The organism is Vibrio eleionomae (assembly GCF_009874545.1).
Taxonomy (GTDB): domain Bacteria; phylum Pseudomonadota; class Gammaproteobacteria; order Enterobacterales; family Vibrionaceae; genus Vibrio; species Vibrio nitrifigilis.
Map to the genome: position 1 here is coordinate 1 of NZ_WEKT01000047.1, position 43,979 is coordinate 43,979.

At 42.7% G+C, this 43,979-nt stretch carries 38 protein-coding genes; 21 read left to right on the forward strand and 17 right to left on the reverse strand.

Annotated features, from left to right (window positions below):
* Positions 1-128 precede the first annotated feature (128 nt).
* From F9817_RS18490 to F9817_RS18500, 3 genes are all read right to left on the reverse strand, one after another.
* The gene (locus F9817_RS18490) at positions 129-1,064 is read right to left on the reverse strand and encodes a class I SAM-dependent methyltransferase (protein WP_161157686.1); all 936 of its coding nucleotides are present in this window, start codon (positions 1,062-1,064) and stop codon (positions 129-131) included.
* A gap of 57 nt (positions 1,065-1,121) precedes the next feature.
* Positions 1,122-1,820: a TIGR01621 family pseudouridine synthase gene (locus tag F9817_RS18495; protein WP_161157650.1), complete on the reverse strand. Its 699-nt coding sequence runs from the start codon at positions 1,818-1,820 to the stop codon at positions 1,122-1,124.
* A gap of 158 nt (positions 1,821-1,978) precedes the next feature.
* Positions 1,979-3,313: a sodium-dependent transporter gene (locus F9817_RS18500; RefSeq protein WP_161157651.1), complete on the reverse strand. Its 1,335-nt coding sequence runs from the start codon at positions 3,311-3,313 to the stop codon at positions 1,979-1,981.
* A gap of 433 nt (positions 3,314-3,746) precedes the next feature.
* Here F9817_RS18500 and cls point away from each other — a divergent pair, with 433 nt between their 5' ends.
* Together cls and F9817_RS18510 are read left to right on the forward strand one after the other, a co-directional pair.
* The gene (cls, locus tag F9817_RS18505) at positions 3,747-5,201 is read left to right on the forward strand and encodes a cardiolipin synthase (protein WP_161157652.1); all 1,455 of its coding nucleotides are present in this window, start codon (positions 3,747-3,749) and stop codon (positions 5,199-5,201) included.
* Positions 5,202-5,276: 75 nt separating this feature from the next.
* Complete coding sequence (locus F9817_RS18510; protein ID WP_161157653.1) at positions 5,277-6,464, forward strand: cystathionine beta-lyase; 1,188 nt, start codon at positions 5,277-5,279, stop codon at positions 6,462-6,464.
* Between the two features lie 220 nt (positions 6,465-6,684).
* Here the strand turns inward: F9817_RS18510 and F9817_RS18515 are convergent, their stop codons facing one another.
* From F9817_RS18515 to pspA, 4 genes are read right to left on the reverse strand one after another with little or no spacing between them, the layout of a single operon-like run.
* Positions 6,685-7,272, reverse strand: a complete 588-nt coding sequence (locus F9817_RS18515; protein ID WP_161157654.1) for a DNA-3-methyladenine glycosylase I — start codon at positions 7,270-7,272, stop codon at positions 6,685-6,687.
* A gap of 17 nt (positions 7,273-7,289) precedes the next feature.
* Positions 7,290-7,670, reverse strand: a complete 381-nt coding sequence (pspC, locus tag F9817_RS18520; RefSeq protein WP_161157655.1) for an envelope stress response membrane protein PspC — start codon at positions 7,668-7,670, stop codon at positions 7,290-7,292.
* Positions 7,663-7,896 carry an envelope stress response membrane protein PspB gene (pspB, locus tag F9817_RS18525; protein WP_161157656.1) on the reverse strand — a complete coding sequence of 78 codons (234 nt, stop codon included), beginning with the start codon at positions 7,894-7,896 and terminating at the stop codon, positions 7,663-7,665. Before pspB ends, pspC begins: the two co-directional genes overlap by 8 nt.
* A gap of 9 nt (positions 7,897-7,905) precedes the next feature.
* A complete protein-coding gene (gene pspA, locus F9817_RS18530) occupies positions 7,906-8,586 on the reverse strand; it encodes a phage shock protein PspA (protein WP_161157657.1) in 681 nt (226 codons plus the stop codon).
* A 223-nt stretch (positions 8,587-8,809) separates the two neighbouring features.
* On the opposite strand from pspA, the gene pspF reads away from it, so the two are divergent.
* The 8 genes from pspF (at position 8,810) to F9817_RS18570 (ending at position 17,318) form a co-directional block, all read left to right on the forward strand.
* A complete protein-coding gene (gene pspF / locus F9817_RS18535) occupies positions 8,810-9,907 on the forward strand; it encodes a phage shock protein operon transcriptional activator (RefSeq protein ID WP_161157658.1) in 1,098 nt (365 codons plus the stop codon).
* A gap of 130 nt (positions 9,908-10,037) precedes the next feature.
* Positions 10,038-11,660, forward strand: a complete 1,623-nt coding sequence (gene sapA / locus F9817_RS18540; RefSeq protein ID WP_161157659.1) for an ABC transporter substrate-binding protein SapA — start codon at positions 10,038-10,040, stop codon at positions 11,658-11,660.
* A complete protein-coding gene (locus tag F9817_RS18545) occupies positions 11,660-12,622 on the forward strand; it encodes an ABC transporter permease (RefSeq protein ID WP_161157660.1) in 963 nt (320 codons plus the stop codon). The genes sapA and F9817_RS18545 overlap by 1 nt, the downstream gene beginning before the upstream one ends.
* Positions 12,609-13,496, forward strand: a complete 888-nt coding sequence (locus F9817_RS18550) for an ABC transporter permease subunit (protein WP_161157661.1) — start codon at positions 12,609-12,611, stop codon at positions 13,494-13,496. The genes F9817_RS18545 and F9817_RS18550 overlap by 14 nt, the downstream gene beginning before the upstream one ends.
* The gene (locus tag F9817_RS18555) at positions 13,496-14,482 is read left to right on the forward strand and encodes a peptide ABC transporter ATP-binding protein (protein ID WP_161157662.1); all 987 of its coding nucleotides are present in this window, start codon (positions 13,496-13,498) and stop codon (positions 14,480-14,482) included. The genes F9817_RS18550 and F9817_RS18555 overlap by 1 nt, the downstream gene beginning before the upstream one ends.
* Before the next feature lie 5 nt (positions 14,483-14,487).
* Positions 14,488-15,282: an ATP-binding cassette domain-containing protein gene (locus F9817_RS18560; protein ID WP_161157663.1), complete on the forward strand. Its 795-nt coding sequence runs from the start codon at positions 14,488-14,490 to the stop codon at positions 15,280-15,282.
* A gap of 229 nt (positions 15,283-15,511) precedes the next feature.
* Positions 15,512-16,264, forward strand: a complete 753-nt coding sequence (locus F9817_RS18565; RefSeq protein WP_161157664.1) for a transporter substrate-binding domain-containing protein — start codon at positions 15,512-15,514, stop codon at positions 16,262-16,264.
* A gap of 256 nt (positions 16,265-16,520) precedes the next feature.
* Positions 16,521-17,318, forward strand: a complete 798-nt coding sequence (locus tag F9817_RS18570) for an ABC transporter permease (protein ID WP_161157665.1) — start codon at positions 16,521-16,523, stop codon at positions 17,316-17,318.
* A 374-nt stretch (positions 17,319-17,692) separates the two neighbouring features.
* On the opposite strand, the gene focA is transcribed toward F9817_RS18570, so the two are convergent.
* A complete protein-coding gene (focA, locus tag F9817_RS18575; protein ID WP_161157666.1) occupies positions 17,693-18,538 on the reverse strand; it encodes a formate transporter FocA in 846 nt (281 codons plus the stop codon).
* A 639-nt stretch (positions 18,539-19,177) separates the two neighbouring features.
* Between focA and F9817_RS18580 the strand changes: the two genes are divergently transcribed.
* Positions 19,178-19,408, forward strand: a complete 231-nt coding sequence (locus F9817_RS18580) for a TIGR02647 family protein (protein WP_161157667.1) — start codon at positions 19,178-19,180, stop codon at positions 19,406-19,408.
* Positions 19,409-19,648: 240 nt separating this feature from the next.
* Here F9817_RS18580 and F9817_RS18585 read toward each other — a convergent pair whose 3' ends face one another.
* Entirely contained in the window at positions 19,649-20,998 is a 1,350-nt protein-coding gene (locus tag F9817_RS18585) for a DNA repair protein (protein WP_161157668.1), read from the reverse strand.
* 422 nt (positions 20,999-21,420) lie between these two features.
* Between F9817_RS18585 and F9817_RS18590 the strand changes: the two genes are divergently transcribed.
* Together F9817_RS18590 and F9817_RS18595 are read left to right on the forward strand one after the other, a co-directional pair.
* Complete coding sequence (locus F9817_RS18590; protein ID WP_161157669.1) at positions 21,421-22,251, forward strand: NAD(P)H-binding protein; 831 nt, start codon at positions 21,421-21,423, stop codon at positions 22,249-22,251.
* Positions 22,244-22,891 (forward strand): YdcF family protein, encoded by a 648-nt coding sequence (locus tag F9817_RS18595; protein ID WP_161157670.1) that lies wholly within the window; start codon positions 22,244-22,246, stop codon positions 22,889-22,891. The genes F9817_RS18590 and F9817_RS18595 overlap by 8 nt, the downstream gene beginning before the upstream one ends.
* 71 nt (positions 22,892-22,962) lie before the next feature.
* Here the strand turns inward: F9817_RS18595 and F9817_RS18600 are convergent, their stop codons facing one another.
* On the reverse strand, positions 22,963-23,541 hold the full coding sequence (locus F9817_RS18600; RefSeq protein ID WP_161157687.1) for a thymidine kinase: 579 nt from the start codon (positions 23,539-23,541) through the stop codon (positions 22,963-22,965).
* A gap of 195 nt (positions 23,542-23,736) precedes the next feature.
* Positions 23,737-25,515, reverse strand: a complete 1,779-nt coding sequence (aspS, locus tag F9817_RS18605) for an aspartate--tRNA ligase (protein WP_161157671.1) — start codon at positions 25,513-25,515, stop codon at positions 23,737-23,739.
* A gap of 283 nt (positions 25,516-25,798) precedes the next feature.
* On the opposite strand from aspS, the gene F9817_RS18610 reads away from it, so the two are divergent.
* The 7 genes from F9817_RS18610 (at position 25,799) to F9817_RS18640 (ending at position 33,531) form a co-directional block, all read left to right on the forward strand.
* Positions 25,799-26,674 (forward strand): DUF72 domain-containing protein, encoded by an 876-nt coding sequence (locus F9817_RS18610; protein WP_161157672.1) that lies wholly within the window; start codon positions 25,799-25,801, stop codon positions 26,672-26,674.
* A gap of 269 nt (positions 26,675-26,943) precedes the next feature.
* Entirely contained in the window at positions 26,944-27,675 is a 732-nt protein-coding gene (gene cmoA / locus F9817_RS18615; protein WP_161157673.1) for a carboxy-S-adenosyl-L-methionine synthase CmoA, read from the forward strand.
* An 88-nt stretch (positions 27,676-27,763) separates the two neighbouring features.
* On the forward strand, positions 27,764-28,735 hold the full coding sequence (gene cmoB, locus F9817_RS18620) for a tRNA 5-methoxyuridine(34)/uridine 5-oxyacetic acid(34) synthase CmoB (protein WP_161157674.1): 972 nt from the start codon (positions 27,764-27,766) through the stop codon (positions 28,733-28,735).
* A gap of 188 nt (positions 28,736-28,923) precedes the next feature.
* The gene (locus F9817_RS18625) at positions 28,924-29,685 is read left to right on the forward strand and encodes an ATP-dependent zinc protease family protein (protein ID WP_161157675.1); all 762 of its coding nucleotides are present in this window, start codon (positions 28,924-28,926) and stop codon (positions 29,683-29,685) included.
* Positions 29,686-29,694: 9 nt separating this feature from the next.
* Complete coding sequence (locus F9817_RS18630; RefSeq protein WP_161157676.1) at positions 29,695-31,203, forward strand: inactive transglutaminase family protein; 1,509 nt, start codon at positions 29,695-29,697, stop codon at positions 31,201-31,203.
* Position 31,204: 1 nt separating this feature from the next.
* Positions 31,205-32,185 carry an alpha-L-glutamate ligase-like protein gene (locus F9817_RS18635; protein WP_161157677.1) on the forward strand — a complete coding sequence of 327 codons (981 nt, stop codon included), beginning with the start codon at positions 31,205-31,207 and terminating at the stop codon, positions 32,183-32,185.
* Between the two features lie 494 nt (positions 32,186-32,679).
* Positions 32,680-33,531: an SDR family oxidoreductase gene (locus F9817_RS18640; protein ID WP_161157678.1), complete on the forward strand. Its 852-nt coding sequence runs from the start codon at positions 32,680-32,682 to the stop codon at positions 33,529-33,531.
* Between the two features lie 76 nt (positions 33,532-33,607).
* On the opposite strand, the gene F9817_RS18645 is transcribed toward F9817_RS18640, so the two are convergent.
* From F9817_RS18645 to cmoM, 5 genes are all read right to left on the reverse strand, one after another.
* Positions 33,608-34,225, reverse strand: a complete 618-nt coding sequence (locus F9817_RS18645; RefSeq protein ID WP_161157679.1) for a YagU family protein — start codon at positions 34,223-34,225, stop codon at positions 33,608-33,610.
* 260 nt (positions 34,226-34,485) lie between these two features.
* On the reverse strand, positions 34,486-38,955 hold the full coding sequence (mukB, locus tag F9817_RS18650) for a chromosome partition protein MukB (RefSeq protein WP_161157680.1): 4,470 nt from the start codon (positions 38,953-38,955) through the stop codon (positions 34,486-34,488).
* Positions 38,952-39,668 carry a chromosome partition protein MukE gene (gene mukE, locus F9817_RS18655; protein ID WP_161157681.1) on the reverse strand — a complete coding sequence of 239 codons (717 nt, stop codon included), beginning with the start codon at positions 39,666-39,668 and terminating at the stop codon, positions 38,952-38,954. Before mukE ends, mukB begins: the two co-directional genes overlap by 4 nt.
* On the reverse strand, positions 39,649-40,986 hold the full coding sequence (gene mukF, locus F9817_RS18660; RefSeq protein ID WP_161157682.1) for a chromosome partition protein MukF: 1,338 nt from the start codon (positions 40,984-40,986) through the stop codon (positions 39,649-39,651). The genes mukE and mukF overlap by 20 nt, the downstream gene beginning before the upstream one ends.
* A gap of 11 nt (positions 40,987-40,997) precedes the next feature.
* Positions 40,998-41,780: a tRNA uridine 5-oxyacetic acid(34) methyltransferase CmoM gene (gene cmoM, locus F9817_RS18665; protein WP_161157683.1), complete on the reverse strand. Its 783-nt coding sequence runs from the start codon at positions 41,778-41,780 to the stop codon at positions 40,998-41,000.
* 115 nt (positions 41,781-41,895) lie between these two features.
* Between cmoM and elyC the strand changes: the two genes are divergently transcribed.
* Entirely contained in the window at positions 41,896-42,732 is an 837-nt protein-coding gene (gene elyC, locus F9817_RS18670) for an envelope biogenesis factor ElyC (RefSeq protein ID WP_161157684.1), read from the forward strand.
* 79 nt (positions 42,733-42,811) lie between these two features.
* Here the strand turns inward: elyC and torR are convergent, their stop codons facing one another.
* Positions 42,812-43,510 carry a two-component system response regulator TorR gene (gene torR / locus F9817_RS18675; RefSeq protein WP_161157685.1) on the reverse strand — a complete coding sequence of 233 codons (699 nt, stop codon included), beginning with the start codon at positions 43,508-43,510 and terminating at the stop codon, positions 42,812-42,814.
* Between the last annotated feature and the right edge of the window lie 469 nt (positions 43,511-43,979).

Consider the following 43,979-nt stretch of genomic DNA (forward strand, 5'->3'; position numbering starts at 1 on the left):
CACCAGTAAAAATCATAACGTTTTATGCAAGAATTTATTTCTTAGTATAACTTTCAATTTAGAACCATTAACCGAGATCACGTTCCCTGCAACCTCGGTTAACATCTTAATCATTGAGTGCTAATGTTTTATCGACTAAATACCAGCGCCTTCAAAGAAGCTTGCTCATCAATATCTTTATATTCCGGTGGGTTTTCAAGACGGTATTGAAATAAAAGCTCGGGGGCTTGCTCTTTCATTCCATCAATGAGGAAATCGCAAGTGACTGCCGGAGAGTTAACACAAGCCAACACAACCCCATTCTCACTCAGTAACTTTGGTAAACGACGTAGAATTTTTTGGTAGTCTTTCGTCAGGGCAAAACTGCCTTTTTGGAACGAGGGTGGATCAATGATAATTAAATCATAAGGTCCCGATTTAGTAATCTTACCCCATGATTTAAAAATATCATGTCCCCAAAACTTCACCTGCGCCAAATTATGCTCATTGAGTTGATGGTTATCACGACCTTTTGCTAAGGATGATTTTGCCATGTCGATATTAATGACTTGGTCTGCGCCACCAGCAATTGCTGCCACAGAAAATCCACACGTATATGAAAAGAGGTTTAATACATTGGCGTCTTGCGCATGCGCTTTTACCCAGTCACGGCCTAATCGCATATCCAAAAACAGGCCCATATTTTGATTACGCCCTAAGTCGAGTTGATATTTTAATCCCGACTCAATCACTACTGGACGCGAATCAAGCTCACCCACCACGACTTGAGATGGCGCTCCATTGGCATAGCGATGTTGTAATAAAATTGCGGTCCCATTACGTTGTAACCAAATATCACTTTGAGCAAACTGTTCAAGCCCTGCGATGAGTTGTGCGGAAAAATCCTCATCTACGGCTTTAAACAAGCTAACGACTAACTGACCTTGCAACCAATCACAGGTTAGTTGTTCTAAACCAGGCCAACAACGACCACGCCCGTGGAATAAACGACGAACTTCGTCAGGAACCTCTCCCAGTTGCTGCGTAATATGAGCAAAAAAAGTCGGTAAGGCGCTAGTCTGCATGCCTTCGTCGGTATGAGGCAGATCGTGCATAGGTGTTCCTTTATTAAATAAATACGTTTAGGCGTTTTTGATTTGAGGCCAGGGTAAATCCCATGGTGTTAGCCACTGATTAAGCCCCTCATTGACCACACTTTGATGCCACAATTGACCACATTGAGCAAACTCTCTTGGATCACAAATGAAAGAAAACGGCTGGTTTTGATACACAAAACGGATGGCAAAAGCATGAAGGTAACCGCGTTCAGCATCACTCGCAGGGTTATAAATGGGGTCGCCCACAATGGCAGATCCGACTGATTTCAGTGCAACGCGAATTTGATGTGTCTTACCGGTATGAGGTTTACATAAAAACAAGCGCTGACCATTATCAGCGGCCAAAGAAAAAAACTGTGTAATCGCGGGGTTATTGTGAGAGGCACTTAACTTCCAACTTGAGCGACGTGAACGCTCCATATCACCTTTCACTAATCCCTGTTTCTTCTTCGGCTTTTTACTACCAATCGCTAGATAGAACTTTTGAATTTCACGATTAGCAAACTGCTGTGCTAACTCACTTGCCGCAGTTGAAGAGCGAGCCAACAAAAGAATACCAGAGGTCATTTTATCGAGACGATGTACCAAATAGAGCTTTTTATCGCCGGTGTACTTCGCCACTTCTTGCATGAGCATAACGTCACCGTCGTCTTTATGAACTGAGACGCCTGGATGTTTATTGATAACGATAAAATCGCTATGGGTATAAATAATATCGAACATAGAACCTCTTAATAACAGCGCGCCAATTATACCCAAATGATCGCAATATGCGAGACAGCACATGCTAATGTTCGTTTGACTGCATGATGCATCACAGCCAAGATCAAAAAAAGCTGCCTTGTCAGACAGCTTTTGGATTTGTGTCGCTCTACTTACCGTTAAGCGAAAAATACCAACAACATCAAAATTGGACAAACAACACGAACGTATGTTGGCCAAATTTTCCAGAACAAACTTTTTTCGATTTCTGGGTAGCCTTGTTTTAGCTCAGTTAAAATCTGGTTGCGGTTCCAAATCCACCCCACTATTAACGTAATTAATAATGCGATAATTGGCTGTGAATAGACCGTTGTGAAATTAACCACGAAACCAAATAGCAGGTTAAAGTTAGTCACAATCGCTGCTGATGCAATAATCACGACCCCACCAATAAGTAACACTGCTTTATTCCGACTGATCTTTAACTCTTCAGTCGCACAAGAAACTGGCACCTCAAGCATCGAAATTGACGATGTTAATGCTGCGATAATCATCAGTAAGAAGAAAACTGCACCAACAACAGCCCCCATCTCTCCCATCGTATCGAACAGCGCAGGCAGTACAGTAAACACGAGCGTGTCTGAGTTTAACAGTGTACCGCTATCTGAGAAAATTTGTACACCATGATGTTTTGCGACAAACATTGCAGGGAGAACCACCAAGCCTGCGATAAAAGCAACACCTGTATCGATCAATGCCACTTGAGCAGCCGTTTTAGGAATGTTGGTGTCTTTTTGTAAGTAAGAGCCATACGTAGTCATGACACAGACACCCAGTGACAACGAGAAGAAGGCCTGCCCCATTGCACTGACCACCAACTCAGGCGTCAAATGCGAGAAATCTGGAACTAAATACATTTTTAACCCTTCAAGCGAACCGTCTTGAGTGAAAATGTACACAGTCAGTAAACCAAATAATACAAACAGCAGTGGCATTAAACGCGTGGACCATTTCTCAATACCATCAGCGACACCACTGCGAACCACATGCATGGTCAGCAGCATGAAAATAACCATTAATACTAAGTTACGTTCAGTACCAAATGTCGTTAGCCAATGGCTTTTATCCGCCAAGCCCACCAAGTTCAATGAACTATCTGCGAATGATCCCATCAACCAGCCAGCAACGATTGAGTAAAAGCTTAGGATCAATGACACGACGATCAGTCCACCAATTCCGAGAACAATCGCAAAGGCTTTACCTTTAGGCCATGCACTTCTAAATGAACGAATCGCGTTCGATTGACCATAGCGACCAATAGTCAGCTCAGCGACCAACATCGGAAACGCTAACAAAAAGACCATGATAAGATAAACAAATAAAAACACTGCACCGCCGTTACTGGCTGCCTGAGTAGGGAATCCCCATACATTTCCCAGACCAACAGCCGATCCTGCAGCTGCCATTATAAAACCAAATCTTGAAGAAAATTGGCTTCTCGAACTACTTGCCATAAGTGTTACCAAATAGGTTGTGTTTGTAAGTAAAAGTGGATGAGAGTGCTGAAATTTTAAGTGTATACTATTTTTTACACCTTAATTAAAAAGGAGTCGCACTCCGTAGGTGGTAAGTAGAACAGTTAGTCGATAGAATTGGAAGCCCACTCTTTATATTTTTCTGTTTATATCCACAAAAGACCGTTTAATCGCTGGATTTTTACACATTACCGATATCAAACATTGCACTTAGCCTTTTTAGCAAACACATTATTTGGTGCAAAAATATAGTCAACCTACTCCATACTCACCCAGTATCAGTAGCTATTTCAACTCAGTATCACAACCTAAATACTGAAACTGGCGTAAGTTGATATACTCACGGTAGTCTTCCTCTACTATAGTATTGGATTTACTATCCTAGTTTGGACTCACATGAACATCGGAATGCATGGATAAGATTTATCACATACTGACTTTGGTCGGAATCGCCATCTATTGGCTACTCGTTGCCGGTGTAACATTACGCGTCGTTCTTAAACGCAAAGCGGTTAGTGTTTCATTATCATGGCTAATGATTATCTATATTTTGCCGATTGTAGGGGTGTTTTGTTACTTCCTATTTGGCGAACTGAATCTTGGACGTAAAAGAGGCGAACGAGCCAAAGTCATGTTTGCACCTTTCGAAGAGTGGTTTCGTTCGCTCTCAGATTGCCAAGCTCACTTGCCCCAAGGCATGGGCGCCCATATAAAAAAAATCGATGAGCTTTGTACTCACCGCATGGGGATTCCGGCACTAAGTGGGAATCATCTGACGTTACATAATTCCCCCAATGACATCCTCTACTCGATCATTCATGACATTGAATCTTCGACGAGTACTATCCATATGGTTTTTTATATCTGGCACCCGGGAGGATTGACCGATGCCGTAGCATCTGCATTAATTCGAGCAGCCAAGCGGGGCGTTGAAGTTAAATTACTACTTGATTCAGCAGGCAGTGCTCGCTTCTTTCGCAGTCATTGGGTAGACATGATGCGCGATGCAGGAATTCGCCTCATTGAACAGATGCAGGTCAGCCCTTGGCGCATTTTCTTAAACCGTTTGGATCTACGTCAGCACAGAAAAATCATTGTTATCGATGACAAAATTGCGTATACAGGGTCTATGAACATGGTTGACCCAGCTTACTTCAAGCAAGATTCTGGAGTTGGGCAATGGATAGATGTCATAGTCAGAATGACAGGCCCTGCTGTAAATGTGCTTGCCGCGATTCATGCTTGGGATTGGGAGTTTGAAACAGGTGAACGTCGCTTACCCAAAACACCAGAATGTTTAATTGGCCCGAGCGATCCCCACCACCCAATTCAAGTGGTGCCATCGGGTCCAGGTATGCCGGAAAATTTGATCTCCCAAGTGCTTACTTTGGCGATGCATCAGGCAAAAACATCAGTGTGCATTACCACACCTTATTTTGTCCCGAGTGCAGATTTATTAGCGACACTAAAAATGACCGCCCAACGAGGCGTCTCTGTCGATATTATTCTGCCTGAAAAAAATGATTCGTTTATGGTCAAATGGGCATCTCGCTCATTTTACGGTGAGCTGCTTGATGCGGGAGCGACCATTCATGAGTTCAACGGTGGATTACTGCATACAAAATCAGTCGTTATTGATCAAAAGTTTTGTTTAATTGGGACCGTCAATATTGATATGCGTAGCCTGTGGCTCAATTTTGAACTGACGTTAGCGGTTGACGATAAAAGTTTTACCCAAGAACTCTATCGTCAACAACAAGAATACATTAAACAATCGCATCAAATCGAGTATTCCAAGTGGCGTACTCGCTCTTTGGGCCACCGTTTTTTGGAGCGCCTCTTCTATCTATTTAGCCCATTATTGTAATTGGACTTGCATGTCTGGCGACACCATGTTTTAAATGTTCATTATTTTCACTTATTTATCAGACAAGGACCGCAAATGTCAGAAGGCAAAAAGACTCAGTTCGTCACCGCAGGCCGCAATAAAAAATGGACTAACGGTGTAGTCAACCCGCCTGTACAGCGTGCGTCTACCGTTGTGTTCAACACAGTAGCAGAGAAAAAACACGCCACCGTAAACCGCACAAATAAGACCCTATTTTATGGACGTCGTGGCACAACGACTCACTTTGCTTTGCAAGAAGCAATGACAGAGCTTGAAGGCGGCGCGGGTTGCGCACTTTTCCCATGTGGTGCAGCCGCGATCACTAACACAATTCTTTCTTTTGTTAGTGCTGGTGACCACATTCTAATGGTCGACACTTGCTACGAACCAACCCGTGATTTCTGTGAAATCATGCTGAAAAAATTAGGTGTAGAGACCACTTACTATGACCCATTGGTAGGTGAAGGCATTCGCGACCTCATCCAGCCAAACACAAAAGTATTATTTACTGAATCTCCTGGCTCTATCACGATGGAAGTGCAAGATGTTCCCGCACTAGCCGCTATTGCACACGAACACGATATTATTGTCATGCTCGATAACACATGGGCTGCCGGTGTGAACTTTGACCCATTCGCCCACGGTGTCGATATCTCTATCCAAGCAGCGACCAAATACATTGTTGGTCACTCAGATGTCATGCTTGGTACGGCTGTTGCGAGTGAAAAATACTGGGATCAGCTGCGTGAACAAAGCTACTTAATGGGTCAATGTGTATCTCCTGATGATGCTTACCTTGCTCTACGTGGCATCCGCACGTTAGGTGTTCGCTTACAGCAACACGGTAAAAGCAGTTTAGAATTAGCACAATGGTTAGCTGAACGTCCTGAAGTGGACCATGTGCGTCATCCAGGTCTTGAAAGTTGCCCGGGGCATGAGTTCTTTAAACGCGATTTTACAGGTGGCAATGGCCTGTTCTCGATCGTTTTAAAACAAAGCGATCCAAAAGCGACGACAGCACTGTTAGATACCGTTGAACATTTCAGTATGGGCTATTCTTGGGGTGGTTTCGAAAGTCTGATTCTTGCCAATGAACCAAGTAGTTTTAACGCGCTGCGTACACTATCTAATCCAAACTTTGAAGGTACGTTACTACGTATTCACGTTGGTTTAGAAGACCTTGATGATTTGAAAGCGGATCTAGAAAAAGGCTTCGCGGCATACAATGCTGCGCTCGCATAAAGACCAGTAATATCACTTCATCTATATACCCAAATGACCTCAAGATGCAGGATTCAGAGCTTCATCAACGAGCCTAGGTCAAGCTCAATCACGGCAGGAATGGTCATTCCCTTTTAACGTGATTGGGCGTAGAAATAGGTTTGTTGATGAGCTCCCAAAGGGCGAGTTGTATTCGCTCCTAGGCGGTGTTACTGATTTTCAACGTAGAATGACTATGTCTTCAAATCAGTGCCTTGCCTAAGAGCGAATGACAGCCCACTAAATGGTCATTGACCATGCCAGTTGCTTGCATGAGAGAATAACAGATGGTTTCGCCCACAAACTTAAAGCCGCGTTTTTTTAAAAACTTGCTCATCTGTTTCGAAACATCAGTAGAGGCCGGTACTTGTTCCATTGTGGTCCACTGATTGACAACGGGTTCACCATCAACGAATTGCCATAAGGCATTAGCCAGTGAACCAAATTCCTGTTGTAAAGATAAAGCCGCTTTTGCATTCGTAAATACGGAAGCAATTTTAAGGCGATGCTTTATCACATCATAGTGAGCGATAATCGAATCGATATCTGCCTCACCCATAGCCGCTAATACAGTTAAATCATAATCTTTGAACGCTTGTCGATAACCTTCGCGTTTTTTTAACACCGTAATCCAGCTTAACCCAGCTTGAGCACCTTCTAAGGTAATAAATTCAAACAAGGTTTGGTCTTCAAATACTGGTTTACCCCATTCTTGGTCGTGATATTCGCGTTCTAGCGGATGTTTCATCGCCCACGCGCATATCGAGGACGAGGCTGATTCTTGTGACATGAAAACCTCACTTTTGACTACAGTTTATTAAACTCGCGATTCACTTTATAAGCATCAGAGGTGAGATAAGCTTCGAGTTCTTGTACTTTTTTTTCCACATCAATGAGATCAGCGTCAATCGCTGTCAGTAATTGCTTAGCGGTTTTCCCTTGCTCCCAAGGTTTACTCTTAATGGTGTGCTCTTGAGCATAAATCGGTTCACCATAAGGCTGTTTTTCTAACATCAGTGACAAAGCAATATAGAGCAGAATAATTAAGAAACCACCGCCGAGTAACGTTGCAGATACGACGAGAATACGTACTAACCATATTTCTAAACCAAAGAAATTGGCGACACCAGCACAAACCCCAGCAATTTTTCCATGGCGAGGGTCTTTATACAGTGAAGATCTACTCATAACGAGATCTCCAGTTTGGTGTTTCTACATCTAAAATTCGCTCTAGTGTTTCGACCCGCGTTTGCAGTTGACGAGCTTTATCTGTTAGTTGATGAAGCTGTTCATAATCTTCATGGCTCAACGCATCATTAAAATTACGTTTACTGCGGTAATGCAGAAATAGCCATAATGGTGCCACAATTAACAGGAACACCATCAAAGGACCTACCATAAATACCGACACCATATCTATCCCCTATTCCTCTGGTTGCGCTGGTTTGTTATTCAGTTGTTGTTTGAGTTTCGCCAGTTCATTATCAATCTCATCTTGAGCTTGCAGCTCTGCAAATTCTTGATCTAACGTTTTTTTGCCTGTTGAATGATAAAGGTCAGCTTCCGCTTCAAGTTCGTCTATCCGTCGTGAATATTGATCAAATTTAGCCATAGTGGCTTGCGCCTTTTCGGCCGTTAGATGCTTCTGTACATCGCGACGACTATGAGCCGTTTGATTACGAACGATGAGCGCCTGTTGCTTCGCCCGAGTCTCAGTGATTTTACTCTCTAATTTACTAATTTCACTGGTCAATTTATCAATATTATCCTCGACGAGCGTATATTCGTTTTTTAATCCTTTTAATACTTCCTCCAGTTTCTGCTTCTCAATAAGTGCACCACGTGCAAGATCTTCACGCTGCTTCGACAATGCTAAGCATGCTTTTTCTTGCCATTGTTCAATCTGAGTGGCCACATTATCAACTTTACGTTGCAACTCTTTTTTATCAGCGATTGATCGTGCTGAATGTGTCCGCACTTCAACCAGCGTGTCTTCCATTTCTTGAATAATCAAACGAATCATTTTTTCAGGATCTTCTGCTTTATCCAGCAATGCACTGATATTGGAATTCACTATGTCGGCGAAACGAGAAAAAATACCCATGATACGGCCCTCTGACAGGTTTATGAAACAATCGAACAAAGAACAATCAAGTTATGTGCCAATAATAAAACCATCATAAAATCAATATATTAAAAACTACCACTTGTATTTCCCTCTACAAGTAGTAACTTAATTGACCATTAAATGGTCAAATTAACCATATAATTGGTTAAATTTACCATATTCGATAATTTCCCTTTTGATCCTAGATAAGGAGTTCACGATGCAGCAAACTCTGGTCGGTGAATCACCATTATTTCACGAGGTATTAGATAAAGTTTCTCAACTGGCTCCAGTAGAACGCCCAGTACTCATTATCGGCGAACGCGGCACAGGTAAGGAATTAATTGCCCAGCGACTACATTACTTGTCTAAACGTTGGCAATCTCCACTGCTCACCTTAAATTGTGCCACGTTAAGCGAAGGACTGATTGATTCAGAACTATTTGGTCACGAACCTGGTGCCTTTACCGGCGCCAAAGGACGTCACCTTGGTCGATTTGAACGTGCAGAAGGGGGATCATTATTTTTGGATGAACTCGCCACAACGCCAACCATAGTCCAAGAGAAATTACTGCGAGTGATCGAATATGGCGCCTACGAACGTGTTGGCGGTCATACGCCTTTAACCTGCGATGTACGACTCATTTGCGCCACTCACGCAGATTTACCCCAGTTAACTCGTCAGGGCCGTTTTCGGGCTGATTTACTCGATAGGTTAGCGTTTGACGTTATCAACCTTCCTCCACTCAGGACGCGACAACAAGACATTCCACTGTTGGCGGAGCATTTTGCGATCAAAATGTGCCGTGAATTGGGGCGATCATATTTCTCAGGATTTAGCCACAATGTAATGGCAGAACTCCTACACTATCCATGGCCCGGTAATATCAGAGAACTAAAAAATGTGGTAGAGCGCGCCGTTTATCAACACACGGATTTCGATACTCCGGTTAACCAAGTGGTCTTCGACCCATTTAAAACCTCTTGGCTCGTCCCTTCTTCTTCACATAGCCCTGAACGTACCGTTTGCTCTCAGTCAATCACACCCACGGTGAATAATATGGAGCCGCCATTAACGGAACCCGAAGACGATAAGCCGCCAACGCCAACTCTCTTTTTATCTGACCAGACAAGCGATGAAGATTTGCCCGTTTTACCGGTAGATTACAAACAGTGGCAAAGGAACGCAGATATCCGTATTGTTAATCAAGCTCTCAAAATGGCTAAGTTTAATCAAAGGCATGCCGCTGATTTGCTAGGTCTGAGCTATCATCAGTTTCGAGGGATGTTAAGAAAATACCAAATCAAAACAGATTAATGGCGATTTTCAGGCAGTGGATCAGCTTTCAACTAATTCACTTGGTTTCATGGAATAAAAGATGGTAAATTAGCGAGATTTTGGGGCAATATTGTAAAGTAACGCCTCGTTTCTCATACGTATTTTCGATATGAAAGCATTAATAAAACTGACGTTAAGTATCTGCATCATTGCGTTATTAGCAGGATGCGATACCAAAAATAGCCACAGCGGCATCCGTAAGAGCGGCTTTATCTATTGTGGACAAAGCAATTTGACCACGTTCAATCCGCAACTGGTCGATAGTGGTGTTACTGTTGATGCTCTCAGCCCACAAATTTATAACTCGTTATTGACGTTAGATCCTGAAACGCTGCAACCTAAACCAAGTCTGGCAACAAGTTGGTCAGTCAATAAAGACGGCACGGAATACATCTTTCACCTTCGTCACAATGTCGCCTTTCAAACGACAGATTGGTTTACGCCAACACGGCCAATGGATGCTCAAGACGTATTATTCAGCTTTCGTCGTATTATTGATGCCATCAACCCTTACCATTATGTCAATGACGGAATCTACCCTTGGTTCACAGGTTTAGATTTTCAAAATTTGTTAGTTGATGTCCAAGAACTCGACAAATATACCGTTAAATTCACCTTAAGCCGTCCAGACAACAGCTTTATTGCCAATATTGCCACACCGCATGCCGTTATTCTCTCGGCGGAATATGCGCAACAATTGCTGCTGAAAGACGAGAAACAACAAATCGATAGCCACCCAGTTGGCACTGGCCCTTTTTACCTCGATGATTATCAACCGCACGATTATGTTCGCTTAAAACGCAATCCAAACTATTGGAATGGCGTCGCTAAAATGAAGCAGGTTGTATTTGATATTTCTCAACGCGGTACGGGAACACTAGCCAAACTGTTACGTAACGAATGTGACGTGCTAAACGCACCGATTGCTAGCCAAATTCCGACCATTAAGAAACAAACGGATGTGACTCTCACGTCTAAACCAGCGATGAATGTGGCGTTTATTGCGGTCAATACCTCTCACCCTGCGTTAAATGATGTGCGAGTGCGTAAAGCCATTAGTTACGCCATCAATCGACAAAATATCCTCGATTCCGTGTTTTATGGCACAGGCAGTATTGCTTATAACATCTTGCCGCCTAACTCTTGGGCATACCAAAAAGACAGTTCACAAATTCGCTATGATAGGAATTACGCGTTGGGATTATTACGCGCCGCAGGTTATGAAACAGGCTTAGAATTAACAATGTCTGTACCTTTAGAGCCACGTCGGTATAATCCCAGCCCACGCAAAGCGGCTGAGTTAATCCAATCAAATTTAGCCGATATTGGCATAAAGCTAACGTTGATACCGGAGGATCGCCTCAACAGAACCGAAATCGCCGACAAAGAGAATATTGATCTGTTCTTAACAGGCTGGGAGGGCACCACCAGTGATCCTGACAGTTTTTTAAGACCTCTGCTTTCTTGTGATGCAAAACGCGCAGGGCTCAATTACTCTATGTGGTGTAATAGCGACTTCGATTTCTTGTTAGATTTGGCGTTAGAAGTCAATCGTCCCCGCTATCGTCTCAACCTGTATAAACAGGCACAAAACATATTAAATCAAGAGTTTCCCGTGATTCCTTTGGCCCATGGCATGCAATTTAATGCCTACAATAAATCCTTAACTGGACTGCATATGACTCCGTTTAGCGTCGAACCCTTCAACACTGTTGAGAGGATAAGTAACTAATGTTTATTTATGCCGTTCGACGCTTCAACCTGTTCATTATTACCCTGCTAATCCTAACGTTGGTTGGGTACAATTTATTGCGCCTTGACCCCATTTCGCCTTGGGCACAGCAAAGCTTCTGGTCTGGATGGGCGATGTATGTCACTGAATTAACCCATCTCAATTTTGGTGTAGCGAAAAACGGTGAGCCGATCGTCTCTCAACTGGCAATGGTTTTCCCAGCTACGCTAGAACTGTGTGTTATCGCCTTTTTATTTTCGCTTTTTATTGGCATTCCGCTCGGAACAATTGCTGGGATGAAACAAGGGAAATGGGTCGACACTGTCATCAAATTTATCTCAATGTCGGGCTATTCTGCACCTATTTTCTGGGTCGCGCTGATGATGATCATGGTGTTTTCTTTACAGTATCAATTCTTCCCTGTCTCTGGTCGTTATGATCTTTTGTACGACGTGAAACGAGTGACCGGTTTTTCGCTGATTGATGCGTTTCTAGCCAGCGGAGAATTTCGTAATTATGCGTTGCAAAGTGTTATCGAACATATGATTTTGCCGTGTTTAGTGCTCGCAATTTCACCGACAACCCAGGTGATAACGCTAATGCGTACTTCAGTATCTGAAGTGATGTCGCAAAACTATATTCGTGCCGCTCGAATTAAAGGTTTATCGAATTTTGAGATAGTGACTCAACACGTGTTACGCAACGCGATTCCACCTATTGTCCCTAAATTTGGCGTGCAGCTTTCGAGTATGCTCACACTGGCTATCGTAACCGAATCTATCTTCGATTGGCCCGGCATTGGCCGCTGGCTATTAGATGCTTTGTCAAGCCAAGATTACGTTTCTATCCAAGCTGGCGTTATTGTCATCGGGGCATTAGTTCTCACAGCCATTATTCTGTCGGATTTGATTGGTGCTATAGTAAATCCGTTAGTAAGGAAGGAATGGTATGCTAACAAATAACGTCTACCAAGAAGAGCATATCCCAACGCAATTTCAGCGTTTCTGGCGTAGCTATCGTAACGATAAACTCAGCATGTTCGGCCTGTGGGCTTTTTTACTCTTGGTGTTAATTACTATTGCCTCTTTTTGGATTACACCTCACGACCCTCATGCACAAAGCAGTAACTTATTGCTACCACCATCATGGGAACCCACTGGAACAGTGGATTATTTCTTTGGTACCGACGATTTAGGGCGTGATATCTTATCACGTTTGATTGATGGCACTCGCCTCACGTTTGGCGCGTCGCTGCTGATGACCATATTGTCGGCTGTAATTGGCTGTAGCATTGGATTCTTAGCAGGTATGACACGCGGTTTAATTTCTAGTACGTTAAACCACTTATTTGATACCGTTATGTCTATCCCTTCGTTATTGCTAGCGATTATTTTTGTTGCTTTCCTTGGCTTTGGTGAATTTAACGTCTTGCTCGCTATTGGGTTGGCGTTGATTCCCCGTTTTATCCGTTCGGTTTACATCGCGGTGCATAACGAAATCGAAAAAGATTACATCATGGCTGCGCGGCTTGATGGGGCAACCGATTTTTATCTTTTCTGGCACTCCATCTTACCGAATATTTTGGCCTTGATTGTCGCTGAATTTACCATGGCAGTGACTGTGGCTATTTTGGATATTACGGCACTGGGTTTTCTCGGGTTAGGCGCACAAGCACCAAGCACTGAATGGGGGGCAATTCTAGGAGATTCCGTGGAACTGATCTATTTAGCGCCATGGACAGTGACATTACCCGGCATCGCTATTATGGTCACTGTTATTATCATCAACTTGGTTGGTGATGGCGTTCGTCAATCTATTAATGCAGGAGTCGAATAATGCCAATCCTTGATATTCGTCACCTTACGATTGAAATAGACACTCCCCAAGGCATCGTTAAAGCGGTCGACCGAATGAGTTTGACCATGACGGAAGGAGAAATCCGCGGTCTCGTGGGTGAATCCGGTTCAGGGAAAAGCTTGGTTGCAAAAGCCATTGTTGGAGTGACGAAAGAAAACTGGCGTGTGACGGCCGATCGGATGCGATTAGGTAATATTGATTTACTCCAATTAACGGCCAAAGAACGTCGCCGAGTCATCGCGCGCGATATCGCGATGATTTTCCAAGAACCATCAACCTGTTTAGACCCTTCCGATGAAGTCGGTAAGCAGTTGATCGAGTCTATCCCCTACCGCACTTTTGCAGGTCGGTGGTGGAAGCGTTTTGGCTGGCGTAAAAAACAGGCCATCGCTTTATTACACAAAGTGGGGATTAAAGACCACAAACGAGTGATGGAAAGTTATTCCTATGAGTTGACCGATGGTGAATGTCAAAAGGTCATGATCGCGATGGCGATTGCAGCCAAACCCAAACTTTTGATTGCAGATGAGCCGACTAATGACCTTGATCCTATTACTCAATCGCAAATTTTGCGCCTTTTGAGCCGGATGAATCAGGTCAATAACACCTCAATTATGTTGATTGGGCACGATTTAAATACCATTACGCAGTGGGCGACTCGCATTACCGTTATGTATTGTGGTCAATCGGTCGAATCTGCAGAGACTGCGCATTTATTAGAATACCCTAAGCATCCCTATACCGTTGCTTTACTAAAAGCGATGCCTGATTTCAGCGATTGGATTCCACCAAAGCAAAAATTGCAGTCGCTTCCTGGTTCTATTCCTCCTCTCCAACACTTACCGATTGGTTGTCGATTAGGTCCTCGCTGCCCTTACGCTCAACGACAGTGTGTTGAAGTTCCGCAAACTCAATGGGTGAAAAATCATAAGTTTTCTTGCCACTTTCCACTGAATATGGAGTAACTAACGTGAATATTTCTTTACTCGAAGTGGATAATCTATCGAAAGAGTTTGTTGTTCGCCAAGGGCTATTTCGTAAACGTGTTTATGAAGCTGTGAAACCAGTGAGTTTTCGCTTAGAAGCAGGTCAAACCGTCGGTTTTATCGGCCAAAACGGCTCAGGCAAATCGACGCTTGCACGTATGCTCGCAGGAATGATCGAACCCTCTAACGGAAATATTCGTGTGAATGGTGAGTTACTCGAACATAAAGATTACTCGACTCGCTGTAAGCTGATTCGTATGATTTTCCAAGATCCGAATACTTCGCTTAATCCGCGTCTGCAAATTGGGCATATCTTGGAAGGCCCACTAAAACGAAATACCAATATGTCTCCCGAAGATCGCATAAAGCGGGTTAGAGAAACATTAATACGTGTCGGTTTATTGCCGGAACATGCGTATTTCTATCCGCAAATGCTTGCAACAGGGCAAAAGCAGCGCGTCTGTTTAGCCCGAGCACTGATTCTTCAACCATCAATCATTGTTGCCGATGAAGCCCTAAATGGCTTAGACATGGCAATGCGATCGCAGATCATTAATCTGTTCTTAGAATTACAAGAAGAGATGGGTGTTTCATTTGTCTATGTTTCACAGCATATTGGCGTGGTAAAGCACATTACAGATAAAGTCATGGTCATGCATGAAGGTGAAGTGGTTGAATTTGGTGAAACTCAAGAGGTGTTATCTAACCCACAGCACCCTATCACCGAACGTATGATTGAAAGCCATTTTTATAAAGCACCAAGCTTCAAAAATAAATAATCACCATGCGACATAGGGCATCACACTCGGTGCCCTACTCTCGTATATCTGCGTTCCATTCTTTCCGTGATTGCTTCGACTTAGGCTCATTGACGAAACTCTGAATCCTGCATCTTGAGGTCATGTGGGTCTGTTTAGCAGTAAGGCCAGTTAAAAGATTCGTACTGATTATGCAATTTCCACAATATACAACTACACTTTACTGCAAAAACGCCATGTAGGATTGTCAGTGCGAAAACTTGTGTATTTTCTGCTAGTTATTACCCATTCATTCTTTAGTCTGTCTGCCTTCAGCCAACAGTTGACAGCGGTAGTCGGTTTGCAAAATGGCTGGCCACCGTACGTTATTGATGCTGAGCGACCAACAGGATTATCGGTGCAAATCGTGTCACGCGCTTTTGCTCTATCCGGATACTATCTAGACTTACGCATCACGCCATGGTCGCGAGCTTTAAAAGAGGTGCAGCGAGGAGCCGATGCCGTATTGATTGCCGCTTGGTATTCAGAAGAGCGCGAGCAATCCATGATTTTTTCCGATCCTTACCTGTTTAACGAAATTAGTTTTATTACTTTGAGGAAAAACCCCGTTGATTGGGGGACTTACCAAGATTTAGTTGGTAAAAGTGTCGGTATTATTCGCAATTATGCCTATGACGCTGATTTTATGTCGACCGATAAAGTTAAGAAAATCCCAGCCGCCGATTTAGTCACAAATATTCGCAAACTCCAAACTGAAAGAATTGATTTGATCATAGAGGAATACCGCGTTGCTCTATGGACAATGAGACAGCACAATATCCCGACCAACATATTTCAAAAAGTTTACCCTAATGTGTCCTACAATGGGCTTTATGTGGCAGCAGGGAAACTAAATCCCAATGCACAGAAATACATAACAGCTTTTAATGCAGGTCTTAAACAGTTGATCGATTCTGGCGAGTTACAACACCTTATTGAGCAATTTGATGAGGTAACGAATTAGTCGTTGCCCCAGTATTCAACAGTTTCCTTTTATGAACATCAGAAAATTTGCATATATGCGTATAATGAACGTATTAAATTCTATGTGGAATGACTAATCCTTCAGCTCAGTACATGCCTAATTGCGGATACATTCGCTTTGAACTGGCATCTTGAGGTTATTTTATTATACATTTCGATAAGTTTGCCTTACTGACATTATCACTCCACCATGTTCACTTGTAGGAATACGTCTCTACATTTTCCCGGGATTTTTTATGAACAATGCAATCGATATATCATGGTGGCAATTAGCTCTATTTGGTTTGATTTTGTCCATTCCACTAGCCATCAATGCTTATCATCAGCTTGGACTCGCCAAAGACATCGTTATTTCCATCGGCCGCATGGCGATTCAGCTCTTTTTAGTTGGGAGTTATCTGCAATATTTATTTAATCTTAATAACCTATGGATCAATATTGCCTGGATGCTCTGTATGATCACGGTTGGGGCGAGTTCGATTTTATCTAAAACACACTTACCGAAACGATTGCTCTTATTACCCATCACGTTAGCTCTAGGGATCGGTATGTTCCCTACACTAGCCATCATTTGTCTTACCATGGTGCAACCTACCCCTCTTTACAGTGCCCAATATATGATCCCACTAGCAGGGATGCTGCTTGGTAACACTATCAGCAGCAATATTATTGCACTACAGAACCTATTTAGTTGCTACCAAAGACGGAAGGGAGAATACGAAGCAGCCATAGCCTTAGGTGCAGCACCTACGTACGCATCACGCTCCTTTGTTCGGGAAGCGTTACAAAAAGCCTCCGCACCATTGTTAGCCTCTATGGCTACTATTGGTTTAGTCACTTTACCAGGAATGATGACAGGTCAAATCTTAGGTGGCGCCTCACCTATGATAGCGATTAAATACCAGTTAATGATAATGACCGGTATTTACGTCACCATGAATGTGTCTTTAGTCTGCACCGTTCATTTGAGCCTAAGAAAAGTTCTGACTCGCGAAGGTCGAATACTTGTCGAGCTCACTAAGCTGAACAAATAGTCACCAAAAGTGTGAGTTATGCCCATCGCGCGGATCAAACATAACCTGTGGACAAGATCATTATTAATTTGGAAGATCACAGTTCCCTTGTTCAATAACTGTAAACGATGCAAAGTCGCTATAAGAAATAGCCAATATTGTTAAGTGAAAGTTATTATTGAATGAGAAAAATGACACTTGCATGTTGCACGAAAAACGTGCGTTTTTTGCACTATTTTTCATCACCTTAAGTTACACACGAGATTTAAAACAGGTTATCCACAGAAAATGTGGATAACCTTAAATGATCACAACGTACTTATAAGCTAACGTCGAAATGCAGACATAAAAAAAGCGATCGTAATGACCGCTTTTTAGAACAATAAATTGAACGCTTAGTGTTTTTTCAAGAACACAGTCCAGTACAGAAGACCAACAACGATACCGCCACCAATCATATTACCAATAGTCACTGGAATTAAGTTATTCACAATGAATGTTGCCCAGTTAAGGTCAGCAAAATTAGCAATATTGGCACCAGTCACTTGCCAAAACGATTCAGGAGCAAACGCTTTGATACCAATCGCCATTGGTACTTGGAACATGTTAGCAATACAGTGCTCGAAACCTGAAGAAACAAACATAGCGACAGGTAAAACCAGAAGCAGCACTTTATCAGACATAGAGCGAGCACCGAATGTCATCCATACACCAAGACATACTAATAGGTTACACATAAGACCAAGTGCAACGGCTTGAATAAATGTGTGGTGCAATTTGTGTTGTGAGATGTGCATTGCGTTAATACCCAGCAAACCACCGTCGCTCATGTATTGCTTGGTCGTTAGCATAATGACAACCATTAACATAGAACCAAAGAAGTTACCGGCATAAACAATCGCCCAGTTTTTGAACATCTGTTTCCATGTGATCTTGCCGCATGCTTTTGCCACTAAAGTAAGCACTGAGCTTGTAAACAGTTCACCACCAGTTACAACCACTAAGATTAAACCTAAGCTAAATGCAAGGCCACCCATTAACTTACTAAAACCGAAAGCCACATCTTGAGTACCAGTGGTAACTAAAGTGTAAAAAACAAAGGCGATACCAATTTGGATACCTGCAGAAACAGCAAGTAAAAATGATTTATAAGCAGGCTTAGTCGCCTTACCTACACCAACTTCAGCGGCACGTTCAGCCATCTGTTGTGGGGATAATGCGTCGATTTGGTTAAGTTCCATAATTGATTTACGTTTTGATACAAATTTAAAGTGATGCGATAATCGCCTTATTTCTTATTCAGTTCAAGTTGTATTTATAATATTTAACAAAATAAATCACTTTATTATCTAGTTAGCTAAATATATGTCCCATCCCTTCACCTTTTTGAACAAATAACACCAGAATTATTTATAATCTGTTCATAATTTTTATTCTCTTAATTGCACTTCACTTCTGTTCATCTTTAATTAATCAAAATCTTTATTTATTACTATTAGTTAATTTAAACAAAATTTAATTAACATTTAGCATAAAGAGAATCCCCATCTAACTGCCCTGCTGTATGAACACTTGTTTACACGATAAGACTCATTGTTTATTACCCAGTGAACATCAAACTAACTCACTGATACAATTCAATATTAACGTCAAAATGTTGATAATTACCCCGTTAAAGTGGTCTAGCTAACAGATTCGTTTTTGACTTATTGCGACAATGGCAGGGCAAGCTATCTTGTAATGGTGTTATGAATTACAAGATGGTATTGAGTATCGTAATAGGGCGCTTTATACAATCAGTCACCCATTATTGTAATTGAAGATGATGATGTGAATTGCGGATAATTAATGTTAACCAATTATTAGGTAGGGGTAACACAATGAAATTTCAGCCAAACCAAATCGAAGAATTAAACTTAATTCTCCAGTTTGACTTAAGCAGTACCGCTAATGGAATTAAGGTTCATAGTGACGCATTACCAGCCATACAAACTGCGGTGCAAAACCTATTTGAGAAAGGACTTTGTACCCAGCCTGACGGTGGATACTTGACCCACGAAGGCATTGAACTAGCCGAATGTATCCACAAAATTCATCGAATTCTCGATTGATTCATCATCTATGTATATATACCCAAGTAACCTCAAGATACTGTTTCAACGAGAATGGTTTCACTCTTAGACAAGGCACTGATTTGAAGACATAGTCATTCTACTTTAAAAATCAGCAATATATCCCTAGGAGTGAATACAACTCGCCCTTCGGGATCTCATTTGGGTATACCTATAAAAAAGAGTGCTTTCGCACTCTTTTTTATTCACCACAACACAAGAACAGCTGATTCACTGTTGTCACTGTTGTGCTGTCTCATCAGTTGTAGTAGAAGTTGTCACAGACGTATCCGTTGCTACGGCAGGTGTTGCAACCGCGGTAGGCTCGACAGGAGTGTCAACTTTATTACTCACTTCTTTGTTGCTTTCAGATGGAGCAATCGTGCTATCAGCCGCATCATAAGCTGCTGGAGACGGTTTGCTATTTAGCTGTTGTTCTAAACGTTCAATCAACTTGGTTTGCTGCTCAATTTGATTTTGATACGCACTAGACAAAGTATGCTGCTGTTTTAGTTCAGCAGTTAACTTATTATTATCGCTCAACAACTGTTCTGTTTTTGCCTGGCTCTTATTTAATTTTTCGAGTAACAGATCGGTTTTATCCGCACTACGTAATTTCTTGACCTGCTCTAGAACTTTTTCAGCTTGCTCGCGAAAAACAACGTCGCGGAAATCTGAACCATCAATCGCTTTTGAGATAGTCAGTAATTGATTCTCTGTATCGAGTACATAGTTTTCAAACTGCCCATCTTCAATCGCAGCCAATACTTTTACTTGATGAGTCACTTGTTTAACATGTTGTATTTCAAAGCGAGCTTTCGCTACAGCCGCTTTAATGGCTACTTTATCACGAGGGTTGCCCGCTACCACGTTGGACGCTAACTGAATTTCACTCTGTGCAGCGCTAAATGTCATAGGAGCAACCGTATTAAACTCTTCACGTTTAAGTACATATAGCTCTTGCTCAAGTGGCGAGATATAAACCTTGTGTTCCACTTTTATTTCGAGCTTGCGGCCATTGGCTAAGAATTCTACCTGGTTCTCCTGGGCATCTTCTAATTCATCATCCGCAACATCATCAAACAACTCTTCATAGTCAGAGAGCAACGAGCGGTACTCATCAGGGAAATGACGATTAGCAAAAATAGCATCAAGCTGATTCATCTGCGCAATAGAATCGGCTAAAAGCACATCAGCTTTGGCTTTTAGTTGTTCTAATTTTTTATACGCAGCATCCACGGCGATAATTTTTTCGTTGTACGCTTGCGCATAGCTTTGACTGGAAAAGAAAGAGCGATCTTCAAGTGTTACGGTAGGATTTTTTTCCATCACTTTGTAAAGATCGGAGGCTTCGTTCCACGCTTTTAACAACGTTTTGTACGTTGTAGGCGAATAAATTTTAAGAGCGTCAACATGACTAAGGTTTTTAGTCCAAGTAGTATGCGTATCTTTCACTTTCTCGAATTCAACATTCGCTTGTTGCTGTTCTTGATTCGTTTGACTTGCTTGCTGCGGCTCTTTAGGCGTACTTTGACACCCCATAAGAGCAACTAACACAGAAGCCACTACTGTCATACGTAGTTGATTCATACTTGGTCCTTTATGGCGATACTCGGTTTGTTGACGAGTAGGTATTCGAATAGACAATAATGTCATTATTATCAAAAACGAGAAATTATGACATTAGTTCGACTATTTTATTACAAATCTAAGTTTAGGTTAATCTGAAATTCAATTAAATTCAGGTGGTCTATCTGCAGCAGTTGAATCAATCGCGCCACAGATAGGTATCGTTCACACATGCAAAGTATAGATTAAATATGCCACAGTGCTCGCAGAATACGATTTGAAACGTTATGATCATAGGGTTTAACCACCTAGGTTTATTAGCCGTAAGTACTTAGATAACATGCTGATATACAACATTGTTATTTGAGTAACAACACGACATTTCATTGTGAAATTAGCCGTAAAGGTTAACGCAGCAGGAGAAATTCAAAGGAAGCAATATTATGAGTCGAGTGGTGATTATCGGTGCAGGTTGGCTTGGTCAGCCATTGGCCCAATCTTTGTTAAAGCAGCAAATGAAAGTTAGCGTCACTAAAACCCAAATGGCTGGTGTTGAGATGCTTGCCAAACAAGGGATCCCAAGTTTTCTTTGCAATCTCACAACACCCGATGCCCTAACAGAACAGCTGTTTCAACGTCAGTGTGACACTGTTATTGGTTGCTTTCCCCCTGGTTTTCGTCGCGGTAACGGCGACGAATACGCTCATTACTGGGGTAACTTAGTGACACACGCTCATGCGGCGGGTGTAAAGAAAATCATCATGATCAGTTCAACATCGGTCTACCCTAACCTTGGTCAAATTATGCATGAAGAAGATGCCAGTTACAGCCTAGCGCTAAACAATGACACCTTCACCGATAATGCTCGCATCCTATTAAAAGCAGAACAGTGTGTGATCGATTCAGGATTAGACTATGTCATTATTCGTTGCAGCGGCCTGTTTGGTGCCGATCGTCACCCAGCTCGTTTTGCAACACGACTAAAATCTGTGAGTAGCGAGGCACCAGCCAATATGTTGCATCAGAAAGATGCGATAGGAATTACCGAATTTTCTCTGCGCCACCTTTCACGTCAAGTTATCAACGCGACGACCCCTAATACGGTGAGTAAGGCGCAATTCTACCAAGCTGCATTAGACATCATTGGATCAAAAGAGCCACTGCCACCAATCAATGATCTACCAGATAAACAGATAGTCAGTGATAAATTGATCCGGCTTGGGTATTCATTCCATTATACAAATACTCTGGAGGCACTGTCCGATAATGAGTAAACATCTATATCAACATTTAGAGACTTTATGGCGCTATATGCAGCTTGATCATCAACTGCAACCCGCCGATGTGATCATCACCATGGGAAGCAACGATACTCGTGTTGCCGAGCATGCCTCTAACCTTTACCTACAAGGATTAGCACCGTTGATTGTATTTAGTGGTCAACATGGTCGTCTTACCCGAGGAGTCTTTGATACACCGGAAGCAGAACGTTTTGCCGAAGTGGCGATTGACGCAGGCGTTCCTCAAGAAAGTATTCTGCTTGAAAAGCGTGCGCAAAATAGTGGCGAAAACGTGCGTTTCAGTTACGAACTATTGAGCGAACATGGTATTGCTCCCAAACGGGTTATTTTGGTGCACAAACCTTATAAAGAACGTCGCGCGTACGCGACTTTTATGAAGCAATGGCCAACGGCGGTCGATAGTTTACAAGTCACATCATGTACCAACGACTTTTTTGAATACCTGACTGAAGATATGACGTTAGATCTGGTCATTGAACAACTGCTTGGCGATTATGAACGTATCGTTAACTATCCGGATAAAGGATTTCAAATTAGCCAACCCATCCCAGAAGAAGTCGCTCAAGCTTATCAAGCGTTAATCAAGATCTTTGGTAACGACGCAGCGGCTTAATGTTGTCTTTCACAGAATGCAGAAAGGGAGCCGACGCTCCCTTTCTTTTATTACGCTGTGACCACTAGCCATTAAATGCCTAATGCTTCTTTATAGTGCTTACGACAGACTGACACATATTTGTCGTTACCGCCGATAGCAACCTGATCACCTTCTTTAATTGGATTGCCATGCTCATCAGTACGAATCACCATGGTGGCTTTACGGCCACAGTGACAAATGGTTTTTAACTCGACTAATTTATCCGCCCACGCTAACAGATATTTACTGCCTTCAAACAATTCGCCCTGAAAATCGGTTCTTAATCCGTAACAAAGTACAGGTATGCCTAATTTATCAACAACTTCTGTTAATTGATGAACCTGCTCTTTAGTCAAAAACTGACACTCATCAATCAAAATACAGTGACGTTTTTGTTGGGTATGAATCACGGTAATATCTGCCAAGAGATCCGAATTTTCATGATAAAGATACGCATCGGCTTCTAGGCCAATTCTTGAACTGACTTTACCCACACCAAATCGATCATCAATCGCTGCGGTAAAGATCGCAGGCGTCATACCGCGCTCTTTATAGTTAAATGCCGATTGTAATAACGTCGTAGATTTACCCGCATTCATTGCTGAGTAATAAAAATACATCTGAGCCAAAAGAACAATTCCTACATTTTGCTGGTCGACCACCAGCACAAATAGCAACATTGAATCCATCGTCAATAATGAACGACTTGGATAATTGACCAACATTGATATAAAAAATAAGTGGCGCGCATTGTAACAAAAAAGCGACCTATTGCGGTCGCTTTTCTTATTACTTGATCACTTTTCAGTGCAAAACTAAAACGTTTATGCGTCTTGGTCTTCTTGCGCTGCTTTAACTGTGATAGCTAGCTCTTCCAATGCAGCAGGATTTGCGTAGCTTGGCGCGTTCGTCAATGGACACGCTGCTGCAGTTGTTTTAGGGAAAGCAATCACATCACGGATATTCTCAGTGCCACACAGCAGCATCACTAAACGGTCAAGACCAAATGCTAAACCAGCGTGTGGTGGTGTACCATATTTAAGAGCATCTAGTAAGAAACCGAATTTTGCACGTTGTTCCTCTTCGTTAATACCCAACACATCGAACACAGCTGACTGCATTTGTGCATTATGAATACGAACAGAACCACCGCCCACTTCGTAACCATTTAGAACCATATCGTAAGCATTTGAGTTCGCAGCTGATGGGTTAGCTTTCAGTTCTTCTGGTGTTACGTTAAGCGGTGAAGTAAATGGATGGTGCATCGCTGCGATGTTACCTTCGTCATCACTCTCAAACATTGGGAAATCGACAACCCATAGTGGTGCCCACGCTTCAAGATCCGTCAGCTCTAAATCAAGACCCACTTTTAGACGTAGCGCGCCTAGAGCATCCGTCACAACATTGGCTTTATCGGCACCAAATAGAATGATGTCACCCGATTGAGCGTTAGTACGTTCTAACAGAGCACCGATCACTTCTTCATTTAGGAACTTAGCCACTGGCGATTGAATACCGTCAAGACCCGCTTCACGATCATTCACTTTCATCCATGCTAAACCTTTTGCACCGTAAACCGACACATACTGAGTGTATTCATCAATTTGTTTACGAGTCAGTTTAGCGCCACCAGGCACACAAAGTACGGCTACGCGACCTTTTTCGTCGTTCGCAGGACCAGCAAAAACTTTAAATTCAACGTCTTTAACGATGTCAGCCACATCAACAATTTCTAGCGGGTTACGCAGGTCTGGTTTATCAGAACCAAAACGGCGCATTGCTTCGCTATATTCCATAATTGGGAAATGACCTAGATCGACATCGAGTAACTCTTTCCACATATCACGAACCATGGTTTCTGTAACACCACGTACTTCTTCCGCCGTCATGAATGACGTTTCGATATCAATTTGGGTGAATTCAGGCTGACGGTCTGCACGCAAATCTTCATCACGGAAACATTTTACGATTTGGTAGTAACGATCAAAACCAGACATCATCAATAGCTGTTTAAATAACTGAGGTGACTGTGGTAAAGCGTAGAATTTACCTTTGTGTACACGGCTAGGAACTAAGTAGTCGCGCGCACCTTCTGGCGTTGCTTTCGTCAATACTGGAGTTTCAATATCTAAGAAGCCTTGCTCATCAAGGAAACGGCGCACGAAACTTGATGCTTTAGCACGCAATTTGATGCGATCGCTCATTTCAGGGCGACGTAAATCTAAGTAGCGGTATTTTAGACGCTGCTCTTCTGAGTTCTTTTGATTCGAGTCAAGTGGAAGCGGCTCTGAACGGTTAATGATTTCCAACCCTGTTGCCAAGATTTCCACTTCACCTGTTGCCATATCTTTATTGATTTGGCTGTCTGGGCGAGCACGAACTCTACCAGTTAATGTAATACAGAATTCGCTGCGCAGTTGGTTCGCAATTGCAAACACGTCAGCCATATCTGGATCGATAACTACCTGAACGATACCTTCACGATCTCGCATATCAATGAAGATAAGACCGCCTAAATCACGACGACGGTTAACCCAGCCGCTCAGTTCCACAGTTTGTCCAACGAGGGACTTGTTCAGGTGACCACAATAATGGCTACGCATAATAAATTTCCCAATCTCTTTAATTTATCATTCAACTTTACGCTGCAGTTATTTCAACTATCTGCAGTACAAGATGTCATTTATACGCTGAACGGTCGGGAAAATCGACCTTACAGCAGATAAAATCCGTTCATTTATTCCCACTTGACTATTTTTGGTACAATATTCAGCCAAATCAGCTATCAAGACGAAAAAATTGCGGTCGATTATAGCGCTAAACTGTCTTCGGTTACAAAGCGATGTTAGAGTCTATTATTCACTAAGTTATCAAATGGAATGTCCGATGCCCTCACCTACTTCTCGGTTATTAAGACTAGGTTTGACTATGTGGTCACACTCGGGATGGCAGAGTGAATTTTATGGAAAAGGGACTCAATCGAGTGAGCGACTGGCTAAATACGCCAGTGTATTTAGCACTGTAGAAGGTAACACGACATTTTATGCTTCGCCTTCAGCACACACCGTCTTAAACTGGCATGATGCAACACCGGATGAGTTTCGTTTTACCTTCAAATTACCGAAACAAATCACCCATCAAAATGCGCTACGGCATAGTCAACAAGACGTCGCCGATTTTTTGCAGCTCATGTCCCCACTGGCAGAAAAAATTGGCATGTGGACCATTCAATTACCGGCCAATTTTGGACCCGATGATTTTGTAGCATTAGTGCAATTTTGCCAGCAATTTCCCAGAGACATTCCTTTAGGGGTCGAAGTACGCCATCCCGCATTTTTTGCGAAACAAGACGCCGAAAAACAGTTGAATCAATGGCTGTTAGAACAAGGTATCAACCGTATCATTATGGATAGCCGACCCGTTTTTGCGGCAAAAGCAGACAATGAAGTCATTATCGATGCGCAGAAAAAGAAACCTCGCGTTCCTGTACACGCCATTGCAACCGCTCACTCGCCGATGATTCGATTTATCGGCCACCCCGAGCTCGATGCCAACTTAGAATTTTTTGCACCTTGGTTAAGTAAACTCCCTGCGTGGATAGCTCAAGGGAAACAACCCTACTTAATGATCCACACGCCAGACAATGTGTTAGCCCCTCAATTGGCGGTTAAGCTATACCAACAATTACAGACTCAGCTCGACTTAACCACACTACCCAGTTTTCCAGCAGCAGTCGATCAACAGCAACTGTCTATGTTTTAATGGCTGCAACGTTTTAATAACTTCAGTGTGTTAGTTGCCTCAACAATGTCTTGACTAAACCGAATACATTGTCGTTCCCCCTACCTTGCGCTGACTTAGAGTTACCGATAAAAAGCACGATTCGATAGGTAGAGCCAATCAATTACCTTTCCGAATCATTTCCTTTAGTTCATCTAATGACACCAGCAGGAATTTTTCATAAAATACGCGCCTTTCAAGATCTCAGTGACGTGAATGAAACTGAGGTTATTTGCAGTAACGAGGTCGTAATGCCTAATAAAGACACCATATTTTCAGCTCCAATCGATAAGATTGGTGATTTTACTTTTGACGAACGTGTCGTCGAAGTATTTCCTGATATGATTCAGCGCTCAGTGCCTGGTTATAGCAACATTATTTCAGCGATTGGTATGCTCGCCGAACGCTTTGCTAAACCAAACACGAACGTTTATGACCTTGGGTGTTCTTTAGGTGCTGCCACGCTCTCGATTCGTCGCCATATTGAAGCTCAAGAAGGTTGTCAGATCATTGCTGTCGATAATTCTCATGCGATGGTTGAACGCTGTAAATTGCACGTCAATGCCTACCGCTCAGATACACCGGTTAACGTTATTGAAGCCGATATTCGCGACATTAACATAGAAAACGCGTCTGTCGTGGTCATGAACTTCACGCTGCAATTCTTATCTCCAGAAGATCGCTACGCTCTATTAGAAAACATTTACCAAGGATTGCGCCCAGGCGGGATATTAATCCTGTCAGAGAAATTCGTTTTTGCTAACGACAAATCACATGAACTTCTTATCGATTTACACCATGATTTCAAACGAGCGAACGGTTACAGTGAACTAGAAATCAGTCAAAAGCGCAGTGCAATTGAAAATGTGATGCTGCCCGATTCCATCGATACGCACAAAGAACGCTTTGCTAAATTGGGCTTTAGTAGCTTTGAAGTTTGGTTCCAGTGTTTCAACTTTGGCTCAATGTTCGCCATTAAGTAATTGTTTAGGTTAGAGTGATATCGACTAGTCCCGATAACCTCATTAACACCACGTTATACTCGGACTAGTTAGTTAGGTAATCGTATTCATGTTTAATTTTGCTCGCATCTATCAGCTTATTGCTGAGGACACTCGTCTTCAACCATGGCTGAATGTTCTTCCTCAACAGCTGACAGATTGGCAAGAGCAGCCACACGGCGATATCGCCCGCTGGTTTCGTGCCCTTAAAAAAATTCCTGATACTGCACCTGATGTTATTGATATCAAAGACTCGGTAACTCTGCATAACCATGAGCCTCTGCCACATGGCGAACAACAGAAGCTAGAAAATCTGCTAAAGACGTTTCACCCTTGGCGTAAAGGACCTTATTCAGTTCACAACATTCATATCGATACTGAATGGCGTTCAGATTGGAAATGGGACCGTCTTGTTCCTCATATTTCTGACCTGACAAACCGCACTGTTTTAGATGTAGGCTGTGGTAACGGTTATCATATGTGGCGCATGTTAGGCACCGGTGCAAGGCAAGTGTGGGGCATTGATCCATCTGAGCTATTTTTGGTGCAGTTTGAAGCGATTCGCAAACTCATGGGTAACGATGAGCGCGTCAACCTCTTACCATTAGGCATTGAGCAACTTCCAGAACTAGAAGCCTTTGATACAGTATTTAGCATGGGAGTTTTATATCACCGCCGCTCTCCAATTGATCACCTTATCCAATTGAAAAATCAACTGGCTTCAGGTGGTGAGTTAATTCTCGAAACCTTGGTGATTGAAGGGGATGAAAATGCCGTACTGGTGCCATTTGATCGCTATGCTCAAATGCGCAATGTCTATTTCTTCCCTTCTGCTTTGGCTTTAAAAGTATGGTTAGAAAAAGTCGGTTTTATCGACGTTAAAATTGTCGATGAGAATGTCACTTCCCTTGATGAGCAGCGCACCACGGAGTGGATGACGCACAACTCATTACCGGATTATATTGACGCAGAGAATCCAGCCTTGACCGTTGAAGGACACCCTGCGCCGAGACGAGCGATTTTGATAGCAAAAAAACCATAATTGACATAGTTTTAACTATCTTTTGCTTTCATAAGGCTAAGCTATGGGTCAAAAGCTCATAGCTTGCTTAATAATAACTCTATTTTTTGGTTGTTTAGCCCATATTACAAGTCTGTTTTTCATGGGGTTATTAGACTAATTAATAATAAAATAACTAACACTACTTAAGAAATTAAATAAGGTCGCAAATGTTTAAGCGAATAGCACCCGTTATTGCACTCAGTATGCTTTCAGGTTGCACTATGATGAACGGTGATGAACATCATCAAGCTACGCTAGCTGCCATTCAACACTCTGAATCTCACATCGATAACCATCTCACCAATTTGGAATTACAAATCAGTAATCAAATGGACTATATCGATAGTTTAGAAAGAGAAATCACTTCCTTAAAAAAACAAGTTCGTAAACTAGAGCACACCGCATCGGAAATCGATGATCAAACCGGGTTAGCGGCCAAGCAAGATGATCAGGTTCCTACTCTGGCTGTGCCAGAATCCACGGTAGCGGCACGCCATCAACAAGTGCTCGGCTCTTTAGAGAAAGTCACTATCGATTCCTTGGACAAAACCTTTACTGCCCGTGTTGATACCGGTGCAGCCTCTTCGTCATTGAATGCTGTTGATGTTCAAGAATTTGAGCGAAATAGCAAAAAATGGGTTCGATTCCATTTAGTCGCAGGTGACGATGTGGCAAAAGATGCAAAATGGATAGAAGCACCTATAGTGCGTTATGTGAGAATTCTCCAAGCTAATAGTGAGAAAGCACAACGCCGTGCAGTTGTTCAATTATGGGTTAAACTTGGTGATATTCATGAGAAGACACCATTTACCTTGGCCGACCGCTCACAGATGAGTCACCCAGTACTGCTGGGAAGAGATTTTATTCGTGATATCGCCGTAGTCGATGTCAGCAAACAATACGTTCAAACTAGTAAAAATACTAAGTAAAGGTCATTTATGACATCAAAAGTCCCGTTTTACATATCCATCCTGCTCTTAATTATTGCAGGGATAACATTAAGTGTAATGCGTCACCAACAATACGGAGTGCCTTGGACTCCTGGCGAAACTCGCCAAGTCTGGGATCTAGAAGCTCGTATTGAATTTTATGCCAATGACAAACCCGTTAAAGTCTCTTTAGCTGCTCCAGCAACCCAAGATGGCTTCACTTTAATTAACGAAAGTGCCTCATCGCCAGGTTACGGTGTCTCTTATATTTCTAGTAATTCTGGCCGCCGTGCTGAATGGTCTATCCGTCATGCTAAAGGTCCACAAACGATTTATTACAAAACCCAGTTTTTAGTGGATCCTAATGCACAATCAACCCCAATTCCTCCTGTTGGCGAGATTCAAAAACCGACCTTCGACGGTCCAGAAGAAGCGGCAGCGGTAGCATTGATCAATCGAGCTACCCGTTTATCGGCAGAGCCGGTCAGTTTTACTCGTGAGCTGATTAAAACCCTTAACGATCCTGAAAGTCAGAACGCATCACTACTGTTAAACAACATGACCAAATATGAAGCAACGCAAAAATTGTTGTCTTATGCAGGCATGCAAAACAAAGTCGTGGGTGTTATTCAACTCGAAGATGGCCGTCGTCGCCAATCGATTGAGATGATGAACGAAATCTGGAATGGCGAAAAATGGGTTCTATTTAATCCAGAAACAGGCACGCAACCGACTCACCCTAACCTATTGGTTTGGGACGAATCAAATGTTTCTCTGCTTGATGTTGTTGGTGGTCGTAACAGCCAAATTTACTTCAGCATGATTTCGCAAGATATGTCCGCTCAGCAAGCGACGAATAGTAAAGTTGAATCAGATGGCCTACTTAACCTATCTATTCACAGCTTACCGCTGGAAGAACAGGCAATGTTCAAAACGATTATGTTGATGCCTATCGGGGCATTAATTGTGGTGTTCTTGCGTGTGATCGTTGGTCTGAAAACATCAGGGACCTTCATGCCAGTGTTGATCGCGGTAGCGTTTGTACAAACGCAGTTGATGACTGGTATTATTGGCTTCCTCTTGATTGTCGGTACCGGTTTGATTATTCGTAGTTACTTATCTAAGTTGAACTTATTGCTGGTTGCGCGAATATCAGCGGTGATCATCGCGGTTATCTTGATCATCTCTATCTTTACTGTGGTGGCGTTTAAGTTAGGGTTAACGTCTGGCTTAACCATCACATTCTTCCCGATGATCATTTTGTCATGGACCATTGAACGTATGTCCATTCTTTGGGAAGAAGAAGGTACTAAAGAAGTCTTCATGCAAGGTGGTGGCTCGCTCTTTACTGCGATCCTTATCTACTTAGCAATGACTAACTCTTACGTACAGCACTTAACGTTTAACTTCATTGGCCTGCAGCTTGTGGTAATGGCAATCATTCTGTTATTGGGTACCTATACGGGTTACCGCATTTCAGAACTACGCCGTTTTAAACCGCTTGCAGAGGAAGATTAATATGCTGTTTTCACTCTCTGAATATACATCGCCATTCAAACTCCGTAAGAAAGGCATTATGGGGATGAATCAGCGTAATCACAGCTATATCGGTCGCTATAACGACCGATCTAAATATCCACTAGTCGACGATAAGTTAAAAACTAAACTGATTGCGCAACGTGCAGGCTGTACTGTACCCAAACTGATTGGCGTCATTAGCGACCAAGGTGCGGTGAAAGACGTCCATGAGATGGTGAAAGATTGGACAGGGTTTGTTATCAAACCCGCTCGTGGTAGTGGTGGTAAGGGTATCTTAGTCATCACATCCCATAAAGACGGCAGTTATACCAAGCCTTCAGGTGCGCAAATTGGTAAAGAAGATGTGGAACGCCATATCAGTAACACGTTGGCAGGCCTATTCTCTTTAGGCGGTAAAAACGACGTTGCTGTGGTCGAGAACCTTATCGAGTTCGACGATTGTTTCGACGGCTTCAGTTATGAAGGTGTACCTGACGTCCGTATTATCGTATTTAAAGGGTACCCGATTATGGCGATGATGCGTTTATCTACTTCTCATTCAGACGGTAAGGCCAACTTACACCAAGGCGCTGTTGGGGTGGGCATAGATATCGGGACGGGGAAGGCTGTGAAAGCGGTGCAATTTAACCGCCCCGTCACTCATCATCCGGATACCGATAAAGACCTATCGACTTTGCAAGTTCCGCACTGGAAAAACTTGTTAACCCTTGCCGCCAGCGCATGGGAAATGACGGGTCTTGGCTATATGGGGACCGACATGGTGTTGGATAAAAAAGAAGGCCCGATGGTACTTGAACTTAACGCTCGTCCTGGACTCGCTATTCAGATTGCCAACGGTTCAGGGCTATTACCTCGCCTTCACCATCTAGAAGCATTAGAAACACCACTTATCTACCCTTCCGCAGCAGAACGCGTTGAATACGCGATGAAGCATTTTGCTGTCGAAGATGACCACTTCTAGTTTCCAGTAACATCAGAAACCAATAAAGCCAGTCATTCGACTGGTTTTATTATTTTACTCACCCAGCAGTGGGAACTTAGCCATCATATTTTTTATTTAAATAAGCAAATGGTGCAAGGTCAACCAAGCAATCACCAGTAATGAAAACATTTCTATCGGTGTTAGGTTGTACTAAATACAAGCACAAACATCAAAACACCATGAATAGCCGAGCAGAAGAACACGACTGTTTTCCGGCCCAATTATCGGATAACTAAGGCATAATGATCATGTCTAGTGCACTACCGCCTCTCCCAACTGGAGATGATGATACTAACACTAGATAACGTTAGTTTGACAACTAGATACATCGGAGAATAAACGTTCCTCAACAACTCGGTTATCGCGACTATTTTTGAAAAAATGACACTTACAAAAAAGTACGTACTTACTTTTAGTGAGTTTAAATGGCAAGCTAAGTCGTATAGATTAAACCCATCCAATAAGGAACGATTATGATTGCTGTAACAGGTGCTACCGGACAACTGGGTCAACGAGTTATTGACCATCTATTGGCTAAAACAGAAGCGAACAATATTGTGGCTTTGGCTCGTGATACAGCTAAAGCCGTATCTCTTAAGGACAAAGGCATCGATGTTCGTCAAGCAGACTATAGTCAGCCAGATACCCTGTCCGATGCCCTCCAAGGAGTTGATAAACTATTACTCATTTCATCAAGCGAAGTAGGACAACGAGCCGCACAACATGCCAATGTGATCAATGCAGCGAAACAAGCAGGGGTAAGCCTTATTGCCTACACCAGTATTTTACACGCAGATACATCACCATTAGCGCTTGCAGCGGAGCATATAGAAACCGAAGCCTACCTAAAACAGGCCAATATTCCCCATGTACTACTTCGCAATAGTTGGTATACCGAAAACTATCTACTTAGCGTTGCGCCTGCCATCGAACATGGTGCATTTATTGGCTGTGCAAGTGATGGTCAAATCAGCTCCGCCCCCCGAGAAGACTACGCAGAAGCGGCAGCAGTAGTATTAACAAGCGAGCAACCACAAGCTGGAAAAGTCTATGAATTGGCAGGTGATGAAAGCTATACCTTAAGCGAACTTGCCGCACTGATTAGTGAACAATCAGGGAAAAACATTCCTTATATCAATATGCCAGAAGCCGACTATGCGAAAGCATTAGAAAGTGCCGGTATTCCAGCACCGTTCGCTGCGATATTAGCCAATTCAGATACAGGAGCGTCACAAGGCGGATTATTCGATGATAGTCATACGTTAAGTAAACTTATTGGCCACCCAACTCAGTCTGTATCTGCCATGATTAAGTCATTCTTATAAATATATTCCTGCATAAAAAAGGCCGCTTGATGCGGCCTAAAAGCTTTAATGGGAATGGAAACTTTATGATTTTTTATTAACGCACTGCACCGTTTAGTGGTACTTCTGCATCCGGTTCTTTAGTGATGCGGTTACGTAGGTCACGGCGGATAATTTCAATTGACCAGAACCATACTAGGTGACCAAAGATTTCTGACACATTTTCATACCAAGGTAAGTCCCATAGTGGAGGAGTTAATCCCATAGTAGTGAAAGAAATCCAGTGAACAGCAACTGTCGCTAAGAAGCCAGCTAGTAAACCTTGCCACAATTTAATTTTTGGAAAAACTTCAGCAACGATACAGTAACCAACGGCAAACACGATAGAGAATGTAATATGTGTCACACCCACCCAGTTAAACACATGCCCAGCAAAAGTGTATACCGGAGAGTTAGGATCGGTCACATGTAAGTAATCACGTAAAAATAGGTATGGTGGATTTAAAAAGTTACGTGAACAGTCAATATTGGCAGCAGCACGAATTAAGTGTTCTGGAGCACAAGCGGCTGTAAATATATCACTCGGACTGCGCGGAGGTAGTGGAACCTCGCCACCCCATTTAACGAAAGCGGACACAATACCTGCAATTAAACCGATAAAAGCTGCTAGACCGTAGCGGCGACGAGAGCTTGGAGTTTGTTCGAATAGATTCATGTGATACCCATAACTGTGTATGAAATTGTTGATATAGAAAGTAGCACCCTGAAGCACGTCAAATACGGATCTAGATCAATTTCAGGTCAGGTTCTTATAAATTACTGATATCAATATTGATCTAGACCATGATTTTATCGATGAATATTCCCACACTAGTACACAACGGTGCTCAATTACCGACTTTCCGCTTTTATCTCAGCAATACCACTGAAAAACTAAACGGATGATAAGAAAAAAGCGCCTGACGGCGCTTTTAATTAGAAAGATTTAGACTTTAGCTCTTCGAGCAAGGATTGCTGAAGCGACTGTTTGGGCTCTTGCCCAAACCCACGTAACCCAACCACGTGCACGTGTTCATGATCTTTAAAGACCTTACGAACCAATTTATAGGTTGTGCCCTTTTCTGGACTAATATTCTCGGGAGCCGCGATCAGTAGTTGCATATCCAATCGTTCACATAATTCGAATAATGTTGCGATCGATTTACCATCCAAACGTGCCGCTTCATCTAAGAACAATAAACGACAAGGGATAATGTCTTTACTGCGTAAGCGGCGCGATTCTTCTTCCCAGCTCTGAATAACCATCAATAAGATGGATTGACCGGTACCAATCGCTTCACCAGTAGACAGTGCACCGGATTCCGCTTGCAACCACCCATCAGAGCCACGGTTAACCTCGACACTCAACTCTAAGTAGTTGCGGTAATCCAATAGCTCCTCGCCCAGCACTTGTGGAGAACGCTGCCCCATATCGATATGTGGGTTAACACGCTGGAACAATTTCGCCATTGCTTCCGAGAAGGTATATCGGGTACTCTCAAACAGGTCACGATGCTGATCTTGCTGATCAGAAAGTCCTAAAAGCAAGGTTTCATGACTTTCGCGCACTTTCACGTTCAAACGCACACCTTTCACCTGACCAAAACCAATATTAGATAGGCCTTGGTTAAGCATTCGAATGCGGTTCTCTTCGCGTTGAATCGTTTTACGAATGATGCTTGAAACGGATTCAGAACTGATTGCCAATCGATTTTCCCGTTGGGTCAATTCCTCGGTTAAACGAGCCAGTTCAACCTCCATCTCTTCAATGGCTTCAACTGGATCATCGGTACGAATAATATCTTGGCGAATACGTTCACGTAGATGTTGGTAAACGGCAATATAGAACAATACCTTACGTTCTGGATGAGCATTGTCTTCAGACAAGCGTAATGCATCACGTAAATCATCATTGTTTGCCACCGCTAAACGCAGCGCACCTAATGATTTATCTGACATAGAGCGCAGTTCATCGGCAGACAAATAAGCGAGTTCACGCTTATGTAAACGACGCTCAACGTCATTTTCACGCGCAAGACGCAATACCGAGCACCAACCGGCTTTTGCATTCACGACAAATAAACGTAAGTCTCGATATTCCTTCTCTAATTTCTTCAAACGCTTCGCTAGAGATTTCATCTCGAGTTCACTGGATGTCACGATACGTTCACATTCGCTCTTGCGATTACGCATTGCATGTAAACGCTCTTGCAGCTCATTACGGCGATACTGTGCTCGTTCCAGAGCTGATTCATCAGCTTGAACACCCAACTCTTGCAGTTCTTGCTTAAACTCTTGAACCGTCTCTAATTTCGCTTGATGAGAACTTTTCAGTGATGCCAAGACCTGATTGTATTGGTTAATCTGTGTTTGCGCTTGTTTTAGTGCTTCACGGCTACGAGTTCGCTGAGTTTCAGCTTGGGCCAATTTAACTTTAAGCTGCTCACTGAGCTGACTACTTTGATTCGATAAATCAACCGAATCTGAGTAGCTAAAATAGTGACGACGCTCAACCAGATCAGATAAGGCAAAGATTTGTGATTTCAAGGTTTGCAGTGCTTGGTCTGCGGCTTGATAGTCACGTTCTAACGCATCAAATTGTTCAGGGTCACCATCTAGCGACGTTACGACAGCCTCTAGCTCTTGTGCCGCTTTACCGTGTTTAGCAATGAAGGTTTTCGCCAGATCTAACTGCTCAATTTTTTCTTCAATTTCAGCCAAACGCTCGGTAAGCGTATCGTCTTCGATCAATGCCATATTAGGCACGATTTTATCCAGCGCTGACAATGCTTGCTTACTGATCTGACGTTGAGAACGTTGCTGATGCTCTTGATTCTCAAGTTGAGACAATTCACGTGTCACTTGGTTACGACGATCGCGCGCAGTATATAAAGCTTGCTCAGGATCTTGTTGGAATGCGACCTGGATATGCTCAGCAACAAATTGGTTCAACGCTTGGTATAAACGCTGCAATTTCTGGGCGTCAAACGCGGCTTTCGCATGCTGCTCTACTACTTCTTCACGCTCTTCACGCAATTTTTCTAACCGTTGATCTCGTGCAGCACGACCAAACAGTGGAATCTCAGGTAAACGAGAGTAACGCATTTGGCGATCGTTAAATTGAACGCAAACGGCCCCTTCTAACTCTTCAGCATCAAACGAGCTATCATCGAATGCATCAACATCACCTTCAATCAGGTAAAGATCTTCAGGGCAGTCATCGAGTTCTACCAAACGTTCTTTAATGCCACTGAGATCAGAGACAACAATCGCATGACGAGCCGGGCCATACATGGCGCTAAAATATGGTGCATCCGCAATCGTAATATCGTCATAAATCTCAGACAGTAGAACGCCACCAAGCGTATCAGCCAATCCTTTCAGACGTGGATCATTCGAACCACCAGGTGAAGAGAGACGAGAGATTTCACTCTCTAGTTGCTCACGACGCTCAGCCAACTTGTCTTTTTCAATCGATTGTGTTTTTTCTTCTTCTAACACAATCTGCATCTGACTCATTACCGACTGACTATCGGCTAATTCCGCCCCACTCTGCTCACGTAGGCTTTCAAGGGCATCATTGGCTTTAATCCAGCTAGGTGCTTGTGTTTCTAAGCGAGAGATTTCACTGCTGAGGTCTTGCTCTTGCTGGCGAAGAACACTGCGTTCTTCACGTAGCGTTTCGTAAGACACATCCAACTGTTCAATTAACGCATTATGACGTTCGTACTCTTGTTCTGCAGTAATTTCATCTTTTAATTCAACATGATGAAGTTGCTGGTATTCATCAACTAAACGACGTATATGGCTTTGCTGCTCTGCGCGGCGAGAGAGATCACGTTGCTGGGATACCCACTGATGTTCGTTGCTAACGGTATGGCCTGCATCACGAAAAGCACTCAGCGCTGATTTCGCTTCTTGCGCCGCATCACTGCGGGCTACATCACCTTTAATAGTTTTAACTAACGCATATGCTTTCTCAAATTGCTCAGCCGCTGCCGAAGACATATCCAAACGATGTTTTAGCGATAATAGGGTTTGAGTTTGAGAATCTTGCTGTTTACGTAATGAAGAGACCACTTCGATGGCTTTATCAATGGTCAGGTCATCATCACCCAATAATTGACGAGCTTTATCCAGCGCTTGAACCGCTTGTTGATACTGCAACGCACGTGTTTGCTGTACGTCTAATGCTTGTTGGTAATCGGCAAGTTGCGTTTTTAAGCTATCCACTTCTTCTTCAGAAATGGTGGCTTGTTCTTCTGCCATGATTAAGCGCTCTTGCGCTTCTTCAACGACCATCATTTGCTCTTCAAGACGAATATTTAGTTCTTCTAAATCATCTTGATAGCGTTCAATTTTTTCTTGTTGGCGCAACGCATTTTGCACTAATTGTAAATGGTCAGAGGCACCTTGATAATCTTGCTCTAGCGCCCCTTCTTGCTCTGCAAACTGTCCCAGCTCTTCTTGAACGCGGTTTAACACCTCATTATGTTCAATTAAAGCGCTGCGTGTTTCAAACAATTCACGGCGCAACGTCAATGTATGATCCACTTTGTTGCGACGCTCATTGGCGTGACGCATATAGTCTGCCGCAACATAGTTAGTCGATTCAGTGATCAAATGCTTGAACAGATCACGGTCGGCTTGCGTGGTTTTAATCGCTTCTAATGTCAGACGGTTTTCACGCAATGCCGATTCCATATCTTGGAAGGCTTTTTTGACTCCACCGTTTTGTGGCAACAAGTAGTCACGCAATGAGCGAGTAATGGCGCTCGAAATACCACCGTATAGTGATGCTTCAATCAAACGATAGAACTTAGAGCGATCACTGCTGTTACGCAGTTTCTTAGGAATCACCCCAGACTCGAACATTTGGCTATGGTAGTCGACAACAGAATTAAACGTTTTAAACGTCACACCTTCTAAAGCGGCTACTGCGTCTTTTACTTCGTTAATCTGACGAACGCGAGCTTGGTGCTCAGATACCGTTTCAATTAACACATCTGTCGGTTTCACATGACTTGGTAGGCCTTGGATAACAAAAGGTTTGATATCGACTTTTTTATCGCGCCCTGCTACTTGCTGCAATTTAACCGCAAACAACAGGCGTTGTTTACGCGAGTTAACGACATCAAGCGCCGCATAACATGTACCTGGCTGTAATTTACCATATAGCCCTTTATCACGTGAGGACTGCGAACTGCCTGCTTCTGTCGTATTACGAAAATGAAGTAAGGTTTGATCCGGAATTAACGTGGTAATAAAAGATGCCATGGTGGTCGATTTACCTGCACCATTACCACCAGATAGCGTGGTGACCAAGTTATCGATATCAAATGTCCGGGCGAAAAAACCATTCCAGTTGACCATGGTCAGTGATTGATATTTACCTCTGTCAATCATGCTTCACCTTCTAATTCAGTCTGTTCATCATCATAATCTTGTTCATCTAGCAATGTCGGCTGATTAGGCTCTTCATGATAGACCACTGCTTCACCATCGCGGATAAGGCGCAATTGTGCTTCACGCATATCATCACCGACACGTACGTCAGCACCAAAGCGAAACACCGCTTCGGTAATACGAAACTTCATGGTTTCACCGACGTTAATAATCATGCCTAAACGACGTAAACGGCGCAGCGATGTGCGAACTTTATCGAACAACTTTTCTTTATCGAGATCTGAGCCACTGGCACGATTTGTCACCAGTTTCATCAATTTCTTTTCGTCGGCTAATTGCATGAGCTCTTCATACAATTCTTGGTTAGTAAAAATACCTTCCTGTGCCAAACGCTCTGGACTTAAATAGAGAAAACACAATACCTTACCGACAAGCATATCCAACTCAGATAACACACTACGGCTAATCAACGAGGTTGAACGGGGACGAAGATAGAAAAAACCTTCAGGTGCGCGTACGAGTTCCGTGTTATAGCGCTGGTAAAATAGGGCTAAATCTGTTTCGAAATCACACAAGAAAGTGTGGTTATCCATATCATCACTTGAGATATGACGTCCCGCACGCAATAAGCTGTCTAGTTGCGGGAAAAGCGGATTTGCAATCGCTTTGGCCAGATTATCTGGCATGTATTCATTAGTATCGGTCAATGACATTTGCTTGTACCTTTGCACCAAATTCGTTAATCGCTTTCCAATCGGGCTGCACTGCTTGATAATCAGAATCTGAATATCCTAGGCGCACCGCTTGATCGACAACAATTCTGGCTAAATCAAAATGGTGAGTTCGCGGATGTTCTGCGAGGTAATCACGTAAGACTGAACCCAAATCAATCGGTTTATTATGGTCTTTAAATTCTTTCAGCATTACGCCGACGCGCTCGGCAAGCTCATCATTAATGCGTTCAAACTCTTCATACTCTACTTCTTCAGGTACAATCCCGGTCACTTCATCATCACGTAACACTAACGCTTCATCACGCATATCACGTAAGCGCTCTGCATCAGCAAAAGTGAGGAACCAAGGTTGCTTGAAGAAATCGGTAACAGATTGGCGTAAGCGCTGACTAAAGGCCCTATTTTGGTCCATGTCGATCGCTGTACGAATAAACTTATGAACATGGCGGTCATAACCAATCCATAAATCAATCGCCTGCTGGCCCCAACTGATGATTCTGTCGAGTTTCATCTGTAAACCAAATAAGGTCTCTGCTATAAACTCTAGTTCATCATTACCGTAGATGGTCTCTTGAATATCAAGAATTTGGGTTTGCAATTCATCCCCAGCGGCTTGCAAAGTATCTTGCAATTCTCGCAAGGTTTCTGACGTTTCAGATAATAACGTTTCACAACTTGAAATCGCATCGCGCCAATCTTGATTTAACAGTTCAGCAATTTGGTCTTTCACTAACTGCTGCTGTTCATCCATCACCCGCTGGTTGAGGTCGATTTGATCGAATATTTCGCCCACGGAGTACTTTAATACCCCATAGACATTTTTGCGCCATTCTTGTGGAGTGCCACTTTGTGTCGCCGCTTCAACCGCTTTACTCATTTCTCCAGCCACCATTGAAAGCTGGATAGAAAGCTTGAGTTTAGAAAATTCACGGTGGCGCACATAGTAATCGGTGATACCAATGGCCAAAGGAGAAAGCCGGTAGATACTTGCGCCATCGGTCACTTCGCTAGTGAAACGCCGAATCAAACGCTGTGCTACCAATTCATTAATTGCATTGTTGGCACGAAATGCAGAGGCTTCACCAGTCTCTTCGAACATTCGTGTCACAATTTTAAATGCATCTTGCAGCTCACCTTCCCCTAACTCTTCATCAAAGCGTTCACTACTCAATACAGAGATAGCAATTAAAAACGCCAGACGCTCAGATGTTAGGTTCAGTGAGAAATCGTGCTGTTTCACCCAACCGACTAATTCATCAATCGGCAGTTTGTCAGCAGTATGAGTCAACTCACTCATTCTTATTCCTGTTATTGTTTCTTCTTAGCCCACACATGAATGTATCGGCCTAATGAGAGGTACGGCTCTTGTCGGCAAAATTTTCGTTCTAAAGCCAGTACATCTTCATGTTGGTATTCGCCCATGTTTTGCATATTACCAATATAATCACTAAAACAGCGAATTCCGGTCTTACCACAAATTTCGAACCCTGATTGTTCTATCCATTGGTAAACATCTTCAGGGACTAAGCCTTTCTGCGGTTGTAACTTAAATCTCTTCTTATGGGGCATCCCATTGAGAATGTGGGGAATATTTCCGCACACGACATTTTTGTACACCAGACCGTGATAGTTATAGAACATAATCGATGCCATGCCACCAGGTTTCACTTGATTAAGTAAATTTTCCAGTGCAGGTCTAGGTTCTGCTAACCATTCCATCACGGCATGGAACATTAACATATCAACCGGGCCGGCCAAATGCTCCTGAACCGATTGAACTGGTGAATGGACCAAGCGATATTGCTCAAGTAGCCCATTTTTTTCAATGTCCTGCTCAGCCAAACGTAACATTTCCGAAGATAGATCACATAACGTCACCCGATGACCCAATTTGGCTAATTTTTGGGACATTTGTGCTAACCCACCACCAGCATCTAGAATATCTAAACACTTGTCAGCGACGGGCAAATGAGTTAACAATTGTTCTATGTCTTCCCAAACAATGACTTGGCGGATTTCACCTTTGTCTGAGCCATAGATGTTTTTTGCAAATTTGTGGGCAATATCGTCGAAATTGCGATCTTTAGTCACGGCAGCTTGAGTTATGATAACGAATCGTTCTGCTATTCTGTCATAGGAATGGCAGGAATAAAGAGAGTTTCGTGTATTTTACTGTCAAGTGCTGTTTTTTCGGACTATTTTGGATATGTTTGAGCTGAAAAAAATCATTTCGTCCCTATTTATGCCGCTACCAGCCCTGCTGATAATCGGATTTATAGGCTTATTACTGATCATGTTTACATCCAAACGTAAGAGTGGATGTTTCATTGTGTTATTTTCTCTTACTGGTTTGTTTTTAATTTCATTCCAACCTGTGTCATCCCGTTTGTTGATGCCATTAGAGCGCCAGTACACTGCGTTTCTTCCTGTCGATGAATCCATCGATTACGTTATGGTTCTTGGTAGCGGTCACGTTGTTGACGACCAAATTCCGCCAACATCGGAACTAAGCAGAACGGCTCTGATGCGATTAACCGAAGGCATTCGTATTATGCGCATGTATCCCGGTTCTAAACTGATTTTGTCTGGTTATGCTGGTGGCAGTGAATTTAGCCATGCTCGCATGTTAGCCCAAGTTGCGCTCTCATTAGGAGTACCAAAATCTGAAATAATTTTGTTGGAAACAGCGAAAGACACGTGGGAAGAAGCTCGCCAAGCCGCTGCATTCGTCCAACAGAAAAAATTAGTTTTAGTGACTTCTGCCGCTCATATGAAGCGAGCTTTGTATGAATTTCATTCAGCGGGACTTTCCCCTCTTCCTGCGCCAACCAACTATTTGGCGCAGAAAAACATCGCTCAGCCATGGGAAAAATACACACCTAAAGCACGTTATTTAGAACAAACGGAACGCTATTGGCATGAAACCATGGGCCATTTATGGCAAATTTTACGTGACTGGGTCACTGGTTATCATACACAGGCAATTGGGGCTGCAACCAATACCGATGCCGAACCCGTAGCACCGAGCAGTGACGATAAATAAAGTCGTGTACTGAAATAACATTTATAAAAAAGCCCACAACTTGAATTGAAGTTGTGGGCTTTTTATTCACATTATTGCATCAGTTGCCAGCGAACATATAACCTTCTCCATGCACTGTGACAATAATCTGTGGTGTTTTAGGATCCTGTTCCATCTTCGAACGAAGTCGACGAATCAATACATCAATCGTTCTGTCATTAGGTGCATCAACTCTGTGACTGATCATATTTAATATCGCTTCTCGTGTCAGTACTTGATGAGGATTCGATGCTAATGCCACCAATAATTCATATTCAGCTTTGGTTAATTTTATCGGTTCACCATTTTGACTCAATAATCGACGTTGAATATCAAAAGACCAATCGCCAAAATGTATTTGTTGCTCCGACTGGTCTGCACCACCTTCTCGAGCTTTACTCACACGCCATATTAAGTTTTTCACTCGAACTAATAATTCGCGTAATTCAAAAGGACGAGCGATATAATCGTCAGCCCCCATTTCTAAACCAATAATACGATCGATGCTATCTTCACGACCATTAACAAGAATAATGCCTACATCTGAATGACTGCGTAGTTCCCGAGTGAGCATTAGGCTATCGTCCCGAGCTAGATGAGCATCCATTAATACGACATCAACCAACTGGTGTCTGAGGATTTCACGCATATCACCGCCAGTCTCTGTCTCTGAGACGTGATAGCCTTCTTGTTTGAAGTAATCGACCAGCGTTACACGCGTGTCTGCGTCGCCTTCTACGACTAATAAGTGATAACTCATAGACGTCACTTGATTCCGGTAAATTTAATACCAGTTCATTCTATTCATAGTTGGTAACAATTCTAGAGTTCCGCTACAAAACCTGCTGCTTTATTGATTCAAAACAAGCTTATATAAAGTTTTAGTTTCATTACAATACTCTAAATTGAATATTTAACAGGATGAAACACAACCTTTAACTATTTATATTTAACTCGACTGTAAATAAGGGTCACATCCATAGATAAAAACAAAATATTTTAAATAGTTGTTCATATTTAATAGAATGATTTTTATCTTTTTATTTTGAAGAAATTTTTAAATAAGAGGTTATACCCAAGTAACCTCAAGATGCTGTTTCAGCGGGAATGTATTCGCTCTTAGGCAAGGCACTGATTTGAAGACATAGTCATTCTACGTTGAAAATCAGTAACACAGCCTAGGAGCGAATAAAACTCGCCCTTTGGGAGCTCATCAACAAACCTATTTC

What these genes read in the sequence shown, in the direction of transcription:
- F9817_RS18490 (WP_161157686.1), bottom strand. Translation starts at nt 1,064, where the DNA reads ATGCAGACTAGCGCCTTACCGACTTTTTTTGCTCATATTACGCAGCAA.
- F9817_RS18495 (WP_161157650.1), bottom strand. Translation starts at nt 1,820, where the DNA reads ATGTTCGATATTATTTATACCCATAGCGATTTTATCGTTATCAATAAA.
- F9817_RS18500 (WP_161157651.1), bottom strand. Translation starts at nt 3,313, where the DNA reads ATGGCAAGTAGTTCGAGAAGCCAATTTTCTTCAAGATTTGGTTTTATA.
- cls (WP_161157652.1), top strand. Translation starts at nt 3,747, where the DNA reads ATGGATAAGATTTATCACATACTGACTTTGGTCGGAATCGCCATCTAT.
- F9817_RS18510 (WP_161157653.1), top strand. Translation starts at nt 5,277, where the DNA reads ATGTCAGAAGGCAAAAAGACTCAGTTCGTCACCGCAGGCCGCAATAAA.
- F9817_RS18515 (WP_161157654.1), bottom strand. Translation starts at nt 7,272, where the DNA reads ATGTCACAAGAATCAGCCTCGTCCTCGATATGCGCGTGGGCGATGAAA.
- pspC (WP_161157655.1), bottom strand. Translation starts at nt 7,670, where the DNA reads ATGAGTAGATCTTCACTGTATAAAGACCCTCGCCATGGAAAAATTGCT.
- pspB (WP_161157656.1), bottom strand. Translation starts at nt 7,896, where the DNA reads ATGGTGTCGGTATTTATGGTAGGTCCTTTGATGGTGTTCCTGTTAATT.
- pspA (WP_161157657.1), bottom strand. Translation starts at nt 8,586, where the DNA reads ATGGGTATTTTTTCTCGTTTCGCCGACATAGTGAATTCCAATATCAGT.
- pspF (WP_161157658.1), top strand. Translation starts at nt 8,810, where the DNA reads ATGCAGCAAACTCTGGTCGGTGAATCACCATTATTTCACGAGGTATTA.
- sapA (WP_161157659.1), top strand. Translation starts at nt 10,038, where the DNA reads ATGAAAGCATTAATAAAACTGACGTTAAGTATCTGCATCATTGCGTTA.
- F9817_RS18545 (WP_161157660.1), top strand. Translation starts at nt 11,660, where the DNA reads ATGTTTATTTATGCCGTTCGACGCTTCAACCTGTTCATTATTACCCTG.
- F9817_RS18550 (WP_161157661.1), top strand. Translation starts at nt 12,609, where the DNA reads ATGCTAACAAATAACGTCTACCAAGAAGAGCATATCCCAACGCAATTT.
- F9817_RS18555 (WP_161157662.1), top strand. Translation starts at nt 13,496, where the DNA reads ATGCCAATCCTTGATATTCGTCACCTTACGATTGAAATAGACACTCCC.
- F9817_RS18570 (WP_161157665.1), top strand. Translation starts at nt 16,521, where the DNA reads ATGAACAATGCAATCGATATATCATGGTGGCAATTAGCTCTATTTGGT.
- focA (WP_161157666.1), bottom strand. Translation starts at nt 18,538, where the DNA reads ATGGAACTTAACCAAATCGACGCATTATCCCCACAACAGATGGCTGAA.
- F9817_RS18580 (WP_161157667.1), top strand. Translation starts at nt 19,178, where the DNA reads ATGAAATTTCAGCCAAACCAAATCGAAGAATTAAACTTAATTCTCCAG.
- F9817_RS18585 (WP_161157668.1), bottom strand. Translation starts at nt 20,998, where the DNA reads ATGAATCAACTACGTATGACAGTAGTGGCTTCTGTGTTAGTTGCTCTT.
- F9817_RS18590 (WP_161157669.1), top strand. Translation starts at nt 21,421, where the DNA reads ATGAGTCGAGTGGTGATTATCGGTGCAGGTTGGCTTGGTCAGCCATTG.
- F9817_RS18595 (WP_161157670.1), top strand. Translation starts at nt 22,244, where the DNA reads ATGAGTAAACATCTATATCAACATTTAGAGACTTTATGGCGCTATATG.
- aspS (WP_161157671.1), bottom strand. Translation starts at nt 25,515, where the DNA reads ATGCGTAGCCATTATTGTGGTCACCTGAACAAGTCCCTCGTTGGACAA.
- F9817_RS18610 (WP_161157672.1), top strand. Translation starts at nt 25,799, where the DNA reads ATGCCCTCACCTACTTCTCGGTTATTAAGACTAGGTTTGACTATGTGG.
- cmoA (WP_161157673.1), top strand. Translation starts at nt 26,944, where the DNA reads ATGCCTAATAAAGACACCATATTTTCAGCTCCAATCGATAAGATTGGT.
- cmoB (WP_161157674.1), top strand. Translation starts at nt 27,764, where the DNA reads ATGTTTAATTTTGCTCGCATCTATCAGCTTATTGCTGAGGACACTCGT.
- F9817_RS18625 (WP_161157675.1), top strand. Translation starts at nt 28,924, where the DNA reads ATGTTTAAGCGAATAGCACCCGTTATTGCACTCAGTATGCTTTCAGGT.
- F9817_RS18630 (WP_161157676.1), top strand. Translation starts at nt 29,695, where the DNA reads ATGACATCAAAAGTCCCGTTTTACATATCCATCCTGCTCTTAATTATT.
- F9817_RS18635 (WP_161157677.1), top strand. Translation starts at nt 31,205, where the DNA reads ATGCTGTTTTCACTCTCTGAATATACATCGCCATTCAAACTCCGTAAG.
- F9817_RS18640 (WP_161157678.1), top strand. Translation starts at nt 32,680, where the DNA reads ATGATTGCTGTAACAGGTGCTACCGGACAACTGGGTCAACGAGTTATT.
- F9817_RS18645 (WP_161157679.1), bottom strand. Translation starts at nt 34,225, where the DNA reads ATGAATCTATTCGAACAAACTCCAAGCTCTCGTCGCCGCTACGGTCTA.
- mukB (WP_161157680.1), bottom strand. Translation starts at nt 38,955, where the DNA reads ATGATTGACAGAGGTAAATATCAATCACTGACCATGGTCAACTGGAAT.
- mukE (WP_161157681.1), bottom strand. Translation starts at nt 39,668, where the DNA reads ATGTCATTGACCGATACTAATGAATACATGCCAGATAATCTGGCCAAA.
- mukF (WP_161157682.1), bottom strand. Translation starts at nt 40,986, where the DNA reads ATGAGTGAGTTGACTCATACTGCTGACAAACTGCCGATTGATGAATTA.
- elyC (WP_161157684.1), top strand. Translation starts at nt 41,896, where the DNA reads ATGTTTGAGCTGAAAAAAATCATTTCGTCCCTATTTATGCCGCTACCA.
- torR (WP_161157685.1), bottom strand. Translation starts at nt 43,510, where the DNA reads ATGAGTTATCACTTATTAGTCGTAGAAGGCGACGCAGACACGCGTGTA.